General features: G+C 63.4%; 44 protein-coding genes. 12 read left to right on the forward strand and 32 right to left on the reverse strand.

The features are described 5' to 3' along the window. Positions 1-598: 598 nt before the first annotated feature. The 9 genes from kdpC to BM136_RS25480 form a co-directional block, all read right to left on the reverse strand. A complete protein-coding gene (gene kdpC, locus BM136_RS24160; RefSeq protein WP_092976793.1) occupies positions 599-1222 on the reverse strand; it encodes a potassium-transporting ATPase subunit KdpC in 624 nt (207 codons plus the stop codon). Between the two features lie 15 nt (positions 1223-1237). Beyond that, a complete protein-coding gene (kdpB, locus tag BM136_RS24165; RefSeq protein ID WP_092976796.1) occupies positions 1238-3454 on the reverse strand; it encodes a potassium-transporting ATPase subunit KdpB in 2217 nt (738 codons plus the stop codon). Between the two features lie 40 nt (positions 3455-3494). Next, positions 3495-5267, reverse strand: coding sequence for a potassium-transporting ATPase subunit KdpA (kdpA, locus tag BM136_RS24170; protein ID WP_092976799.1), 1773 nt, complete (start codon positions 5265-5267; stop codon positions 3495-3497). 19 nt (positions 5268-5286) lie between these two features. Next, positions 5287-5376 (reverse strand): K(+)-transporting ATPase subunit F, encoded by a 90-nt coding sequence (gene kdpF, locus BM136_RS24175; RefSeq protein WP_004628487.1) that lies wholly within the window; start codon positions 5374-5376, stop codon positions 5287-5289. Then, on the reverse strand, positions 5373-5498 hold the full coding sequence (locus BM136_RS25720) for a hypothetical protein (protein WP_004628489.1): 126 nt from the start codon (positions 5496-5498) through the stop codon (positions 5373-5375). Before BM136_RS25720 ends, kdpF begins: the two co-directional genes overlap by 4 nt. Before the next feature lie 30 nt (positions 5499-5528). After that, a complete protein-coding gene (locus tag BM136_RS24180) occupies positions 5529-6326 on the reverse strand; it encodes a TorF family putative porin (protein WP_092976802.1) in 798 nt (265 codons plus the stop codon). Positions 6327-6514: 188 nt separating this feature from the next. Then, positions 6515-6856 carry a hypothetical protein gene (locus BM136_RS24185; protein WP_092976805.1) on the reverse strand — a complete coding sequence of 114 codons (342 nt, stop codon included), beginning with the start codon at positions 6854-6856 and terminating at the stop codon, positions 6515-6517. Between the two features lie 87 nt (positions 6857-6943). Continuing rightward, positions 6944-7315, reverse strand: a complete 372-nt coding sequence (locus BM136_RS24190; RefSeq protein ID WP_092976807.1) for a hypothetical protein — start codon at positions 7313-7315, stop codon at positions 6944-6946. 729 nt (positions 7316-8044) lie between these two features. Next, on the reverse strand, positions 8045-8194 hold the full coding sequence (locus BM136_RS25480; RefSeq protein WP_175537213.1) for a hypothetical protein: 150 nt from the start codon (positions 8192-8194) through the stop codon (positions 8045-8047). 563 nt (positions 8195-8757) lie between these two features. On the opposite strand from BM136_RS25480, the gene BM136_RS24195 reads away from it, so the two are divergent. Beyond that, a complete protein-coding gene (locus BM136_RS24195; RefSeq protein ID WP_092976810.1) occupies positions 8758-9126 on the forward strand; it encodes a hypothetical protein in 369 nt (122 codons plus the stop codon). A 545-nt stretch (positions 9127-9671) separates the two neighbouring features. Here the strand turns inward: BM136_RS24195 and BM136_RS24200 are convergent. The 9 genes from BM136_RS24200 to BM136_RS24245 all read right to left on the reverse strand — a co-directional run bounded on the left by BM136_RS24200 (position 9672) and on the right by BM136_RS24245 (position 16012). Next, a complete protein-coding gene (locus tag BM136_RS24200; protein WP_139219410.1) occupies positions 9672-10019 on the reverse strand; it encodes a hypothetical protein in 348 nt (115 codons plus the stop codon). A 12-nt stretch (positions 10020-10031) separates the two neighbouring features. Next, a complete protein-coding gene (locus BM136_RS24205) occupies positions 10032-10616 on the reverse strand; it encodes a hypothetical protein (protein ID WP_139219412.1) in 585 nt (194 codons plus the stop codon). Between the two features lie 66 nt (positions 10617-10682). Continuing rightward, positions 10683-10946, reverse strand: a complete 264-nt coding sequence (locus tag BM136_RS24210; RefSeq protein WP_254775746.1) for a BTB/POZ domain-containing protein — start codon at positions 10944-10946, stop codon at positions 10683-10685. 496 nt (positions 10947-11442) lie between these two features. After that, positions 11443-12351, reverse strand: coding sequence for an alpha/beta fold hydrolase (locus BM136_RS24220; RefSeq protein WP_092976822.1), 909 nt, complete (start codon positions 12349-12351; stop codon positions 11443-11445). A gap of 314 nt (positions 12352-12665) precedes the next feature. Then, positions 12666-13739, reverse strand: coding sequence for an ACR3 family arsenite efflux transporter (arsB, locus tag BM136_RS24225; RefSeq protein ID WP_092976824.1), 1074 nt, complete (start codon positions 13737-13739; stop codon positions 12666-12668). Positions 13740-13754: 15 nt separating this feature from the next. Continuing rightward, a complete protein-coding gene (locus BM136_RS24230) occupies positions 13755-14249 on the reverse strand; it encodes an arsenate reductase ArsC (protein WP_092976827.1) in 495 nt (164 codons plus the stop codon). 15 nt (positions 14250-14264) lie between these two features. Beyond that, complete coding sequence (locus tag BM136_RS24235) at positions 14265-14753, reverse strand: ArsI/CadI family heavy metal resistance metalloenzyme (protein WP_092976830.1); 489 nt, start codon at positions 14751-14753, stop codon at positions 14265-14267. A gap of 12 nt (positions 14754-14765) precedes the next feature. Next, positions 14766-15089, reverse strand: a complete 324-nt coding sequence (locus tag BM136_RS24240) for an ArsR/SmtB family transcription factor (RefSeq protein ID WP_045205251.1) — start codon at positions 15087-15089, stop codon at positions 14766-14768. Positions 15090-15553: 464 nt separating this feature from the next. Continuing rightward, complete coding sequence (locus BM136_RS24245; RefSeq protein ID WP_092976833.1) at positions 15554-16012, reverse strand: lysozyme inhibitor LprI family protein; 459 nt, start codon at positions 16010-16012, stop codon at positions 15554-15556. A 173-nt stretch (positions 16013-16185) separates the two neighbouring features. On the opposite strand from BM136_RS24245, the gene BM136_RS24250 reads away from it, so the two are divergent. From BM136_RS24250 to BM136_RS24265, 4 genes are all read left to right on the forward strand, one after another. Beyond that, a complete protein-coding gene (locus BM136_RS24250; RefSeq protein ID WP_092976836.1) occupies positions 16186-17178 on the forward strand; it encodes a lysozyme inhibitor LprI family protein in 993 nt (330 codons plus the stop codon). A gap of 27 nt (positions 17179-17205) precedes the next feature. Next, positions 17206-18030: a PA3715 family protein gene (locus BM136_RS24255; RefSeq protein ID WP_092976839.1), complete on the forward strand. Its 825-nt coding sequence runs from the start codon at positions 17206-17208 to the stop codon at positions 18028-18030. Positions 18031-18205: 175 nt separating this feature from the next. Next, on the forward strand, positions 18206-18511 hold the full coding sequence (locus tag BM136_RS24260; RefSeq protein WP_024977174.1) for a hypothetical protein: 306 nt from the start codon (positions 18206-18208) through the stop codon (positions 18509-18511). Between the two features lie 163 nt (positions 18512-18674). Beyond that, a complete protein-coding gene (locus tag BM136_RS24265) occupies positions 18675-18899 on the forward strand; it encodes a hypothetical protein (RefSeq protein WP_235193199.1) in 225 nt (74 codons plus the stop codon). Between the two features lie 74 nt (positions 18900-18973). On the opposite strand, the gene BM136_RS25485 is transcribed toward BM136_RS24265, so the two are convergent. From BM136_RS25485 to BM136_RS24290, 5 genes are all read right to left on the reverse strand, one after another. Further along, the gene (locus tag BM136_RS25485; protein ID WP_037031851.1) at positions 18974-19123 is read right to left on the reverse strand and encodes a hypothetical protein; all 150 of its coding nucleotides are present in this window, start codon (positions 19121-19123) and stop codon (positions 18974-18976) included. Between the two features lie 40 nt (positions 19124-19163). Then, positions 19164-20339 (reverse strand): DUF4382 domain-containing protein, encoded by a 1176-nt coding sequence (locus BM136_RS24275; RefSeq protein ID WP_092976842.1) that lies wholly within the window; start codon positions 20337-20339, stop codon positions 19164-19166. Positions 20340-20517: 178 nt separating this feature from the next. Beyond that, positions 20518-21690 (reverse strand): chromate transporter, encoded by a 1173-nt coding sequence (locus BM136_RS24280; protein WP_092976846.1) that lies wholly within the window; start codon positions 21688-21690, stop codon positions 20518-20520. Positions 21691-21716: 26 nt separating this feature from the next. Further along, a complete protein-coding gene (locus BM136_RS24285; RefSeq protein WP_092976890.1) occupies positions 21717-22679 on the reverse strand; it encodes a chromate resistance protein ChrB domain-containing protein in 963 nt (320 codons plus the stop codon). 54 nt (positions 22680-22733) lie between these two features. After that, complete coding sequence (locus BM136_RS24290) at positions 22734-23780, reverse strand: dienelactone hydrolase family protein (RefSeq protein WP_092976849.1); 1047 nt, start codon at positions 23778-23780, stop codon at positions 22734-22736. A gap of 499 nt (positions 23781-24279) precedes the next feature. On the opposite strand from BM136_RS24290, the gene BM136_RS24295 reads away from it, so the two are divergent. After that, positions 24280-27756 carry an autotransporter outer membrane beta-barrel domain-containing protein gene (locus BM136_RS24295; RefSeq protein ID WP_092976852.1) on the forward strand — a complete coding sequence of 1159 codons (3477 nt, stop codon included), beginning with the start codon at positions 24280-24282 and terminating at the stop codon, positions 27754-27756. Positions 27757-27806: 50 nt separating this feature from the next. Here the strand turns inward: BM136_RS24295 and BM136_RS24300 are convergent, their stop codons facing one another. From BM136_RS24300 to BM136_RS24310, 3 genes are all read right to left on the reverse strand, one after another. Beyond that, on the reverse strand, positions 27807-28769 hold the full coding sequence (locus BM136_RS24300; protein ID WP_092976855.1) for a mannuronate-specific alginate lyase: 963 nt from the start codon (positions 28767-28769) through the stop codon (positions 27807-27809). Between the two features lie 198 nt (positions 28770-28967). Next, a complete protein-coding gene (locus BM136_RS24305; RefSeq protein ID WP_092976858.1) occupies positions 28968-30341 on the reverse strand; it encodes an ABC transporter ATP-binding protein in 1374 nt (457 codons plus the stop codon). A gap of 151 nt (positions 30342-30492) precedes the next feature. Continuing rightward, positions 30493-32277, reverse strand: coding sequence for an ABC transporter permease (locus BM136_RS24310; RefSeq protein WP_092976861.1), 1785 nt, complete (start codon positions 32275-32277; stop codon positions 30493-30495). A gap of 280 nt (positions 32278-32557) precedes the next feature. On the opposite strand from BM136_RS24310, the gene BM136_RS24315 reads away from it, so the two are divergent. After that, complete coding sequence (locus BM136_RS24315; protein WP_092976864.1) at positions 32558-32845, forward strand: acylphosphatase; 288 nt, start codon at positions 32558-32560, stop codon at positions 32843-32845. Between the two features lie 105 nt (positions 32846-32950). Here the strand turns inward: BM136_RS24315 and ppk2 are convergent, their stop codons facing one another. Then, positions 32951-33853, reverse strand: a complete 903-nt coding sequence (gene ppk2 / locus BM136_RS24320) for a polyphosphate kinase 2 (RefSeq protein ID WP_092976867.1) — start codon at positions 33851-33853, stop codon at positions 32951-32953. A 228-nt stretch (positions 33854-34081) separates the two neighbouring features. Here ppk2 and BM136_RS24325 point away from each other — a divergent pair, with 228 nt between their 5' ends. Further along, positions 34082-35311, forward strand: a complete 1230-nt coding sequence (locus tag BM136_RS24325) for a hypothetical protein (protein ID WP_092976870.1) — start codon at positions 34082-34084, stop codon at positions 35309-35311. A 27-nt stretch (positions 35312-35338) separates the two neighbouring features. Here BM136_RS24325 and BM136_RS24330 read toward each other — a convergent pair whose 3' ends face one another. Together BM136_RS24330 and BM136_RS24335 are read right to left on the reverse strand one after the other, a co-directional pair. Further along, the gene (locus tag BM136_RS24330) at positions 35339-36196 is read right to left on the reverse strand and encodes a 23S rRNA (adenine(2030)-N(6))-methyltransferase RlmJ (RefSeq protein WP_092976873.1); all 858 of its coding nucleotides are present in this window, start codon (positions 36194-36196) and stop codon (positions 35339-35341) included. Positions 36197-36256: 60 nt separating this feature from the next. Beyond that, positions 36257-37690, reverse strand: a complete 1434-nt coding sequence (locus tag BM136_RS24335) for a CoA transferase (RefSeq protein ID WP_092976875.1) — start codon at positions 37688-37690, stop codon at positions 36257-36259. 107 nt (positions 37691-37797) lie between these two features. Between BM136_RS24335 and BM136_RS24340 the strand changes: the two genes are divergently transcribed. Beyond that, complete coding sequence (locus BM136_RS24340; RefSeq protein WP_092976878.1) at positions 37798-39030, forward strand: citrate synthase family protein; 1233 nt, start codon at positions 37798-37800, stop codon at positions 39028-39030. A 7-nt stretch (positions 39031-39037) separates the two neighbouring features. Here BM136_RS24340 and minE read toward each other — a convergent pair whose 3' ends face one another. Genes minE through minC form a run of 3 tightly spaced genes read right to left on the reverse strand, consistent with a single transcriptional unit; the run spans position 39038 to position 40952 of the window. Next, the gene (gene minE / locus BM136_RS24345) at positions 39038-39292 is read right to left on the reverse strand and encodes a cell division topological specificity factor MinE (RefSeq protein ID WP_024977189.1); all 255 of its coding nucleotides are present in this window, start codon (positions 39290-39292) and stop codon (positions 39038-39040) included. A gap of 14 nt (positions 39293-39306) precedes the next feature. Then, positions 39307-40128, reverse strand: a complete 822-nt coding sequence (gene minD, locus BM136_RS24350; protein ID WP_012436754.1) for a septum site-determining protein MinD — start codon at positions 40126-40128, stop codon at positions 39307-39309. A 44-nt stretch (positions 40129-40172) separates the two neighbouring features. Beyond that, a complete protein-coding gene (gene minC, locus BM136_RS24355) occupies positions 40173-40952 on the reverse strand; it encodes a septum site-determining protein MinC (protein ID WP_092976881.1) in 780 nt (259 codons plus the stop codon). A 349-nt stretch (positions 40953-41301) separates the two neighbouring features. Here minC and BM136_RS24360 point away from each other — a divergent pair, with 349 nt between their 5' ends. The 3 genes from BM136_RS24360 to BM136_RS24370 form a co-directional block, all read left to right on the forward strand. Continuing rightward, positions 41302-43368, forward strand: coding sequence for a bifunctional 2',3'-cyclic-nucleotide 2'-phosphodiesterase/3'-nucleotidase (locus tag BM136_RS24360; protein WP_092976884.1), 2067 nt, complete (start codon positions 41302-41304; stop codon positions 43366-43368). A 12-nt stretch (positions 43369-43380) separates the two neighbouring features. Continuing rightward, complete coding sequence (locus tag BM136_RS24365; RefSeq protein WP_092976887.1) at positions 43381-44184, forward strand: tetratricopeptide repeat protein; 804 nt, start codon at positions 43381-43383, stop codon at positions 44182-44184. A 308-nt stretch (positions 44185-44492) separates the two neighbouring features. Next, on the forward strand, positions 44493-44971 hold a 479-nt coding region (locus tag BM136_RS24370; RefSeq protein WP_217649372.1), incomplete at its 3' end, for a hypothetical protein.

Here is a 44971-nt window from a genome sequence, read left to right on the forward strand (position 1 = left end):
TGTTTCATCCCCTGCCGGGGCTGACTCACTTTCTTTGTCTTGCCAAAGAAAGTAAGCAAAGAAAGGCGCGCCCGAGATGGCGAAAGATTCCTTGAATTTCCATAACCGGGCGGAGACGGGAAAAACTCGCTGCGCTCAAACAGTTTCCCGTCTTGTTTCCGCCCGCTTACGGAAATTCAAGGCGCCATCTAGGGCAGGGTACGGCCACACCATCGCAGAACAAACGCAGTAGAGCGTAAGCGACAAGACGCGAAGCAAAGCGAGCGAACCAGTGGAGTGCGAGCGAAGCGAAGCAGCACACCGCAACAAACGAAACTCCGACAGACCACGCAAACCACCGTTTTGGCCGTTGACGTTCCTGCCCTAGATGGCGCCTTGGATTTTTGTTGCGGGGAGGAAAAAGAGGGGAGGCTGTCTGAGCGCAGCGAGTTTGCCTCCCCTCCCTCCCCGCGACACAAATCCAAGGGGGGGGGCGCCATCTCGGGCGCGCCTTTCTTTTGCTTACTTTTCTTTGGCAAGACAAAGAAAAGTGAGTCGGTCCCGGCAGGGAACGAAAGGGGGATGGACCACCAACACACAAACCAGTGGTCCACAAACCTCACTTCAAATCATCCAACGCCAAATTCAACTCCAACACATTCACCGTAGCCTCCCCAAACACCCCAAGAATCGGCCCCTTGGTGTTCTCAGCCACGGCCTTCTTCACCAGGTCAGCCGAGAGATGCCGCGCACGCGCAACACGCTCAACCTGGTACGCCGCAGCAGCAGGACTAATCTCCGGGTCCAGCCCGCTCGCAGAAGCCGTCACAAGATCAGCAGGAATCGGCGCGCTGTTCGTCGGGTCCGCTTCCTTGAGCGCCGCAATGCGTGCCTTGGCCGCCTCCGTCAACGCCGGGTTGCTCGGCCCCAAGTTGGAACCACCCGAAGCCTGCGCGTTATAGGGGTTCGGCGCAGTCGCCGAGATCCGCCCCCAGAAATACTCTGGCGTGTCAAAGTTTTGCCCGATCAACGAAGACCCAACAGCCTTGCCGCCTCGCTCGATAATCGAGCCCCCGGCCTGCGTCGTAAACAGCGCCTTGCCAATACCCGTCACCACCACCGGATACAGCACCCCGGTAATGAGCGACAGCCCAATGAAGACCGCCAGCGCCGCACGCAGCAGCCCACCTTGTTGCGGCACATCGGCCTGAACAGGTTGACGCGCTTGAGTTGTGGTTGCCATGAATGCACTCCTTCCTTAAACCCAGCCCATTGCGGCCAGGAACATGTCGATGATCTTGATGCCCGGGAAGGGCAGCAGCAGGCCGCCCAGGCCGTAGACCAAGAGGTTCCGGCGCAGCAGCGCAGCCGCCCCCAGCGCGCGGTACTTCACGCCCTTGAGCGCCAGCGGGATCAGGAACACGATGATCAGCGCGTTGAAGATCACCGCGCTCATCACGGCCGATGCGGGCGTGGCCAGGTGCATCACGTTCAGCGCGGCAAGCTGCGGATACGTGGTCGCAAACGCGGCCGGGATAATGGCGAAGTACTTCGCCACGTCATTGGCGATCGAGAACGTGGTGAGCGAGCCGCGCGTCATCAGCATCTGCTTGCCGATCTCGACAATCTGGATCAGCTTGGTCGGGCTGGAATCCAGGTCGACCATGTTGCCGGCCTCCTTGGCGGCCTGCGTGCCGCTGTTCATGGCGACGGCCACGTCGGCCTGCGCCAGGGCGGGCGCATCGTTGGTGCCGTCACCGGTCATGGCAACAAGGCGGCCCTGCGCCTGCTGTTCGCGGATCAGCGCCAGCTTGGTCTCAGGCGTGGCTTCGGCAATGAAGTCGTCAACGCCCGCTTCTGCAGCGATGGACGCGGCGGTCAGGCGGTTGTCGCCGGTGATCATCACCGTCTTGATGCCCATCTGGCGCAGCTCGGCAAAGCGCTCGCGGATGCCGGCCTTCACGATGTCCTTCAGCTCCACCACGCCGAGCACGCGGTCGTTGTCGGACACCACCAGCGGCGTACCGCCTGCGCGTGCCACGTCGTCCACCGCCGTCGACACGGCATCGGGAAACTTGCCGGCCAGCAGCGTCACATGCGTGCGAATCGCATCGGCCGCACCCTTGCGGATCTGGCGTGCCTCGCCGTTGTGCCCAACGTTGATGCCGCTCATGCGCGTTTGCGCAGAGAAGGCGACGTACACCGGCTGCGTCTTCGCCAGCGCGGCTTCATCGATGGATGCCTCGCCCAGGTTGCGCGCGAGCGTGACGATGCTGCGGCCTTCCGGCGTTTCATCGGCCAGCGACGACAGCCATGCGGCCTCGGCCAACTGCTTGGCCGTCACGCCCGGCGCGGGAATGAAGCGCGACGCCTGGCGGTTGCCGTGCGTGATCGTGCCGGTCTTGTCGAGCAGCAGCACATCCACGTCACCGGCCGCCTCTACGGCGCGGCCCGAGGTGGCGATCACGTTGGCCTGCATCATGCGGCTCATGCCCGCCACGCCAATGGCGGAGAGCAGCCCGCCGATGGTGGTCGGGATCAGACACACCAGCAGCGCGACGAGCACGGTAATCGTGATCGGCGAGCCGGCCTTCATCGCGTCCACCGAGAAGATCGAATACGGCAGCAGCGTGACGGTCGCCAGCATCAGGATGATGGTCAGGCTCACCAGCAGGATCGTCAGCGCCAGCTCGTTCGGCGTCTTCTGGCGCTTGGCGCCTTCCACCATCGAGATCATCCGATCGAGGAAGCTCTCGCCGGGGTTGGCTGTGATGCGCACGATGATCCAGTCCGACAGCACGCGCGTGCCGCCCGTCACGGACGAGAAATCCCCGCCCGATTCGCGGATGACCGGTGCCGATTCGCCGGTGATGGCGCTTTCGTCCACCGAGGCCACGCCTTCGATGACCTCGCCGTCGCCGGGCACCATGTCGCCGGCTTCGATGAGCACGATGTCGCCACGGCGCAGCGCGGTGGCGGCGCGTGCTTCCACGCGGTCACGGCGGTGCGCGTCTGCCAGCACCTTGGCCTGCACCGTGGTCTTGATGCCGCGCAGCGATGCGGCCTGCTGCTTGCTGCGGCCCTCGGCCAGCGCCTCGGCAAAGTTGGCGAACAACACCGTGAACCACAGCCACACCGACACGGCGAGGATGAAGCCCGCCGGCGCTTCGGCCTGGCCGCGCAGCGCCATCCCCCACAGGATCGTGGTGAGGATGCTGCCGACGTAGACGACAAACATCACTGGGTTCTTGGCCTGCGCGCGCGGCGACAGCTTGCGGAAGCTATCGACAATGGCGGGCTTGACCAGCGCCGACGAGAACATCGAAAGCTTGCGCACATCCTTGGCAGATAGCGTGGTGTGCGTGCTGCGCGCCTGCGGCTCTGCGGCGGCGGAGTTGGCGGCACCGGCGCTCGGCTCAAGCTTGTGCTTGACCGTACGCACAGCCGGTTCGGATTCGGGATAACGGATAGCCATAAGGCACCTGTTGATATGGGGTAGACGACTCGCCGTGCGCTTAGCGGGCGAGATGCTCTGCGATGGGGCCGAGTGCAAGGGCCGGGATGTACGTGAGCGCGCCCACCAGCAGCACCGAGCCGATCAGCAGCACCACAAACAGCGGCCCATGCGTGGGCAGCGTGCCGGCCGTCACGGGCAGGCGCTTCTTGGCGGCAAACGTGCCTGCCATCGCCAGCACCGGCACGATGATCCAGAAGCGGCCCAGCCACATCGCAATGCCCAGCGCGATGTTGTAGAACGGCGTGTTGGCAGACAGGCCCGCGAACGCGCTGCCGTTGTTGTTGGCCGCCGATGAGAAGGCGTACAGCACTTCAGAGAAGCCGTGCGTGCCGGGGTTGAAGATGCCGGCCTTGCCCTGCGTGACCACCACGGCGATAGCCGTGCCCACCAGCACCAGCAGCGGCGTGACGAGGATGGCGATGGAGGTCATCTTCATCTCGAACACCTCGATCTTCTTGCCGAGGTATTCCGGCGTGCGGCCGATCATCAAACCGGCAATGAACACGGCCAGGATGGCGTACACCAGCATGCCGTACAGGCCAGAGCCCACACCGCCAAACACGACTTCGCCCAGTTGCATCAGGAACATCGGCACGAAGCCACCCAGCGCGGTCAGCGAGTCATGCATGGCATTGACGGCACCGCACGACGCTGCCGTGGTGATGGTGGCGAACAGCGACGAGGCCACGATGCCGAAGCGCGTTTCCTTGCCTTCCATGTTGCCCACGGCCTGATCGATGCCGAGGTTGGCGAGCATCGGGTTGGCGTGCAGCTCAGACCAAGCCAGGAACGTAGCAAGCGCCACGAACAACACCGTCATCGCGGCCAGCACCGCCCAGCCTTGCCGGCCATCGCCCACCATGCCGCCAAACGTAAAGCACAGCGCTGCCGGGATGATGAAGATCGCCAGCATTTGCACGAAGTTGGTCAGTGCGTTGGGGTTCTCGTACGGGTGCGCGGAGTTGGCGTTGAAGAAGCCGCCGCCGTTGGTGCCCAGCATCTTGATCGCCTCTTGCGACGCGACCGGGCCCATCGGCAGGGTCTGCGTTTGCGTGGTGGCTTTCTCGGTGACGGGGTTGCCTTGTGCGTCCTTGAGCGGCTGGCCGCTGGCGTCCATCTTCGGGTTGTCGTACGTGGTGGCGGTGACGGTGGTCACCTCCTTGTAGCCATCGAAGTTCTGGATCACGCCCTGGCTCACGAAGAACACCGACACCAGAATCGACAGCGGCAGCAGCACGTAGACCGTGGCACGCGTGAAGTCGACCCAGAAATTGCCGATGGTGCTGGCCGAGTGGCGCGCAAAGCCGCGAATGAGCGCAATCACCACCGCAATGCCAGTGGCGGCAGACAGGAAGTTCTGCACTGCCAGGCCGAGCATCTGCGTGAGATAGCTCATCGTGCTTTCGCCCGAATAGCCTTGCCAGTTGGTATTGCTCACAAAGCTGATGGCCGTGTTGAACGACGAATCGGGCGTGATCGCGCCAAAGCCCTGCGGGTTCAGCGGCAGCCACTGCTGCGCGCGCTGCAGCACATACACCGCCAGCGCGCCCAGCACGTTGACGACGATAACGGCCAACGCATAGCGCTTCCAACCCATCTCAGCCTGCGGGTTGACGCCGGCCACGCGATAGAACAACCGCTCGATGGGGCCGAGCCAATGGGTGCGCGATGGCTTGTCGCCGAACACGCCGGTCATATACGCGCCCAGCGGTTTGGCCAGAACCAGCAGCACGACCAGATAGATCGCCAGCTGGAGGAGGAACGCATTCATGGTGTGCCTCGCAGTGTTGTTAGAAGCGTTCGGGCCACAGCAGGGCCACGAACAAGTAGACGAGCAGAACCACCGTAATGGCCCCGGACAACACATAGAGCCATGTCATTGCTGTTTCTCCATTGCGTGCGTGGTGGGTTGGTCTTTGGTGGCAAGCCGGCCGGAGAGGGCGAGCAAGCCGCCCACTGCCAGGGCCAGCACCGCAAGGCCGGCGAGATAAACGAGGTCCATATGCGCTCCCCTTCCTTCAGGTCGTGTTGGTCAGAACGTCTTGGTCACGGCCAGCAGCGCGGTGGCCTTGCCCATGTAGTTGCCGCGCGTGTTGGTGTACGCGGCGCGCGCAGCATTGGTGTCGATGTACGCAAGCGATGCCGTCCAACCGCTGCCGAAGTCTTTCGTCACCCCCACCTTCCAGTCGGCATACGACGTGCGCACCACCTGATGCGGCACCTGCTGGTAGCCCACGTGCAGGTTCAGCGTCAGGCCCCAGAAGCCGGTGTCGAAGTTGCCCGACAGATCGAAGTACTGGCTGTGGTGGCTATCCGCAAAACCGAACAGGTTGGAGAACGCGTGCGAGTACTTGAACGAGACCGGCCCGTAGCCGATCTGTGCATAACCCTCGGTGGTGTGCGGGCGGGTGTAGCCGTCGGGGTAGCTGCCCGGGTAGTAGTACTGCAGCACGCCCACATCAATGGGCACGTCCTTCATCAGCTCGGTCTTGTAGCCGCCGTAGAAATCCATCTCGATGGGGGCAGAGACGTTGGGGTTGGAATCCCCCAGCCAGCTGATCGACGAGTTCCAGTTGCCCACATAGAAGCCGTTGGGCAGCGCGTAATCCACACCGCCCTGGATGGCGGGCTTGTTGTTGGTCTGCATGAGACCGCGATAGCGGTACTGGCTGGCCAGCGTGACGTTGGCCGTCAACGGGCTGGCAGGGGCAGCGGCGGGGGCCGGCGCAGCGTCAGTGGACTGCGCAAAAGCGGCCGCGCTCGACAGTGCTGCGGCACAGAAGACAACGCCACCCATGACGGTGGCGCGCAAAGAAACCTTGGCTTGCATGGACCTTTCCCTTGTTGTTTTAGGTGCCGCACGGCCCGGCGCAGGTGCGCGTCAACTGGGGCCGGATGCGGCGTGCAGGCAGGCTCCCGTCACAGGGCCTGCGTGCAGTGCAACAGTAGGGAAAGGGGGGTAAAAACGGGGTAAAGGTTGGGGGGAGGGGTGTAAACGGGGTGTAAAAACCCGGCTTGCTAGATGCGGGGCGCCTGACCGGGCAGCGAGGTCTTGTAGGTCCAACCCCGCGCCTGTGTCAGCTGCCGATCGTATTGCTCCTGCCGCTCCACTAACTGCATGCTCAGCGCCGCCATGGCCATAAGTTCCAGCACGCGCCAATTGCCGTCGTCGCCTTTCACGAACGCCGCTTCAATGGCATCTAAGGCCAGCTCAAGCTCGTTGTGGTCTAGGTACTCATCAAACTGTTCAATTTCGTCTGCACAGATGGCTTCCGCTGCCTCCGATAGGTTGGCTCTTGCCTCCCGGAGGTATTCCGAGGTCTGGTTCCAGCCTGATGAGAGATCGTGGTTATCTGGCATCTAACTTGACCTAAGTGGCCGGTTGTACGTCGCTAAGCGTCGCGTCCATAGCGAAACCCGTATGGCTACTCCATCCGCCTGCACAAATTATGGATGGAAGGACTTAGTAGCCTGCTCCATGAAGCTCACCTTGGACCGCGCCCTGTCTTTGGCAAATCCGTCCCGATATATCGCTTCGATTTTTTCGACCAGATCGCCTTTTGCCTTCAACGCGTTGTAGTAAGCATTTCCGCACACTTCCGCAAGCTGGGCTTCGTTTTGATGCACGTGTTCTGGGTCTTCTTGGCTGACCGAGATCGCCGCTTCTACGGCGGTTTTTTCGGCAGCATCAAAAGTGTCCTGGCCAAACACGCGGGCGAGCTGGCCGTACACAAACCGTTGGGTATCTGCTTTATCGATGGCATCCCAAGCAGCCTCTGCGTCAGCCTGTGCTAAGCCACCATGCTCAGTGCCGGCCATTGTTAATGCAGCACTTCTAGACCCCATTCCGTAGGAACAAAGCAAGGCTCGCACTTGTGGACTTGCTGCTGCGTAACGGGGGAAATATCCCTTGGTTGGGAGAACGGAAGAAGTATCGTGCTGCGGCGGTGTAGGGGATTCCGCATATGCTCCGGCAGCAACCAAAAACGCGACGGCAAGCAGGCCACCAGAACGGAGGCTTTGAAAGCAGCTGGGTCTCTCGCTCATTGATGCTCACTCTTCTGATTTTCCAGAGAACACACCTTTTTCGTCCTGCGAGTCAGCTGTGTATGTGACAAACAAGTTGTGCTTTGCAGCTTCCAAATGCAGCCGCCCGCAGACAGGGCATTCATACGCCGTTCGCCTTAGCGCGATGAACCTTGCATGAATGTGGTCATGGAGCACATTGCCATGGTCCAGTCCGAGAGCTATGTAGTCCTCAGAGTAGCCCCGCCCGAGCAGCCACTGGTGCAGCTCTCCTCGTTCTGCTGCTGTCACATAGCTCTGAACTTCACCAACAAGCCAATCGGAGAACGGCTCGCAATCTACGTTCTTTAGGAAAGCGGCCTTGTATGGTAGCGGCGACGTGTTATCTCGAATGGTATGGCCACACGTGCATAGCAATTTACTCATGACACCAACCTAGTCTTGAGAATGGACATCACATGATAGGGCCAGACAATGGTCGTCCAAAAACACTAGGCGCTTGAGCACGCTAAGCGAAATTGGTTACGGGAATTCTTCGCCATTCATCGTCATCTCATGCACGGCTTCCGCAACAACCCTTCGGATAAGCTTGTCTTCGATGGTCTTGAGGGCGCTATCCAAGGCGGCCAAATCTGTCGTGCTGAGTTGAAGCGAAATCAGGTTCTGCGACATTGCATTCCTTTTTTAGGGGTTGGCAACGTCATGCCGGGGGGGCATGACCGCCGCAGATTGGACGTTGCTCGACCCAACAGCAATGGTCCGCCACTCCATTTCACAAATTGCCTGCGTCGATGGGGTTCTGAACTCCATCGATGCAGTTTGGAACGCCATGGTCCCGAGTTCGGAACGCCACGGGTGAGGTTCTGAACCTCTCGGTTGGCGTTCTGAACCCCATGCGTGAGGTTCTGAACCCGGCACTTGAGGTTCCGAACCTGACGGTTGCGGTTCGGCACCCCATTGGCTGCAAATCAGACGCTAACGCAAACCCCCATCGCTATAATTGCCCCCGCTGCCGCACCAACGGCAGCCTGGTTTAGCGACCTGAAACACCAAGGCGGACGATTGCTGCATGCAGTCGCACTGCTGCTTCCGTTCGCGCCTACTTTGGCGGGCCGGATGGTGAGACCTTCGGGTCTACCGGTTTCCTTGGGACCGGGTCGCTAACACCATCGTCAGGCCCGCCACCCTCGTTTAGCGCCGAGATGGTGAGGCTCCTTCAATCCCAAGGAGGCTCCATGCCTATTGCAGACGAGACGCGCCCAGCGTCGTATCCATCCCCGCCAGCACCGTCGCCCAGCCCAACGCCCACGTTCTCCGACACAGGCAGGCTCACCAAGAACCGCACCTACCTGAACGGCGCCATCGCAGCACAGGCGTATCTCAAGCGCACGCGCACCGCCATGCGCACACACGGTCAATGCCGACCGGGCATGCTGCGCGAACAGCTTCAACATTTGTCCGCTCACGCGTTCCCACCGGCGTTCATCAAGGGCTTTGTGGATGCGATTGACGCGTACGTATCGATGTCGCTCGGGGGACGCGAGGTCGATCCGCAGACGTGGGACGTGTTAGCCGCCATAGAGCGGCGTGGCTACAGCCAATAACAACCGATTGATGCATTCCCGCGACGGGCGGGAATGTCATGCCTGAAGTGTCGAATGGCAGCTTGGCGCTCAGCTACCTGTAAATCAGACGCGATGGTCTGTACCCCGTCGCTATAATCCCCCGCCGCGGCACCAACGGCAGGCGCGTAGCAACGCGCACAGCAGTCTTTACACATACTGCCGCGCCAGCGAGAGTCCGCCTTCGTTCGCTTGTGTATTTCATGGCGGGCCGGGCAGGGAGATCTTCGGGTCTGCCGGCTTCCTGTGAGGCCGGTCTGCTACCCCCGCCGTCAGGCCCGCCACCCGTGTAGCAACGATGCAGCAGGCCTCAGCACACCCGCGCGCTTCCTATGGCGGGCCGGATAGGGAGACCTTCGGGTCTACCGGTTTTCTCGGAGAGCCGGATCGCTAATCCCATCGTCAGGCCCGCCTCCCTCGCTTAGCGACGAAAGCCCTTCCTTTCACCGGCTCGGAGACGCCTTATGTCTAGCCGAGAACAATCAGTCGGCGCAGTCTCCGGGCGGTAGGGCAGCCGCCCCGCGCTATCACTCCACACGCTCCTCAAACTCACTGAGCCGCCTCATGACAGCGGGATTGTCTTTGTACCGCCGCTTCAACGCAGCAAGACGCTTGTCAGTGCCAGCGCAGTAGATGTCCAAGCTGTCGATCAGGAATTCTCTTCGCTCCACCTGCTCCGGGCTGTCTCCCTCGGCTGGCTCTCCACGAAAGTGGTCGCAGGTTTTCCGTTCCTCAATGAACGCCTGAGCCTCCGCCGGGAGGGGCGATGGGGTCAGCGCGCATACGTGCTGCGACGCTGCCAGGAGGATGAAGCAGCCCGCGAACTTCAATGCCGTGTGCATGCGTGCACCGGTTGGATTGAGCACTTCTTTCAACAGCCGAGCAGCTTAGTGCGCAATCCGCCGGAGCGCAGTGAGCCCGACGATTACGGAAACAAGCACGACGGGCGCGAGAAACCCCACCAGTAATCCACCGACCATGGCGCGACTGCGGAACCACGTCGGGCCGAATGCTCGCGGCGATAAGTTGGCCGCGATCCGGCTGCGCCCTTGTGCGATATCGCCAAGGCGTCTGGCGGCGGTTTCAAGGTTGGAGAGGAACCGCTCACCACCGGTTGAGTCTCCGTCGATCGTGCCGGTCCAGAGGTTCACACGGGCGTGCAGGGAGGCATCGCTCCATTCGACAGCGCCCGCGTAGCGTTTCAGAAGGAGATTGAGCGCGGAGCAAAGCTCGCTGTCTGCGGCAACGGCGTGGGCAAGATCCGGCGCTTGTTTGCCATAGGCAAAAAGACCTGGGCGGATCTCCGCTTTGGGTAGAAACGCCAGCGGATTCAGGAACCGCGCTTTCTCCTTTGCATAGAACCCAATGTCGACTCGCCTAGGGCAGTCCACGGGAATCGTCGCGACTTCAAGCCCTCGGAGGCGCGCAATCGAGACATTGCGCTGCCGAGCCATTTCATCAAGTGAACGCATGGTGTGCGGTGTCTGGAGCGGGGCAATCTGAGCGGGTGCCGTGATTTGCCACGGCTCTAACAAACCTCAAACCTTCTCCACCGGCTTCAACTCCCACATCGGCAAGTAATTCATGATCGGCCGCTCGAACGTGCCGCCCTTGTCGATAAACGGCTTGCCCGAATCCAGCATCGGTCGGAACGTGTCCAGTTGCTTGGCCGCGTCCAGGTCAGTCCACAGGCTAACGTTCGACAGCGACGACGTCGACTCGTCTTCGCCCACATAAAACGCGACCAACCCGCGCATGGCCTCGATACCGGGCCGGAGTACCGCTTCGAGATCGTTCATCATCTGCCGCATCTCGGCAAACTTGTCCGGCGGGCACCGCAGAATTGAAACTCGGACGACTGGCTGCATTGGAGACTCCTTTCGTTGAGCTGCGTTGAAAGACAGATTGATTCGCTCCGTATCCGGTCCTGCGAACAAGCGGCGCCATGGACAGGTGGGCGATATAGCCCCATTCGGCAGACGTATGCGCTCCTATACTGCGATCCGTCCGACGCTGCCCATGATGCTCATGCATATGAGGCCCACAAACAACAAGCCGACGACAGCGTAGGCGATGAAAAAGTGGATCGGTGATTCGGCCCTGAATATGGTCCCACCGCGAGCGTCTACCCTCTCTTCCGTCAGATAGCTCGATATCGTCGCAATCAAACCGGCCGTTGACGCGAACAAGGTTCCGATCCATCCAACGTGGATCGGACTTGTCGGATACACGGCGCATATGCCCCAGAAGAGGGCTGCTGCCGCAAGGAGAGTCCATACAGCTTTGGTCATTCTTGAGCTACTGCGCCAAAAATTTAACGATCGCACCCACCGTAGCCTGCGTCTGCTCCTCCATCAGCCAATGCCCCGCATCCGGAATCACCAGTTCCTGCACGTTGGTGGCGGCATTGCGCATGACGATGGCCTCGTTCTCGCCGAAGGACTTTGCGCCGCCGATGGCGAGCACCGGCATGGGCAGCTTGGTGGCGATGGATTTCTGGTTGTCTTCCGCGTCTTGCGGGATCGACAGGAACTGCGCAAACGCTGAATGCATGGCGCCCGGTTTGGCGTAGAGGCGGGCGTAGTGGACGCGGGTGGCTTCGTCGATCTTGGAAGGGTCGCCGGCAAACTCATTCCAGAAGCGGTCGAGGTAAATGCGCTCGCGGCCTTTGACGAGCCGCTCGGCATCGGGGCCGCCGAACGAGAAGTGCCACAGCTTGGGCGAGCGGACGATCTGCTCCCACGGCGGCACACCGGGCACGGGCGCATCCATCACGACCAGCCGCGTGGTCTTGTCCGGATAGCGCGCTGCATAGGCAAACGCCACCATGGTGCCGATGTCGTGGCCGACCACATCGGCCTGGTCGATGTTCAGCTTCGTCAGCACAGCGCGGATGTCACCGGCCTGGGTGCGCTTGTCGTAGCCGCCCTCGGGGTGGGACGACAAACCCATGCCGCGCAGATCCGGCACCACCACGGTATGCGTGCGGGCTAGCTCGACCGCCAGCGGCGCCCACATGTCGCCTGTGTCGCCAAAGCCGTGCAGCAACACCACGGCCGGGCCGCTGCCGCCCACGCGCACAAACAGCGCCGCCCCGTCGGTCTGGATGTTCTGGTGCCGGAAGCCCGGCGGATAGGGCTTTACCTGCGCTTGCGCAATGGGCGTCATGGCAAGCATGAGCGCGACGGCTGCAAACAGTTTTCGCATGGCTGTTCTCTCCGGGGGGTGCGGCTGGCGGGGGCCGAGGGGACCGGCCCGCTTAGCGGGTCGTTGGGGTACGGGCCGTACGCGCCAGATAACAGCGCGCCACGCAGGCCTCGTAAAGAGTAGTACGCGCCCGGCGCGGCGCAAGCGTGAAGGAGAGGGGTGGCGGCGTGCGCTAGCGTCTCAGGCGTTACGGCTGCTCTGACCGCTCGCCAGACGATTCAATGGGGGAGGGGGGGCCGCTCGCGGCATTGCGAACTTTGGCGGTTCGCCGCGAACGACCAGGAGGGCGCTGAGCTAGATCGAAACGTGTACTGCTAGCTACGGCACTCGTACCAGCCCTTCGTCCGGTTAACAATGCGCACGACCAGCAGCATGACCGGCACTTCGATCAGCACGCCGACGACGGTGGCCAGCGCTGCACCGGAATGGAAACCGAACAGGCTGATCGCCGCCGCAACGGCCAGCTCGAAGAAGTTCGATGCGCCAATCAGGGCGGAGGGGCACGCGATATTGTGTTTCTCGCCAACGGCCCGGTTAAGCCAGTACGCAAGCGCCGAGTTGAAGAACACCTGAATCAGGATCGGTACCGCCAGCAGGGCGATGACCAGCGGCTGTTTCAGGATCGCTTCGCCCTGGAATGCGAACAGCAACACCAGCGTCGCCAACAGTGCAGCGATTGACCACGGGCCGATCTTCGCCATTGCGGCATCGAACGCCGATTGGCTTTTCGCGAGCAGCATCTTGCGCCAGATCTGCGCGAGGATCACGGGGATGACGATGTAGAGGGCGACCGAAGTCAGCAGCGTCGCCCACGGCACCGTGATGGCGGACATGCCCAGCAGCAGACCAACCAATGGCGCGAATGCAATGACCATGATGCTGTCGTTCAACGCGACCTGCGACAGCGTGAACAGCGGGTCGCCGCCCGTCAGCCGGCTCCACACGAACACCATCGCTGTGCACGGCGCGGCGGCCAGCAGGATCAGGCCCGCGATGTAACTGTCGATCTGGTCTGCCGGCAGCATCGGCGCAAACAGGTGGCGAATGAAAAACCAGCCGAGAAACGCCATCGAGAACGGCTTGACGAGCCAGTTCACGACAAGCGTGACGCCAATACCTTTGACGTGCTGACGCACCTCATGCAACGCACCAAAGTCCACCTTGACCAGCATCGGGATGATCATCACCCAGATCAACAACCCGACCGGCAGGTTGACCTGTGCGTATTCCATCCGGCCAATCTGCTGGAACAGGCCTGGCAGCACCTGGCCGAGCACGATGCCGGCAACGATGCAGAGCGCCACCCAGACAGTCAGGTAGCGCTCGAAGAAATTGATGGTGGGCTTGGCAGCGGCCTGTGCTGGTGGCGCTACGTTGGATGCAGTCATTGGACAGGCTTCAGATCAGTTTTGCGAAATGCGTTCAAGCGCGCCCTGAAGCTCGGCGTTGCTAAGCGTGTCCAGCGGCAATGCCAGCAGTTGCAGCATGCGGTAGCCGATGGCCTGGCGTGTCAGCTCAAAGGCCTGGTGCTTGCCTTCGTCACCGCCCGGCGCGTTGGATGGGTCGGCATAGCCCCAATGCACCTTCACGGGACTGCCGGGCCAGTACGGGCAGGTCTCGGCTGCGGCGCTGTCGCACACGGTAATAACGATGCGCATCTGCGGGGCGCCGTCTGCAACAAACTCGTCCCAGCTCTTGCTGCGGTAGCCGGTGGTATCGATGCCTGCGTTGGTGAGCGCTTCGAGTGCAAACGGGTTGAGTCGGCCGCTCGGTGCGCTGCCGGCGCTGTAGGCGCGCACGTCTTTGCCGAGTTGTTTGGCCCAGTGGTTGAGCATGCCTTCGCTCAGCACGCTGCGTGCGGAATTGTGGGTGCAGAGGATGAGGACGTTGGTGGTCATGGGTTCGATTCGCTGTCAGCAGCAGGATGAACCGCCGTCGGATTTCACTGCGATACCGATCGGCTTACCTTTCGGGGCACGCGGTGCGCAGCAGGCAGAACTTTCCGTCGCGGCTTCTTCCTTCTTGTCTTCGCTGAACACCGGGATGTTGCCGAGCGAATGGAAGTGCTCCCACGCGATGCCCTGCGGGTCGGTAATCCAGTGCTTGTCGCTGCGGGCATAGCAGCAGGTGGTTTCGCCTTCGTCCAATAGGGCCATGTCTGCGGCTTCGGCGCGGGCCTTCAGTTCGGCCAGCTCGGCAGCGTCATCGACTTGGAAGCCAAGATGGTCCACGCCCGCGGCGCTGCCACGCGTCGAGATGGCGAAGTTGATGCGCGGGTCATCCAGCATCCACTTGGCGTAGTCGGTCTCCACACGCGTCGGCTCGGCTGCAAACAGCTTGGAGTAGAAGGCGATGCTCTTGCTCAGGTCGTCAACGTGGACATGGACGTGAAATCGTTTCATGGGGATGCTCCTTCAGCACTTGCAGGCGGTGGCGTTTGGTTCCAGGCAGGCTTCGCCCTGGCAGCAGTTGGCGGTCAGGAAGCCCAGCAGGGCGTTCATGTGGTCATAGGCCGCGCGGTAGATCAGGTTGCGGCCGTCGCGCTCCTGCGTCACCAGGCGCGCGGCTGTCAGTTCCTTGAGGTGGAACGACAGCGTGGCGCCCGGCACGTCGAGCTGTTCGGCAATCGCGCCTGGCGTCAGACCTGTTGGCCCGGCAACCACCAGCATGCGGAACACTTGCAGGCGAATGCCATGGGCCAGCGCGGCGAGGGATCGGATAGCGTCGTTTTCTTCCATATTTCCAATATATTCGAAATATAAGACTGCAGCAAGGCTCCAATCGACGGGCGACGTCGGGGAACAACCGGGGGAGCACTTGACGTTGTTGCCGGGGTGCATCGCCAATGGCCTGCACCTGCATGCCGCTTTGCCCACAACCCAGCCACGGGCTCGATGCCCGACAGAGGGTTTATAGGTTTACTTCTTTATGTATACAGATAGTAGTAATAGATAACGGTGGATAAGTCCTGTGGATAAGCACCAAAAGCGCTTTGGCATCAACGACTTACAGAACGGACAACCCACCGGACAGCGTGTGCGCTTGCGTGGATGAGTCGGGGGCATCGCGTCTGACCCTGTCGACCCGATGGGAAGTTGTTCCCATGCTGTCTGCCCCCTGACCCCGGAGAACCAACACGCTTGTCCCTGGAGTTATTCACAGGGGGAGGGGAGGTTATCCACAGCGGCTTTCTTGCAGCCGACTAGTGCGGGTAATACTCCAGCTCGGCAATGCGCGCGCGGATTGCCTCCACGTTCAGCCCTTCGATATCGGGGCTCGCCATTGAGCCGCTGTCTGCGCGCCACGGTGGGTTGTCGGCCGTCCGCTGTGCGTTTCGATAGGCCAGCCATGCACGTTGGGCGTTGCGGATGGCTTGGCGGGAGGCGGGGTCCGTCTTGCTCATGACCGCTTGATACAGCGTGTTCATCTGGCGGTCGTACGCCTGGTAGGCGGTGTGCGTGCACTCGGTCATACCGGCCGTCGTGCTGCCTCGCGGGCTTTTCAGGCATTGCTGGAGCGCGTCGTCGACGGGGTCGGCCGCCCATGCGGCCAAGGGCAGCAGCAGCGCCGCGAGTGATAACGCGCGCACGGCGCGGCGCATTGCCTGGTTGGCGGAACGGCGTGTCGGGCGGGGCTGATTGATGTGCATCGGAAGGACCATTGCGTACCTCGTGGTTTTCACAGCCGGGTGGTTGCCATGGTAGGAAAAGTCTTGCCGTGCCGCACGGGGCGAGCCATGCGTGGGGCCATGTGCGGAGAAAGCACACCACTTGGCCCGATTCCCCAGCACAATCCCGCACACGCTCACGTCTGGTTTTCCCAAGAGTTCATCCAATGACGCCATTTCGCGGCAGCGCCGCCATCGCCTTTGCCATCGCTCTGTTGCCCACGGCTGCGCATACAGCCAGTTTTGATTGCGCCGCCGCGCGCAGCCCCATCGAGCACGCCATCTGCAATGACGCACAGCTCTCCGCCTTGGATAGCCAACTGGCCGATGTGTACCGCGCTGCGTTGAAAAAGCACGGCGCCGACACCGATGCGTTGAAGGCCGAACAACGCGAATGGCTAAAACAGCGTGCGCCGTCGGGCCAGATCGACGTGGCAGCGTTGAAGGAGGCGTACCGCACGCGCATTGACGAGGTGAAATCGCAACCCGCGTTTCCCGATCCGGGCGAGCGCGTGGATGGCCCGGTGTTCCCCCTGAAGGCGATCGCCAAGCAGCACGACTTCGTGCTGCGCATGCTCGAAGCGTGCCCGGCGGAAAGCAGCAACGAGGACACCACCTGCGAAGGGCCTGCCCAGTTGGTCATTCATGACAAGGGCCAGCGCGCCGTGCGTCAGGTCATCAACCTGCCGAAGGTGTTTGTCACGCTGCCCAAGGGGAAGAAGGGACCGCTCGTCAACTCGACGCGGCTCTATGACGACCAGGGCGTGATCAACGTTGGCGATTTCAACTTCGACGGCCAGGAAGACTTCGGCATCCAGACCGGCAACGAGGGCAGTTACGGTGGCCCCAGCTATGACGTCTATCTGTTCAATGCGCAGGCGCAGCGCTTTGTGCGCAACAGTGAGATGACGGGGCTCATTCTGGAAACGCTCGGGTTCTTTGAAGTGGATACCAAGAACAAGCGTCTGCGCACGTGGGCGAAAAGCGGTTGCTGCTATCACGAGCACACGACGTACGCTGTCGAACACGATGTACCCGTCGCCGTTGAACGCCGCATTGATGACGCGCAGGGCGGCGGCGACAAGATGAAAGTCACCGTGGAAACGCTCGTCAATGGCAAATGGCGCAGCAAGGTGCATTACGAGCCGATGCCGAAGTGAACACGCTCACCAACAACATCAACAGACATGAAACACGCCCGCCTGACCCCTCTGCTGTGCGCTGCCGGCCTGCTGCTTGCCGCGCAAACTCTCCACGCTGCTGAAGACGCCTGCACCGCCCAGGTGGACAGCGCAATCAAGCGGGCTTACCCCGCCGCAAAACGTGCAGACCGTGGTTACAAGGTCGGCGACGCGCGTATCCAATTATCGGAGGCGTTCAGCCCGCATGCGGTGGTGTGCCGCACGTGGCCCGCGCACCCGGAACTCACGCTCATGGCCGTGCCGCTCATGCAGCAGGAAGACGCAGACGCGGGCACCAATGAAGGCGACCTTGAATTGTTCGTGCTCGACACCGGCAACGGCAGCATCCGGCAACGTCTGCGCCTGCCAGCGCGTATGTCGGACGATGCGGTGCGCATCCGGTCCGTCACGTTCGATACCGCGCGCTACGTGCTCGCGCCTGGGCAGAGGGCATTCGGGGTGCGCATCGTCAAAGAGGGCAGCTCGCGGCCCAATCCGTTCAACGAAACCGATCTATGGCTCTACACCGTCCAGGGCAATCAATTGAAGCCGGTGTTGAACGGCGTTGTCGTGGAAAGCGGCGGCGGTGAATGGGATACCAACTGCGCCGGCGCGTTCGAGCAAACCAAGCGCACGCTGAACATGGCATCGGACACCCACAACGGGTACGCCGATATCGCCGTGTCGGAAACCAAGTCCGCATCCACCAACACGGTCGACAAGGCCGGCGAATGCCAGACGCACGACGTCAAGCCGCAGCGCACAACGTACCGGCTTGCGTATGACGGTAAGCAATACGTTGTGCCGAAGGCGCTGATGCCGTTGGATTGATAGGCAAACGTGGGCGGGATCGCTCCGCCCTCATCCTGGCGTCTACGCCATCTCGCCTAGCCAACGGCTGATAACGCAAACGCGGCGCCCGTCCTATACCTACGGTGTTCGGCCATGCATGACCGTGGCGGCTTTGTCGCGGCGCTTGCCCTGGCCATCACCCAGGAGGCAAATCATGCGCATGCTCGTCAACGTGCGGATTCCGCACGAACCCTTCAACACCTACGTGCGCGACGGTTCCATCGCCGAGCTGATTCCGCGCGTGATGGCCGAGAGCAAGCCCGAGGTTGTCTACTTCACGGAGCAGAACGGCCATCGCGGCGCAGTGCTCATCGTCAATGTGGAATCAGCCTCGCACATTCCCGCGCTGGCGGAGCCGTGGTTTCTGCTGTTCAACGCAGACTGTGAGTTCCGCATCGTGATGAGTGCGGAGGATCTGCAGAAAGCGGGGTTGGCGGAGATCGGCGCCAAGTGGAAGTGAGGTGACGCCTCGCGGCGCTCATCCCCCGCCCATCCCCTTGTGCGGTGCACCTGCGGTTGCCGTTACGTTTGGTTGCACTCAAATGCACGTTCTCATCTGCGCGTCCCTACAATCGGTGGAACCAAAAACGAGAAGGAGGAAACAGATGACCCGAGCACAATGGATGGTGGCAGCCGCAATGGCCGCGCTGTGCACCGTTTCGCTGTCGGCGCAGGCCAAGGGCGGGAACGCCGGTGGCGGCTCTGCTGCACATATGAGCAGCCACGGCATGTCCAATACCAACGGCCCGGACAGCATGGACCGCGATAAAGGCAAGGCGCGTGCGGCAGACCGTGCGCATCAACATGGCAAATCCACGCAGCACAAGCGCGCGGGCAAGGGCAAGTAAGCGTCGCAACGCAGCAAAGAAAAAGCCGGTCACGCAGACCGGCTTTTTTGTTGCGCGAGCGCTGAGTCAACGGCTCAGCAATTGCCCTTCTTCGCCTGTCCCGGCGGGCAGAAGCCGTTGCCCGGGCCGCCTTGTGGGCGCATGACGGGGCCATCGTCGGGCAGATAGACGCAACCGCCCAGCAGCGATGCGCCCAAAGACAGGATGAGGATGATGTTCTTCATTGTGTTGTGAGGGGGCGGGCTCCGCCCCTTTTTTCCCTGGTTAGAAACTGAAGTTGACGCCGGTCTGGTTGCCGGCCGAAACGTTGACCGGATTGCTCAGCGTGGTGCCCGATGCACTGGTGGCCTGGACCGAATACTGGCCCGCCGATGCCGACACCGCCGACAGCGTAATCGGCAGCGTCGCACTGTACGTGCCGACCAGCGGCGCGGCTGCAGGCAACGCCAGCGAGTACGCGCCGGTATCGAGGTTGGCATTGGCCGAGGTGATCTCGTATGACACCGAGCTCACCGTCTGCAGGGCACGCAGCGTGGCCTGCGCTGATGCAGTGGCCGTGCCGGAGGCGGTATTGGTGGTGGAGGCCGGCAGCGTGATCGGCGCACCGGTGGTGGAAACCGTGGTTGTGGTGCTGGCCGTGACAGGTACGGTGCGGATGATGCCCGTGGCGTGGCCGGTCGGCAGCGCGTTGTCTACGATCACCACGTCATATGCACCATTGGTGCTGCTCTGCACCAGCGGAGACAGGACGAACTTGCCCGTGGAGTCCGCCACCGTGCCGCGGATGACCTGACCGTTCTGCTCGGCATAGACCGTGGCACCGGCCTGTGCGGCGGGCACGTAGCCGGTAATCGAGCCGCTCACGACCGTGGGCGTTGCCGTGACGACAGGCTTGAGGCTGTAGCCGCCATTGCCCTGTTGCACGATGGATTTACAGGCATTGAAATCCAGCACCAGATCGACCAGCGTGTTGGCCTGCACCGTGAAGGGCTGGATGATCTTGTAGCCGCTCTGCGCGGCGCTGGGAGTGGCCAGCGCCTGCTCGGTCGACGAGCCAGTGACCACCACGGAATTGGCCAGCGTGTTGCCCTGATTGGGAGACAGCACCAGGCGCAGTTGTTGATATTGCCCGGCGGGCAGCGGCGCCGTACCGAGATCAGTCAGCACGCCGTTGGTGAGCGAGAGCAGATCGACCTTCTGCGGTGTGGCCAACGCGATGTCGGTCCAGCCGGCGTCGGTGTCGGCGGCCGACGCGCTGGCGTGCACGCGCACCTTGTTGACCGTGACGTAGACGTGATCAAAGCCGCAGGACGGTGCGTCCGTCATCGAGACATGCAGGGTGCCCGTGCCGGCATCCGTGCCGCCATCCCCGCCGCCGCATGCAGCGATGAGGAACGGCAGAGGCAATGCAAGCAGGATGTTCCGATAAGTTGTTTTCATGGTTATCTCCTCGGGTGGGGGTGCCCGAAGCATAGTCCTGGCCATGGCACGCACTTTGGTCGATTTGAAACCAATCGTAACGCCGCAGGGGTGAGTGTGGTCTCACCCATTTGGGTTGCAAACGCTTGCGGTGCGCCGAAGATATTGCGGCGCGCGGCAGGGCACCGCCGATCGTGTGTCAGCGATGCAGCAGCGGATACAGGCCCAAGCCAAGCAACGCTGCCCCCGCCACGATCACCGGCTCGGGCAGCTTCTTGAACTTCACCAGCAGCAACACTGTGGCCACGGCCAAGAGCGCCGTCGGCACATCGACGATCGAGCGCTTGGCCAGGACGATTACCGCGCCGGTAATGGCACCCACGGCTGCTGCTGTTACGCCATCGACAAAGGCCAGGATGGCAGGCAGCTTGCCGTACTTCTTGAAGTACGGCGCCGGCAGAATGGTGAACAGGTAGCACGGCAGAAACGTGCCAAGCGCGGCCACGCACGCGCCGGGCAGGCCCGCCACCAGGTAGCCGATAAAGCCGACGGTGATGACGACCGGGCCGGGCGTGATCATCGCCACGGCCACCGCGTCGACGAACTGCTTTTCGTTGAGCCAGTGGTGCCCCGTGACCACGCCGCCGTAGAGGAACGGCACGATGGCGAGCCCCGAACCGAATACGAACGCCCCCGCCTTGGCGAAGAACGCGCCAAGCTGCGCAAGCAAGGGCCAATCGATCGTGCCGAGCAAACCACTGGCCGCTGCCACGGGTGTGACGGCAACCGCGTTCATGCGGCCCTGGCGCAGCCACTTGGGCGGCGCGCGCCAGAACCACACCAGCACGCCGGCCGCCAGAAACAGCCACGCCACCTCGGACTCCGTAACGACGGTCACCGCCGCCAGCAACAGGTAGATAGCCCACAGCAGCTTGTCTTTGCCGACGCTCTTGGTGGTGAGCTTGTGCGCGCTGATGGCGATGATGCCGATCACTGCCGCGCCCACGCCATAGAACACCGATTGCATCCACGTCAGCCCGCCAAAGCGCACATAGGCCCAGCCCAGCGCCACCACCATCAGGAACGAAGGCAGCACGAAGGCCATGCCGACCAGCGTGGCGCCGACGATGCGGTAGTGCACGTAGCCGAGGTAGATGGCCAGTTGCGCAGCGAGCGGCCCCGGCGCGAGCTGGGCAAGCGCAAGGCCTTCCTTGTAGTCGGCTTCGGTGATCCAGTGGCGCGCTTCAACGAGGTCGCGGCGCATGTAGCCGGCCAGCGCCACCGGGCCGCCAAAGCCCAGCGCGCCAAGCCGGAGGAAGTACAACACCAGTTGGCGCAGCGTGTAGGCGGGGCGTTCTAGGGCAATGTTCATAAGCTACCTGCGATGGGTGACTGCGATCATGTTTTCCGGCTGCCGGAAAAATGCACATACAACGAATCGAGCACGATGCCGATCTCCGCGAGCAAGGCATCGTCGTCCGCCAGCCGCTTGCGGGCGCCCGCAAGGATGGCTTCGAACCCGCCGGCTTCAGGCGTGGCCGCGCCGCCCACGTCGAGCGCATGCACCATGGCGCCCAGCCGCGCGAGCCCGGCGTCTTCATCGAGCCCAAAGCTGGCGATGAGCACCTCAAACGAAACGCGCTCGCCAACATGCGTGAACGCTGCGCCATCAAAGTCGAAGCCGAGCGCATCGGCAGGGCAATCCGCCGGGCTGTCGAGCCACAGGAGCCGCGCGTGCGGATCGATGAAGCGCTGGATGAGCCACGCGCTGGCAACGCGGTCCACCCACAAATGCCGGCGTGTTGCCCACAGGCGCCCCTGGTATTGGGTTGGATCACGACGGGGAATGCCGCCAGAAGCAGCGCGCGGCTCGCCCGCCGATTGCGTGGCTTCGGCCGCCGCAGCAAAGTCGCGCCATTGCGCATCGGCGCGCAAGGTCGCTTCGTTAGAGAAGAAATCGATCTTGCGGATGGCCTCGTAGGCGCGGGCATGGCGGCGCAGCAACCGGTTGCGCTCGGAGGCGGGCAAGTCGGGGAGCGTCTTGCGCGCTTCAGAAAGCTCCGCCAGCCAGTCAGCGTAGTCGGGCGTGCGGTCGAACAGGGCGCGGTAGGCCGCGTCTTCCGCCGCGTCGCTGGCCTGCACGCGCAGTACCCAGGCCTGGCCGTCTTCCTGCAATGTCTCGTCTGCCAGGTCATTGAGCTGCGCCGCGTGTTCGGCGCGCCCAGGCAGCAGGTAGACGCCATCGCGCAAGGCCGCACAGCCGATGGCCTTGATGGCGCGCCAGATACGCATGCGCGCGGTGGCTCGGGCAGTGGGCAGGCTGACGATCAGGAGCAGCCAGGAATCGGGGGAGGCGGTCATGACGGCAGCATAGGCGTGCGTCATAACCGCTGCAATCTTGTAGAGGTCCCTACATCAGCGCGGCGGCAGAGCCATGGCTTTCGTCAGGAACGCTTTGACGTCTGCCTCCGCGCGCTGAGCCTGGTCCAGGTTGGCGCCAGTGGATACGCCCCGGACGGTGCAGCGCTTGTAGTCCGCCTCCATGGCCTGCAGGCTGGCGTACTTTTCGCCGGTCTGCAGGTGGTAGTACGCATCGTGCTGTACGTCGATCATCGTCTGCGGGCACTCGCGCGCCGTGGTCGCTCCGGGGAAGTACTTGAAGTACGCACGCGTGTTGTCGAAGTCGTGATACGCGCTGGGGTAGACGTGCACGTCAACGGCCTGCCCGTCACGCTGCATGATCTCGGCGGCATTGCGGCAGAGCTGCGCGGGCGTGTAGTCGTCTTTCTCGCCCAGCGCGAGCATCAGCGGGGCACCTGCCAGCCGTGGCGGCGGCACTTCCCACCAGAGTGCAGAGCACCCAGGGTAGAAACCGATGAGCGCTGCAAACCGGGTGTCGTCATCGATGACACCTTTGCGGAACGCATCGAGCGTCATGTCCAGTGCCACACCGCCGCCGCGCGAGAAACCGATCTGCCCGATGCGCTTCGGGTCGATGCGCGGATCGGTGCTCAGCAGCTTGAGCGCGAACAGCGCATCGGCGTCATTGGCTGCGGGGTTCAACTGCGCCTGGTTGTCCATCGTGTTGGTGATGCCGCGTGGGCCAAACGAATCCACCATGAACGCGGCCATGCCCATCTGGTTGAACAGCCGCACCCACCGGTCGACGTCCTTTGGCTGCGGCCCCGCCGAGCCATGCGAGATCACCATCGCAGGCACGCGGCCCTGCAGGTTCTCGGGCAGATACAACGTGCCCCAGATGGGCGTGGGCGACTTGTCGAACTTGCGATGCACCAGCTCCCATTTGCTCTTGGGGGTGGCGCTGTTGAAGTGAATCCGGCCAGTTGGTTTTGCAGAGAGGTCGTTGACGATTTCCTGGGCTGATGCAGGTGCGCAGATCAGCGCGATGACGAAGATGCCAAGCATCAACACGCCGATTGCATTCCACCGCCACGCGCGCATACACGAGGCGTCTTTTTCATCGCGCAAATCATCGCAGCCTCTCATTTGTTCTTTCAACAGCGGAGAAAGGGGCATCGCTGGAATCCTGGGTTGGCAGAGGCTCTTCGCTTCTTTCTTTATTGAATGGAAATAAAACGCGGCTCATTCGATGTTGGGAAGGAACACATTCTCAAATACCGTTGATTTTTACATTCTTTGTACATCGCTATTGATTGGCATTCCTAGAATCACGCCGTCCGCAACACTTTAAAAAATAGACGCAGTGGGTCAAGTCGCGCGGACAGGGCTGATGCTCGTAGCGATGAGTTGGTCTGGCATGTGCACCGCTAAAGACGGGGCAGGTTCAGAGACAACCTTAGCGAGATGATCGGCCCACCGGGGAAGTTGGACTTCATCAAACCATCAAAGATAAGAAGGGGAAGTCTGCGCAAATCGCGCTACGTCTGTCCGGGGGGACAGACGTAGCGGCTTCTTTTCGCGTGCGCGCGGACGCAAACGTATGTCTACGCCATTGTTCCAGCGCCGCCGCGGGCGGCTTCAGTTTGTCTCCATCGCGCTTGTTGCTTCGCCATTCGCCTTGTTTGGGGCGCTTGCGCATGCAGACTGCACCACCACCGGGCAGACCACCGTCTGCGATACGGCGGCACCCAACCCAACCACATCCACCGTCGGCTCCGGCAACGTGGCGGCAGAAGACAACCGCACGGTGACAGTGCAGAACGGCAGCACGCTGGCGGTGGGTGACACCAGCGCCATTGCCCTGCGCGACAACGCCAACATCACGGTGCAAACCGGCGGCACGGTCAGCGCGAACGCCGTGTCGAACTCCGGCTTTTACGGTACGGGCGGCAATGCGATCGACTTCCGCAACAACAGCACGCTGACGGTGCAGCAAGGCGCGCAGGTGCTGGCCAACGGCACACAGTTGAGCGGAGAGGCTGTCAACCCTGAAGGCACGGGTAACACCATCGTCAATGACGGCCTGATCAAATCGGCACACGGCGCGGCGATCTGGTTCCAGAACACCTCCGGCGGCAACACGGTCATCAACAACGCCACGGGGACGATCCAGACGGACGTCGCCAACGGCAACGTGATGGGCGCGTCGGGCAACGGGTCAGTCGACTTCACCAACCGCGGCAAGGTGATCGGCAACCTGATCTTTGCGGGCGGCAATGATGCCTTGCACTTCTATACCGGCTCGTCGGTGAGCGGCAGCATCAACGGCGGCGGCGGTGCCAACGTCATCACGCTCAACGGCACCGACAGCGCGACGCTGGGCACCATCACCAACTTCCAGACGCTGCAGAAGCAGGACAGCGGCACGTGGACGCTGTCCAAGACGCTCGCCAGCATGGGCGTCACCAATGCGGAGGTGCAGCAAGGCACGCTGATCCTGCAAGGCAACAACGGCACCTACACCGGCTCGATGCAGGTGGACGCCGGGGGCACGCTGCAAGGCGACGCGCTGAGCGTGACGAAGGCTGTGACGAACAACGGCCTGGTGCGCTTCCAGCAGGACGTCGATGGCAGCTATGCCGGCCAGATCGTCGGTGCAGGTGCGCTGGAGAAAACCGGCACGGGCACGCTCACGCTCGGTGCAGGCAATACGTACAGCGGCGGCACGACCATCACGCAAGGCACGCTCGCCATCGGTGCGGACAGCGCATTGGGCGGCACTACGGGCGGCCTGACGTTCAACGGCGGCACGCTGCAACTGACGGGCAATGTGGATGTGGCCGCCACGCGCGCCGTCAGCATCACCAATGCCAACGGCACGATTGACACCCAGGGCTTTACGTCGACTGTGAACCAGGGCATTTCGGGTGCGGGGGCGCTCACCAAGGCCGGCAGCGGCTCGCTGGTGCTGGCGGGCGACAACACGTACCAGGGCGGCACCACCATCGCCACCGGTACGCTGCAACTCGGCAATGGCGGCACGTCGGGCAGCATCGTGGGCGACGTGGCCAACAACGGCACGCTGGCCTTCAACCGATCCGATACGTACACGTATGGTGGTCAGGTCTCCGGCACGGGCGCGGTCAATCAGAGCGGCACCGGCACGACGGTACTGACGGCAGATCACACCTATTCGGGCGGCACGACCATCTCTGCGGGGACGTTGCAACTCGGTAACGGTGGTACGTCGGGCTCGGTCCTGGGCAATGTGGTGGACAACGGCACACTGACGTTCAACCGATCGGACGTGTTCACCTTCGGCGGCACCGTATCCGGCACGGGCGGTATCACGCAGGCCGGCACGGGCACGACCGTGCTCACCGCCAACAACGCGATCCGGGGCGACACGTTGGTCGCCAGCGGGGCGCTGGCCATCGGCGACGCGACACACGCCAGTGCCGCGCTCGGCGTGTCGGCCGCCAATGCGCCGCAGAGCCTGCGGCCGATGGCGGGCGGCAGCGGCAACACTGTCCAGATCGCGGCCAACGCCACGCTGGGCGGCTACGGCACCGTGAACGGCGCCGTCACGAACAACGGCACGGTGGCCGTGGCCGATGCGCTGGCGGCGTTTGCCAACGCTGGCGGCGGCAGCCTGACGATCAACGGGTTGCTGAATAACGCCGGCACGGTGCAGGTTGGTGGCGCAGGCGTCGGCAACAAGCTGGTGGTCAACGGCAACTACGTCGGCAATGGCGGCGTGCTGGCCATCAACACCAAGCTGGGCACCGACAACTCGCCGACAGACAAGCTCGTCATTTCGGGCGGCACGGCAAGCGGCAATACGGCGGTGCGCGTCACCAATGCCGGCGGCGCCGGTGCGCGAACCACGGGTGATGGCATCGAAGTCGTCAGCGCGATCAATGGCGCGTCCACGCAGGCCAATGCCTTCGCACTCGCCAACCGTGTGGTCGCCGGCCCGTACGAATACACGCTGCAACGCGGTGGCTCGGCCAGTGCGGACAGCTGGTATCTGCGCACTCTGCAGACAGCAACCGAGGGCACCAGCGGCGCTGGCACGGGCTCCACACAAGCGGCATTGCGTCCGGAAGTCTCGCTCTACACCGCCATTCCGTCGCTGACCTTGCTGTACGGCCGCGCGCTGCTCGATACGCTGCACGAACGCGTGGGTGAAGAGAGCAACCAGGCCACCGCACCGGCAGGCACATCTCCCGTGCTGCGCACCGGCTGGGCACGCGTGATCGCGCAGAAGGGCAGCCGCATGTCGGATGGCAACGGTATCTACGGTAACCAAGGCCCGGCGTTCAGCTACGACTTCGGCGGCGTGCAGGTCGGTGCCGATGTCTACCAGCGCCAGCGCGAGGACGGCAGCCACGACCATGCCGGCGGTTACTTCGCCACCGGCCGCATCGCGGCAGACGTGACGCACGCCGATGGCGCAGACGCCGGCCGTGACACCGTCAACGCCAACACGGTCGGCCTGTATTGGACGCACTTCGGTCCGTCAGGCTGGTATCTGGATGGCGTGGTGCAGGGCACGCGCTACGACGCCGATGCCTCGCCGCACGGCGTGAACGGTCTGAAGACGCATGCGCTCGGTTACGCCGCATCGCTCGAGGCGGGCTACCCGATCGCGCTGTCGCAGCAATGGCGTGTCGAGCCGCAAGCGCAGCTCGTGGTTCAGCGTGCCGCGTTTGCCGATGCCAACGACGGTGCTGCCGATGTGCGCTTCAACTCGGTGAACTCGACGCTCGGCCGCCTGGGCGTGCGCGTGAGCAAGCGCTGGGGTGAATCGCCGGAACGTCAGCACACCGCGTGGGTGCGTGCGAATGTGTGGCACGAGTTCCGCGGTGAGACGGGCACACAGATGTCGTCGCCGGATGGTGGCTTCGTGCCGTTCACGTCGCAACTGCCGAGCACGACGCTGGAGCTGACGGGCGGCCTCACGGCGCAGGTGGCGAAGAACGGCGTGTTCTATGCCAGCCTCGGCTACCAAGTCAGCGCGGACCGCCGCTTGCATGGGGTGAACGGCAAGGCTGGGGTGCGCTGGGGTTGGTAAGCCGTCGCGCGTAGCAAGACGCCAACGCGGCGCAGCACTGCTCGGCCGGCTCAATGGCCGGGCAGCTCTGCGCCCCATGCCGCCGTGACGCTGCCGCCGAGCCGCCATTCGGCAAACGGGCGGCGCGGTGCAATCAGGGCAGGCAGGCGCGGGTCGCGCACATGCGCGTAGTAAGGCTCCATCCAGCACAGCTCATCCTGGAAAGTCCACGGAAACAGCTCTTGCTTGATCGGCGTGATCTTTTCGAAGCTCGCCGGATCCATCACCGCCTCGATCACGAGGTTCGCCAAGCGGCCAATTGCATGGCCGTTCTCCCGGTACAGATCGATATTGCGTCGCTGCACCAGTTCTGCGGCAAACACCAGCGGAATCAGCGCGAACGTGTGGTAGTGCAGCGCACGATTGCCTCGCTTGACCTCACGTGCGAGTGCCCCGTCCGGGCCGATATCGCGGATGCCCTCGCGAACGCGCAGCAGCCCGGAGTTGATCAGGTCGCTGTTGTCCGTCACGGTGCCGATGGCAATCAGGTTGAGGCCGGCCCAATACACCAGGTTGTTGTGCAGATGGTTGATTGCCTCGGCGTTGCGGGTGGCGATCGCAATGCGTTCGAGCCACGGAGCGATGGCATCCAGCTGCGGTTGGTTCTGTTTGCGGATGTCGTTCGGCATGCGCAGCAGCACCATGGCGAAATCCGTTCCCGCCCATGACCGCTCGTAGTAGCCCTGATAGCCGGAAATCTTGCCCATCAGCGCATCGGCATCGGCCCAGGTTCGGAGTTGGCTGAGTACGCAGGTCCAATCGCCTTTGTCGGCCGACGCGTTGAGATGCCCGATGAAATTGCGCATCGGTTTCACGTCGCGCGCGTAGCCCGCTGCATCGTCGTAAAAGCCGGGCGGATCGATCGTCCGGACGGGTGCGGGAATCTCACAGGCGCGGGCTGCATGCACCACACTGAAGCCGGCGCCAATGCCCAGCGAAATGGCTAACAACGTTTGAACGGACGCACGGCGCATTTCGACCTCCGGGGGCGGGGCGGCAAAGGACGGCTGGCGAGTAAGACGTGGAACGCGCGCGGGCGCGTGTGAACGCGGCGTCCGCCCACGCAAAACGCCGTGGTGCAAGACAGCGTTGACGAGGGTTACAAACTGAAGCAGTTGCAAAAAGAAAGAGCCGCATCGAGCGGCTCTTCTGACATCAGCAGCGAGGTGCGCTTACGCCGCGTTATCCCCACCCTCCTGCGCCTCCCGCTCTTCGCGTTCCTCGCGCTCTTCACGAGGCAGGGTCAGCATGCCGGTGTTGTAGACGTACTCATACACCTCGCCGTAGCGGCCCCATTCAATGCCGATCTTGAGCACGCGTTCGGCTTCTTCGGGCTTGAGGTACGCCTCCAGTTCGCGCAGCACATGTTCTTCACGGATCTCGCCGTCTTCGTTGGCGTCCAGCTCGGCACGGATGTGCGCGGCCAGGGCCACGCGCTCCAGCAGCTTCTGGCCGAACAGCACCTTGCGCTCGGGTGGTTCGGTTTCCATGTAGGTCTTGCCGAACGGGGTGACGATGATGTCGCCACGCTCAATGGTGGCCAGTTGCAGCAGGGCCAGCGCTTCGCAGGCGGGCAGCAGGTCGTCGTCGGTCACGCCGGCTTCTTCTGCCAGATGCGGCAGGTCGGCGCGGCCGTTGAACGGTGCTTCGACCAGCAGGTCGAGAATGGCCTCCATCTGGCCGATTTCGGCATCGGGCAGGCGGTAGGCAAGCTGCTCGGCGGCGGGCTCCACGCCCACATGCACGCCCACACGCTCCGGCGAGGTCATCAGGCCGTACACCTCGTCGATGAGGTTGCGCACGGCGGCCGAATCACGATTGCGCGGGCGGGGGAACGGCACGCGCACCTCGGCACGGATACGCCCCGGATCGCTCGACAGGATGACGATGCGATCCGCCATCATCACCGCCTCTTCGATGTTGTGCGAGACGATGAGGATGCTCTTGATGTTGGTGCGGCGGCCTTCCCACAGGTCGAGCATTTCGTCGCGCAGGTTCTCGCCGGTCAGCACATCGAGCGCTGAAAACGCTTCGTCCATCAGCAGCAGGTCGGGCTCGGTGACGAGCGCGCGCGCAATGCCCACACGCTGGCGCATGCCGCCGGAGAGTTCGCGGGGCAGGGCGCTGTTGAAACCCGACAGGCCGATCAGATCGATGGCCTGTTCAGCGCGTTCTTCACGCTCGGCCTTGGCCACGCCTTGCGCCTCCAGGCCCAGCTCCACGTTCTGCTGCACGGTCAGCCACGGAAACAGTGCAAACGACTGGAACACCATCGCGATGCCCTGCACTGGGCCGGAGTATTCACGCCCGCGAAACAGCACCTGCCCGCGATCGGCGCGCACCAGGCCCGCCATGATGCGCAGCAACGTCGACTTGCCCGAGCCCGATTTGCCCAGCATGGCGACGATCTCGCCCTGGCGCAGGTTGAGGTCCACGCCTTCGAGCACGGCGCGGTCGGTGTGGTCTGCGGTGCGGAAGATCTTCGAGACGCCGCGCAGCTCCATGACGCTTTCAGCGCTCTGGCTATGGGTGCTGGTGGTAACCATGTGTGTTCTCTGCAAAATAAGGTCGTCTTAGAACGTGCTCAAGATCCGTAGCGAGCGCCCAGCGGTTGGCCCGAGACGCGCAGCCGTACATGAGTACGGCGAGCATCGCAGGGTCAAGTTCGGGGTGCGCAGCGGGATCATGAGCATGTTCTTACAGGCGGGTGCGCTCTTGGGCTATGTCGTACAGGCGGTTCCACAGCAGCCGGTTGAAGCCGACCACGAACAAGCTCATCACGGCAATCCCGAGTGCAATGCGCGGGAAGTCGCCCTTCGATGTCATCTCGGCGATGTAGCTGCCCAGGCCCGTTGCCACCAGCGTGCGGTCGCCCCAGGACACGTATTCGGAGACGATGCTGGCGTTCCACGAACCGCCTGCGGCCGTCACCAGGCCCGTCAGGAGGTTGGGGAACACGGCGGGAATGAGGAAGCGCTTCCACAGCAGCCAGCCGCGCAGGCCGAAGTTGCGGGCGGCCAGTTTCAGCTCGGTCGGGATGGCCGACGCACCGGCAATCACGTTGAAGAGGATGTACCACTGCGTGCCGAAAATCATCAGCGGGCTCAACCAGATTTCGGGGTTGAGCGCGAAGCGCGCGATGAGCATCACGGCCAGCGGGAACATCAGGTTGGCCGGGAACGCCGCCAGGAACTGCGCCACCGGCTGGGCGATGCGTGCCACGTTCGGGTTCAAGCCGATGCGGATACCGATCGGCACCCACACCAGCGCGGCCAGGGCAATCAGCAGGATCACACGCACCATGGTCAGGAAGCCGAGCCAGAAGACATGGCCGACCTCGGCCCAGCCCACCTCGGAGCGCACGAATTGCAGCACGTGCGCCACGGCCACCAGCGCGGCCAGGATGATGACGACATCAGCGATGCGGTGCGACCACGGGAAGCGCGGCAGGAACCCGTTGCCGCCGACAGCGGTTGGCCGCGTGCGCTCGGCACCCCAGGACAGCGTGCGCTCGGCCAGTGCGGCGGTGCGCTCAAGCAGCGCCTTGACCCATTCAGAGCGGCGCAGCAGGTCAAGCAGCCACGATTGCGGTTCGCGTTCCGACGACATCGTGTCGAAGCGGAAGCGGTCTGCCCAAGCAATCAGCGGGCGGAACAGCAACTGGTCGTACAGGATGATGCCGATCAGCATGGCCAGGATGGCCCAACCGATGGCCGGCAGGTTCTGCTGCTGGATCGCCAGCGAGATATACGAACCGATGCCCGGCAGCTTGATGTCGTGGCCCGACACCGAGATGGCTTCCGACGCCACCACGAAGAACCAGCCGCCCGACATCGACATCATCATGTTCCACAGCAGGCCCGGCATGGCGAACGGCACTTCCAGGCGCCAGAAGCGCTGCCACTTGGACAGCCGGAACACCGTGGCGGCCTCTTCCAGATCGGTCGGGATGGTGCGAAACGATTGATACAACGAGAACGCCATGTTCCACGCCTGCGACGTGAAGATGGCGAAGATGGCCGCGCATTCCACGCCCACCAGGTTGCCCGGAAACAGCGCAATGAAACCCGTGACCGTGATCGACAGGAAACCCAGCACCGGAATCGATTGCAGGATGTCCAGCGCCGGCACCATCACCTTCTCGGCCGTGCGGTTCTTGGAAGCGATGGCGGCAAACGCAAACGAGAACGCCAGCGACGCGCCCAGCGCCAGCAGCATGCGGATGCTGGTGCGCAGCAGGTAATAGGGCAGTTCAATGACGTCGAGGCTCACGTCCAGCTGTTCGCCAGGCGTGTAGGGCACGTTCATCTGCTTGGCGGCATAGGCCACGAGCACGATGGCGGCCAGGATGATGGGCAGCAGCGCCAGGTCAAACCGGTTGGGCGGCGCGGTCAGCAGATTGCCGAAGTTGACGCCCAGATTGGTACCAAAGGTGGTACCGAAGCGGCCCCGGATGGTGGTTTCGTTGTCGTTTTGCTGCATCTTGGATACCGGGACGGAAACCGCGGACGAAATTCGGGCGCCTCGAGGCCCAGGGGCCGAGGCGCAATACATGGCGTGCGGGGCTGAGCGCAGTGCTCGGCGCAAGCGCTGCTTGGCACCCGGCGGCAAGCCGCCTAGTTTACCTTGCGTAACGTCAGAGCCCGCCGCGCGGTTGTCAGTCTGACGACGTCACATTCCAGAAATGTGACAGAGATGCGACAGCGCCGGTTTGTCATGTTTTATCCAACACATCACCTGCCGGTTCGCCTCGGAGGCTGCCATGTCCGTCATTGCGCAAGTGATCGTTACCGTACAAGGCCGCGTGCAGGGCGTTGGTTACCGCGCCGCGTGTGCCGACCGCGCCCGCCTGCTGGGTCTGCGTGGGTGGGTGCGCAACCGCCGCGACGGGGCGGTCGAGGCATTCCTGGCCGGCCCCGAGGCCAATGTGCTGAGCATGCGGGAATGGATGTGGGAGGGGCCGGACAGCGCCCGGGTCACGCAGCTGGACGTGGTGACGGGCGAGCATGAAGTGCTCGTCCATGGTTTTGAGATCCGCCCGACGGTGTAATTCTCGGCACAGCGGTCTTCCACGCAACTGAAGGCGTGCATTGAAACAAAAAGGGCGACCAGGCAGGCCGCCCTTCTTTCTATCGCCGATGGCGCTGCAGGCTGATCAGTACACGCTCGGTACGATCATGTCTTCCGGCACCGGGTGGCGGATGTACTCCTCGTGGTGCACCCGCTCCGGCAGCGACACCGGCGAATGCGGCACCGGGTGGTAAGGCACCTGGCCAAGCAGATGATCGATGCAATTCAGGCGCGCACGCTTCTTGTCGTCCGCCAGCACCACCCACCATGGCGATTCGGGAATGTGCGAGCGCTCGAGCATCGCCTCCTTGGCCTGCGTATAGGCTTCCCAGCGGCGGCGGCTTTCCAGGTCCATCGGGCTCAGCTTCCACTGTTTGAGCGGATCGTCGATACGGCTCTGGAACCGCACTTCCTGCTCTTCGTCCGTCACCGAGAACCAGTACTTGACGATCTGGATGCCTGAGCGCACGAGCATCTTCTCGAACTCGGGCACGGAGCGGAAGAACTCGTCGTATTCCTCGTCGGTGCAGAAACCCATCACGCGTTCGACGCCGGCGCGGTTGTACCAACTGCGATCGAACAGGACGATCTCGCCAGCGGCCGGCAGGTGCGCCACATAGCGCTGGAAGTACCACTGCGTACGTTCGCGATTGGTGGGAGCGGGCAGCGCAGCCACGCGGCACACGCGCGGGTTCAGTCGTTGCGTGATGCGCTTGATGGCGCCACCCTTGCCGGCGGCATCGCGCCCTTCGAAGATCACCACCAGCCGGTGGCCTGTCTCGATCACCCAGTCCTGCAGCTTGACGAGTTCGCCTTGCAGACGAAACAGCTCGCGGAAGTACATGCGTCGCGTTTCGCGCGCTTCGTCGCTGATGCCTTCGCCGCCACCGAGCAGGTGGTCGTCGATTTCCATCTCCAGTTCTTCGTCAAGCGTGTCGAGCAGGTCTTCCTGCAGGCGCGCCTGTCGGGCCGCGTCACGTTCGCTCATGGTGTGTTGCTCCTGCCGATCTTGCGGATATTGCCGAGAGGGGGCGCTGCGCATGGGCAGCGCAGTGCAAGTCTAAGCCCGACTAGGTAGCACAAGCATGTGGCAGGGGAGTGACATGGCGTTGCTTCGCCTATCGCGCCAGGCTTTCGCCCGGCAGCGCCATCGTCCGCCACGGCGCCCGTAATCTACCTGCGCCGCCGCGTATCTGGCGGGCCACAGGAGCCGCCCATGCCGCGTCCATTGCAATCGATCCTAAACTGCTTCCGCACCACGCCGCCGGCAGAGGAGCGCGCTTCCACTTCAACCGGCCAACCGGCGGACTCTGCGTCACACCCGCCACGCCGCGCACCGGTAACGTTGCAGGGCCTGGCCAACTTTGACGCCCAACGCATTCGCCAGCGGCAGGTCGAGATTCAGGCCTTGGTGCCAGATACGCGCAAGGCGTTGTCCGACGGCGAGTGCCAACTGGGCGGTTATGTACACGCGCGCCAGGTCGATGGCCGCCCAGTGGAGGGGCCGGCGCTCGAGCGGCTCAAGCGCGGAAATGAAACCGTCATGGAGACCCGCCAGGCGCTCGCGCATGGCCGCGGCAATGTGACTGCCGACATCAATGACAGCAACGGCCAAAGCACGATCCGCACCGCGGCTGGCCGGCGCATCGGGAGGAAGTATCTGCCCGGCACATGTATCCGGAAGAAAGGCCCTCTGTTCAAGTACCCAGCCGACATCCGCGCCGCGGCTGGCGCGATGGCGGCGCAGGCCGGCAATTGCGGGGACCATGCCAACGTGGCGGCGTTTCTTCACGCCGCCAAGCTGGAGGACGGCGAGCGCGTCCACGCCGTGAGCAGCAAAACGGTGGACCACGTGTGGGCCGAGCTGCATGGCGAAACCTCGGATCGCACGCACGACATCGTCATGGACGCATGGGGCAAAGGCCCGGCCATCTTTGCTGAAGACGGCGTCTTTTCGGCAGACGAGCAGGGCACCGCAATCGAACACCATTACGACAAGGCCAGCGGCGCCGAAGCCCACGCAGCGATGCGCAGACTGCAAGTCGAGCACGAACCGCGCATCCAGGAGCACCTGCAGCGCCAGATGAAGAAGCTGGGGCCCGATTTCCGGTTCCCGGACAACGCGATCTGCGACCCGACAGCCGTCATCTGCGCCGAGTTCGCGGAACGTGTGCCAAGAAAAATGAGCCGGCCCGTCGACCCGGCCAAGCTGGCGCCACCGCTCGCAAGCGAAGCGCAGCAATCAACCGAGCCGGTGCAGATGGGCGAACTCTGGATGGCGCCCCTGCGCCAGCAGATCCACGCTACCGAGACGGCACGGGTCCTAGGTGCCAGTGGTGTACGAGAGGTAACGCAGGCGGCTGGGCGCATTGCGCACGTGGCAGCGGATTTGCGCCGCTATCCGCTGGAATCGCATCCGGCACAGACCGCACCTGAAGACGTTTGAGGGGATGGCCCAGATGAGGCAACGGCCTCAGCTCGATTCGCCTTCCAGCATGAACTTGGCGCCGTCGTCCTGGCCGAGCAGGCGCACCAGCGTGGGCATGGCTTCCTGCAATTGCGCCTTCAGCGTCCACGGCGGGTTGACGATGAACATGCCGCTGCCGTGCAAGCCCAGGCCACCCTCGACCGGGTGCCTGACGGTGAGCGTGACGTGCAGCCAATCCTTGGGGCGCAACTGCTTCAGCCGCGAGGGAAATTGCGCGGCTTCGCGCCGCTGCACGAGCGGATACCAGACCGCATACATGCCGGTCGCAAAGCGCTGCATGCTGTCCTGCAGCGATTGCACGGTGCGGGCGTAATCCTGCTTGTCTTCAAACGACGGATCGATCAGCACCAGCGCGCGGCGCGGCGGCGGGGGCAGGATCGCCTTGATGCCGGCAAAACCATCGCCGTCGTACAGCATGACCTTGCGCCCGGCGCCGCGAAAGTTGTTCGACAGCACCTTGATCTCGGAGCTGTGCAGCTCGAACAGGCGCAGGCGATCGGCGTCGCGCAACATCTGCCACGCCAGCCACGGCGAGCCCGGGTAGTGCCTCAGTTCACCGTTGGGATTCAGCTCGCGCACCTGGTCGAGGTAGGCGTCGAGCAGGGGCGGCAGTGTTTCGCCGGCTTGGGCCGCGCGCCACAGCGGGCCAATGCCGGTATCGAACTCGGCCTTCTTCTGCGCCCATTCGTGGTCCAGCGCGTAGAGGCCGGCACCGGCGTGCGTGTCGATGTACCAGAACGGCTTGTCCTTCTGCGTGAGGTAATCGAGCATCTGCACAAGCACGGCGTGCTTGAGGACATCGGCGTGATTGCCGGCGTGGAAGGCGTGACGGTAACTGAGCATCGGCGGGCCATGTGCGCCCGGAGTATCAGACGCGGGCAGAGAAAACGGTAGGCGCGAATCCTACCACCGCGCGGGATGCGTCCCCAGCGGCACGCTGGGCAGCGCCCAGTGCGGCGGCGTGTCGGAAAGCTGCCCCGCGTGGCGCAGCGCCGTGAGCGCGCCAAAACCAGACGGCGACGTTTCCAGATACGCACCGATCTCTTCATAGCGCGGGTCGGCCGCATCGAACCCGTTGGCCATGCGTCCGAAGCTGCGCAGCCAATGCGCCGTCTGCGCGAGCGACACACGCACGTGCCAGCTGCCGCCCTCCGTCATGCGCCGTGCCAGCGCCGTCATCGCGCCAGCTGCCATCAGGTAGCCAGCGCCGTGGTCCAGCGCCTGTGCGGGCAGGGGACGCGGCTTGGCCTCACCGACGGCTTGCGCTTCGGCCCAGTTGAAACCGCTGGCGGTCTGCACGAGCGAATCGAAGCCTCGGCGATTGGCCCACGGGCCGTCATAGCCGTATGCGCACAGGCTGACGTAGACGATGCCGGGGCGCAGCGCGGCGACCTGCTCGGGACCAAACTGCAGCGCCGCCAAGCCCCCGGGCCGGTAACCCTGCACGAAGATATCGGCGTCGCGCAGCAGCGTGCGGAGTTGCTGGGCAGCGGCTGCATCGCGCAAGTCGAGTTGCGCGGAACGCTTGCCGCGCCCGGTATCGATCACCAGCGGCGGGATGGCGGGCAGATGCGGCCCCGTGACGAGCAGCACGTCTGCGCCATGCGCGGCCAGCGTCCGGCCGCAGACGGGGCCGGCAATCACGCGCGTGAGGTCGAGCACGCGCACGCCCGAGAGCGGTCGGCCATCGGCATGCGCCGGCAGCGGCTGCGGAGGCGCATCGCCAATGCGTTCGATCGTCATCAGCGGCTGGCTTGCGACGGCGATGCCTTGCGGGTGCGCGTCCCACTCTTCAAACGTGCGCGCGGCGGTGACGACCATGCCAGCCTGCGCGGCCGCCTCTTCAAATGCCTCGGCGTTCCATTGGTTCAGCGCGGTGGCCACGGCGGTCCGGTCATACGCGCAGCCGAGCAGCTTCAGCACGCCGTCACGGTGATGCGGAAAATTGGTGTGCAGGCGCACCCAGCGGCCATCGCCGCAGCGGTAGAGCCCGGCAATCTTGTCCCACGGTTCGAGCGGCAACTGGCCATCGAGACGGAAGTAACGCTCGGAGCGAAATTCCAGCGCGGCATGGTGCATGTCGACCGACACGGTCTGCTGCCGCCCGCTGCGCAACGTGTCGACCTGCGCCGCCGCAAGCGCAGCGGCAGCGATGGTGCTTTGCGCGAGCGTGCCCACGGCAAACGACGACGGCAGCGCCGGCTCAGCGCCCGTCAACGTTGCGCGCGACAGCGCGTCGGCCGGCTGGCCGAGCACGCTCCACAACTGGCTGAGTGCGCCGGCGGAGCTGACAGTCTGCATGGAAGGATCAACCACATCAGCAACGGGTGACGGCATGGCGGGGCTCCGCGGGGAAAGTGCGCCCATTACAGTCCCGCACCGCCGATAGCGTCAACATTGACTAGACTGATCAACCTCAATTGGCGTCCACCTCAACCGGCCCGATGACGACCTACCTCAATGCCGCCGAAGCCGCCGCGCGCCTGCACATCTCGCGCCCAACGCTGTACGCCTATGTGAGCCGCGGGCTGCTGGCGGCGTACCCGTCGCCCGATGGACGCGGCAGCCGCTACCGCGAAGCCGATGTGGCACGCCTGGCAGATCAGCGTTCCGGCGGACGGCGCCCGCGCCAGGTGGTGCGCCACGCGCTGGACTGGGGCCTACCGGTCATGGAATCGGCCATCACGCTGATCGATCACGGGCAGTTGTTCTATCGCGGCACGCCTGCTGTGGAATTGGCCGAACGCGCCACGCTGGAGGCCGTTGCGGCGCAACTCTGGCAATGCGAAGAGGCGGCGGCCTTCAACGCGCCCCCGCCGGTGTTGCCGAAAAGTTGGTACGCAGCGCTCACGTCGTTGGCAGACGCGGACATCCGCCAACGCTGCATGGCGCTGTGCGCGCTTGCCTTGCCGGCGCTGGACGAGGCCGCGTGGCGCCAGGATTCCGCACGCACAGCGCGCGATGCCGGCGCACTCCTGCGCGTGGTATTTGCCGCCATGCTCGGGCGCAAGCCCGACGCTGCGCACGTGCATCTGCAATGCCAGCAGGCATGGAACGTTGATGCTCGCGCCGCAGAGGCCATCCGCGTCGCATTGGTGCTCTGCGCCGATCACGAACTCAATGCCTCGAGCTTTGCAGCGCGCGTGGTCGCATCAACCGGCGCCAGCCTGGGCGCCGTGGTCAGTGCAGGGCTGGCTGCGCTCACCGGTGGCCGCCATGGCGGCACCACGGCGCGCGTGGAGGCATTGCTGAGCGAGCTGGAAGGGGAGCGTTCCGTGGCAACGGCACTGCGCCGTCGGCTTGATCGCGGCGATGCGTTGCCGGGCTTTGGCCACCCGCTGTATCGCAAGGCCGACCCGCGCGCTGGTGCAATCCTGGCACAGTTGCCGAAGACGGGCGCGGTACGCAGGCGGCTGCAAACCGTGATGGATGCCGTGGCCGGGCTGACCGGCGATGGGCCATCGGTGGATTTCGCGCTGGTGGCCACCCGGCGTGTACTCGGGCTGCCGGAAGGTTCAGGCTTTGGCCTGTTTGCGGCGGGACGTACGGCAGGCTGGATTGCGCACGCGCTGGAGCAGCGCGCGGCGGGGCAGTTGATTCGCCCGAGAGCCGCCTATGTGGGGCCGATGCCGGCCGCGCCGGACGCACCGGCGGGCCGCATCATCCGTGTGCGCTAAGGCGCGATCAGGCCTGCGGAATCTCGATCTTCACCTCAAGCACTTCCAGGTTGTCCTGGCGCTCGAGGTTGACCTTGATGTCGTCGTTGCCGATCTTTACGTACTTCGAAATCACGGCCACCAGCTCGCGTTGCAGCGCGGGCAGGTAGTCGGCAGGCGCACCGCTGGCGGTACGTTCATGGGCGAGGATGATCTGCAGACGTTCCTTGGCGACGGTCGCAGTCTTCTTCTTCTCGCCCAGCAGGAAAGACAGAATCGACATGAATGTGCGTCTCCTTATTTACCGCTGCCGCCGAACAGGCGCTGCAGGAAGCCCGGCTTGTTGTATTCGACGTAGCGCAGTTCCTTCTCTTTGCCCAGGAAGCGGTCGATCACGTCGTGGTAGGCGTTCGCCACGTCGGAGCCTTCGATGTGGATGGCGGGCGTGCCCTGGTTGGACGCCTGCAGCACGGCCTCCGATTCCGGAATCACGCCGATCAGCTTGATGCGCAGGATTTCCTGAATGTCGGTGAGCGACAGCATTTCACCTTCGGACACGCGCTTCGGGTTGTAGCGTGTGAGCAGCAGGTGTTCCTTGATCGGCTCCTTGCCTTCCACTGCGCGGCGCGACTTGGACGACAGGATGCCCAGGATGCGATCCGAATCGCGCACCGAAGAGACTTCCGGGTTCGTCACGACGATGGCCTCATCGGCAAAGTACATCGCCATCAGCGCGCCCGATTCGATACCGGCGGGCGAATCGCAGACGATGTATTCGAAGCCCATTTCCTTCAGGCCTTCGATCACCTTCTCGACGCCTTCACGCGTGAGCGCATCCTTGTCGCGCGTCTGCGAGGCGGGGAGGATGAACAGGTTTTCGCACTTCTTGTCCTTGATGAGGGCCTGGTTCAGGTTGGCCTCACCGTGGATCACGTTGATCAGGTCATACACGACGCGGCGCTCGCAGCCCATGATGAGGTCGAGGTTGCGCAGGCCGACGTCGAAGTCGATGACGGCGGTCTTGTGGCCGCGCAGCGCAAGGCCGGCAGAGAACGCCGCACTGGTGGTCGTCTTGCCGACGCCGCCCTTGCCGGAGGTGACTACGATGATCTTGGTCATGGCTCGTATATCGAAAAGTTAAATCGCTCGGCGCACGGGGTGCGTCACTTCATCCGCAACGGTTCGAAAACCAGCGTGTTGTCCGCGAGCCGGACCTGCGCAGGCTTGCTGGCGTAGGGCTCCGGCCACGGGGTTTCGCCGGTGCGGTAGATGCCGGCGATGGAAATTAGTTGAGGCTCCAGGCACGTGCAGAAGATGCGCGCGTCCAGGTTGCCCTTCACGCCCGCCAGCGCGCGACCGCGCAGCGAGGCATAAACGTAAATGTTGCCCTCGGCGATCACCTCGGCGCCGTCGCTCACCAGGTCGAGCACGACGAGGTCGCCGCGCGCATAAATGCGCTGGCCGGAGCGCAACGGACGATCGATGATCATCGTGCCGGGCTGCATGGCAGCGGCATCGACGGGGGGAACAGCAGGGGCGGGGGCCGGCGCTTCAGCAGCCTGGGCGTGCTCGGGGGCGTCCTGGCCTTCGCCGTTGTCCTTGGCGTCTTTCTCGCCACGCGGACGGCGGCCGTGGCTGTCGAGCAGCGGCAGACCAAAGGCCTGGGCCCACTCAGCCTGCTCCGGGCTGGCAACCACGCCGATCGCGCGGGCGCGCAGCGAGGTCAGCGTCTCCACCAAACGGTCGATGGGCAGGCGCTCGTCTTCAGCCAGCCGGCGCACATCGATGGCAATGACGTCGTTGGAGAAAAACTCCGGCGTGTCGGCAAAGCGTCGCGTGAGTTCGGCGGCCAGGGCGTCCATGTCGGCGGTGCGCGGCGACAGCAGCAGGGCATCGACGGTGCCGCTGCGGATCTCGAACAGCGGCGCTTTCTTCTGGGACATAGAACGGCTACGCGGAAAAATGGGCTCATTCTAACGTTGTTGACGAAACGCCTTGGATTTTTTGGCCCCGCCGCTCCGCCATCCGGCTGAGACCCGCAGCCGGCGCTGTTCTCCACACCGCCGGGGCCACGCGCAAATGTCATGCGATGGTCACAGCATCGTCATGCACGCTTTTGATACTTCTCCGCTTCTGCGCCCCCCGGCCCAGTCTGTTGTCCTTTCGCGTTGCGCAAACGGTTCCCCGATTCTGCGTGCGCGTCCGCGCGTCATTCGCTTCATCAGCAATTCGCAATTCGCATTCAGCAGTCCGTAGTTCGCATACGAAAAAATAGACTTCAGGGAGAAGTTCATGCGAGTCCGACCATTGTGTTCGGCGGCGTTGCCGCTTGCTGTTTTTTTGTCGATGTCGTTGGCTGCCTGTGGCGGCAGCGACGATAGCCCCTCCACTGGCAGCGCCACGCCTGCCGCCAGTGCTGCCCCCGCCGGCACCAAGGCCACGCTGGCCGTGCTGGAAACGACCGACCTGCACACCAACGTGTTGTCGTACGACTATTTCAAGCTCGCGGCCGACAACTCGCTCGGTTTCGAGCGCGTGGCAACGCTCATCAACCAGGCGCGCACGCAATTCCCGAACACGCTGCTGCTGGACAACGGCGACACCATCCAGGGCACCGCGCTGTCGGATTACCAGGCCATGGTGAGCCCGGTCACGTGCGACCAGACGCTGGCGATCTACAAGGTGATGAACGCTGCCAAGTACGACGGCGGCGGCATCGGCAACCACGAGTTCAATTACGGCCTGCCGTATCTGTCGCAAGTCACGGGCAATACGTTCAACGTCGATGGCCTGCCCGATCCGGCCACGCAGAAGAAATGCGCGGGCCCGACCTTCCCGCAGGTGCTGGCCAACGTGGTGAGCGCAAAGACGAATGCGCCGCTGTTCCAGCCGTACACGATCATCACCAAGACGGTGACGGCCACGGCGCCGGACGGCAGCACCATCACCGCGCCGGTCAAGGTCGGCATCATCAGCTTTACGCCGCCCACCATCACGAGCTGGGACAAGCGCTGGCTCGACGGCAAGGTTTATACCGTCGGCATCAAGGAAACGGCCGCCAAGTACATCCCCGAAATGCGCGCGAAGGGCGCCGACCTGGTGGTGGCCATTTCGCACGGCGGGCTCGACAACTCCACGTATTCGCCAACGATGGAGAACGGCAGCTGGTGGCTGTCCACCGTGCCGGGCATCGATGCCATGCTGATCGGCCATTCGCACCAGTTGTTCCCGGACGCCAAGAGCACCGTCAGTCAGTTCAACCTGCCGGGTGTCGACAAGGTGGCCGGCACCGTGAACGGTGTGCCGACGGTGATGGCCAACTACTGGGGCAAGCACCTGGGTGTGATCAAGCTTGGCCTGACGTTCAACGGCACGAACTGGGCCGTCGACAAGACGCAGACCACGGTGGAGGCGCGCTCGATCCAGAACGCGGACAAAACGTACGTGGCGGCCGACCCGACCGTTTCCGCAGCCATCGCCACCGAACACCAGGCGACGATCAACTATGTGAAGACGCCGGTGGGTAGCACCGACTTCAACATGAGCACGTACTTTGCCGACGTGGGCGATCCGGGTGCCATCGAGATCGTCAACCAGGCGCAGGCGGATTACGTGTCGGCGTATGTTCAGGCAAACCTGCCGCAGTACGCTTCGCTGCCAGTGCTGTCGGTGAGCGCACCGTTCAAGAGCGGCTTTGGTGGCGGTACGGATTTCACCGATGTGGCGGCTGGCCCGCTGGCGATCAACAACGCGGCTGACCTGTACCTGTATCCGAACACGGTCTACGCCGTGAAGGTGGCAGGCTCCGACATCAAGAACTGGCTGGAGACGGCGGCCAAGCGCTTCAACACCATCGACCCGACGCAAGCGACGGTGCAGAAACTGGTGAGCACCTTCCCGGGCTACAACTTCGATATGTTCACCACGCCGGACCTGACGTATGAGATTGATGTCACGCAGCCCGTGGGCAGCCGCATCAAGAACCTCATGTACAAGGGCGTGGCACTCGACCCGGCAGCGCAGTTCATCGTGGCCACTAACAACTACCGCGCAAGCGGCGGCGGCAACTTCCCCGGCCTTGATGGCAGCAAGACGATTTACGCGTCGCCGGATGCCAACCGCGATGTGCTGATCAGCTACATCAAGAAGATCGGCAGCGTGAAGCGTGCGACCAACGGTTCGCAGCGCAGCTGGCGCTTTACGAAGCTGGCGACGTCGGCGGCAACGGTGGTGTTCCCGTCGGCGGCGGGCAAGCTGACGGCGGCCGGGGCGGCGGGCATCAACAACGTCACGCTGTATCAGGCCGATGACGGCACCAACAAGGGGCTGTCGCTGTACCAGATCGATCTGACGCAGTAAGAGGAACACGCCATGCCTTCTCTTCGTTCCGCATGGGTTGGCGCGCCAGCCATGGAATCTCCGCGCCAGTCGGTGCCGATGCTCACGGTGGCCGCGGCCTTGGCGATCATCGTGACGGCTGGCGGTTGGCTGTCGCACTCACGCCAAGCGCCCACCATGGACGCCACGCAGCTGGAATCGTGGCGCGCGATGGTCGTGCAAGCGATGGAGCCCGAGGCGCTGCAGCAACTGCGTCAGCGCGCACGCAGCGGTTTGGTGCCGGCGCAATCCGCGTTGGGCGAAGCCTTGCTCAGTGCGCACGACGGTACCTTGCGAAACGAAGGGATGCGCTGGCTCGAAACCGCTGCATCGAGCGATGCGCGTGCGCAGTTGTCGCTGGGAAAGGCGCTGCTGCTCGGCACCGGCGGGGTGGAGCGCGACTATCCGCGCGCGCTGCGTCTGCTGCGTCAATCCGCTGACAAGGGCGACGCGGCGGCCGCGTATTACCTGGGCGTGATGTATCGCAGCGGCTACGGCACGGCCATCGACACCGTACAGGCTGCACACTGGTTTGATCGTGCTGCCCGTCGCGAGATTCCGGCAGCGATGTTCATGCTGGCCAACGCGTACCGTGAAGGCGATGGTGTGCCGCGCGATGAGGCCCGCGCGCTGGCGTTGTACCAGGACGCCGCCGAGCACGAATTGCCAGAGGCCGTGCAAGCCTTGGCGATGGCATATCAGAACGGCGAGCTGGGTCTCAAGCGCGACGATGCGGCGTATCACCAGCAGTGGATCGAAACGGCGCATGCGTTGAAGCACCCGGCGCTGGCACCTTGAACGCCCGACGGCCGGTCCGCTCCGGCCGTCCTCACGCACGCGCCGCACTCACACCTGGGGCGCCGCGCTGGCCGCATCACTCCAGAAAAAAAAGTAAGAGCCGTCCTATTCGTTCGGCGGTGTGCCGCTGAAACAATTGCGTGGCCTATGCAACGTAGGCCACGGACAGCGCTCCGGACAGGAATCGACCTCCCCGCATCCACACCATTCAATGCCAGAACGGCGGCGTGGAATTGTCTTTGCAGGAAGTTGATGTGCCTTGCCGGCACGCGGGTCTGCTCCGTGCACTTCTTTCAGCGGAGAACTAGATGCGCGCAGTCTTCACGAGGGTAGCCGTCGGTGCGATGTTGGCGAGTGCGAAATGCGCATTCGCCTACCAGTGTCAGACCTACACAAGCCTCACCACCATCCAGCCTCCAAACCTGGTCGTCCAGCGCGATTTACCCGTTGGCTCGGAGATCGGTACCGCCATCTCTACCGAACTCGTGCCGGCTTATCGATGCGTGAACACCAGCCCCACCCTCACGTGGCAAGACTTCGGGATTAAGGGTTATGGCACATATGCCGGAACCTTCAATGGCCGGCGCGTCTACAGCACGAATGTTGCGGGCATCGGCTACGCGGTGGCCGCCCAATATCCGAACTGCGCGACAAAAATCTATTGGGTCACGGGAAGGGACACCGAGAACCCGAACAACGAGCTGATGTGCTCTATCAACGGGATGTGGTCGGTCCAGCCGATGTATGCCAAGGCCTTCGTCACCTTCTACAAGACGGCCGAGGTGAC

This window comes from Ralstonia sp. NFACC01 (assembly GCF_900115545.1).
Lineage (GTDB): Bacteria > Pseudomonadota > Gammaproteobacteria > Burkholderiales > Burkholderiaceae > Ralstonia > Ralstonia mojiangensis.

Bases quoted from the DNA above. Each gene is read 5' to 3' on its own strand.
- kdpC (WP_092976793.1), bottom strand. From the start codon at position 1,222: ATGGCAACCACAACTCAAGCGCGTCAACCTGTTCAGGCCGATGTGCCG.
- kdpB (WP_092976796.1), bottom strand. From the start codon at position 3,454: ATGGCTATCCGTTATCCCGAATCCGAACCGGCTGTGCGTACGGTCAAG.
- kdpA (WP_092976799.1), bottom strand. From the start codon at position 5,267: ATGAATGCGTTCCTCCTCCAGCTGGCGATCTATCTGGTCGTGCTGCTG.
- kdpF (WP_004628487.1), bottom strand. From the start codon at position 5,376: ATGACATGGCTCTATGTGTTGTCCGGGGCCATTACGGTGGTTCTGCTC.
- BM136_RS25720 (WP_004628489.1), bottom strand. From the start codon at position 5,498: ATGGACCTCGTTTATCTCGCCGGCCTTGCGGTGCTGGCCCTGGCAGTG.
- BM136_RS24180 (WP_092976802.1), bottom strand. From the start codon at position 6,326: ATGCAAGCCAAGGTTTCTTTGCGCGCCACCGTCATGGGTGGCGTTGTC.
- BM136_RS24185 (WP_092976805.1), bottom strand. From the start codon at position 6,856: ATGCCAGATAACCACGATCTCTCATCAGGCTGGAACCAGACCTCGGAA.
- BM136_RS24190 (WP_092976807.1), bottom strand. From the start codon at position 7,315: ATGGCCGGCACTGAGCATGGTGGCTTAGCACAGGCTGACGCAGAGGCT.
- BM136_RS25480 (WP_175537213.1), bottom strand. From the start codon at position 8,194: ATGTCGCAGAACCTGATTTCGCTTCAACTCAGCACGACAGATTTGGCC.
- BM136_RS24195 (WP_092976810.1), top strand. From the start codon at position 8,758: ATGCCTATTGCAGACGAGACGCGCCCAGCGTCGTATCCATCCCCGCCA.
- BM136_RS24205 (WP_139219412.1), bottom strand. From the start codon at position 10,616: ATGCGTTCACTTGATGAAATGGCTCGGCAGCGCAATGTCTCGATTGCG.
- BM136_RS24210 (WP_254775746.1), bottom strand. From the start codon at position 10,946: ATGATGAACGATCTCGAAGCGGTACTCCGGCCCGGTATCGAGGCCATG.
- BM136_RS24220 (WP_092976822.1), bottom strand. From the start codon at position 12,351: ATGCGAAAACTGTTTGCAGCCGTCGCGCTCATGCTTGCCATGACGCCC.
- arsB (WP_092976824.1), bottom strand. From the start codon at position 13,739: ATGACTGCATCCAACGTAGCGCCACCAGCACAGGCCGCTGCCAAGCCC.
- BM136_RS24230 (WP_092976827.1), bottom strand. From the start codon at position 14,249: ATGACCACCAACGTCCTCATCCTCTGCACCCACAATTCCGCACGCAGC.
- BM136_RS24235 (WP_092976830.1), bottom strand. From the start codon at position 14,753: ATGAAACGATTTCACGTCCATGTCCACGTTGACGACCTGAGCAAGAGC.
- BM136_RS24240 (WP_045205251.1), bottom strand. From the start codon at position 15,089: ATGGAAGAAAACGACGCTATCCGATCCCTCGCCGCGCTGGCCCATGGC.
- BM136_RS24245 (WP_092976833.1), bottom strand. From the start codon at position 16,012: ATGGTCCTTCCGATGCACATCAATCAGCCCCGCCCGACACGCCGTTCC.
- BM136_RS24250 (WP_092976836.1), top strand. From the start codon at position 16,186: ATGACGCCATTTCGCGGCAGCGCCGCCATCGCCTTTGCCATCGCTCTG.
- BM136_RS24255 (WP_092976839.1), top strand. From the start codon at position 17,206: ATGAAACACGCCCGCCTGACCCCTCTGCTGTGCGCTGCCGGCCTGCTG.
- BM136_RS24260 (WP_024977174.1), top strand. From the start codon at position 18,206: ATGCGCATGCTCGTCAACGTGCGGATTCCGCACGAACCCTTCAACACC.
- BM136_RS24265 (WP_235193199.1), top strand. From the start codon at position 18,675: ATGGTGGCAGCCGCAATGGCCGCGCTGTGCACCGTTTCGCTGTCGGCG.
- BM136_RS25485 (WP_037031851.1), bottom strand. From the start codon at position 19,123: ATGAAGAACATCATCCTCATCCTGTCTTTGGGCGCATCGCTGCTGGGC.
- BM136_RS24275 (WP_092976842.1), bottom strand. From the start codon at position 20,339: ATGAAAACAACTTATCGGAACATCCTGCTTGCATTGCCTCTGCCGTTC.
- BM136_RS24280 (WP_092976846.1), bottom strand. From the start codon at position 21,690: ATGAACATTGCCCTAGAACGCCCCGCCTACACGCTGCGCCAACTGGTG.
- BM136_RS24285 (WP_092976890.1), bottom strand. From the start codon at position 22,679: ATGACCGCCTCCCCCGATTCCTGGCTGCTCCTGATCGTCAGCCTGCCC.
- BM136_RS24290 (WP_092976849.1), bottom strand. From the start codon at position 23,780: ATGCGCGCGTGGCGGTGGAATGCAATCGGCGTGTTGATGCTTGGCATC.
- BM136_RS24295 (WP_092976852.1), top strand. From the start codon at position 24,280: ATGTCTACGCCATTGTTCCAGCGCCGCCGCGGGCGGCTTCAGTTTGTC.
- BM136_RS24300 (WP_092976855.1), bottom strand. From the start codon at position 28,769: ATGCGCCGTGCGTCCGTTCAAACGTTGTTAGCCATTTCGCTGGGCATT.
- BM136_RS24305 (WP_092976858.1), bottom strand. From the start codon at position 30,341: ATGGTTACCACCAGCACCCATAGCCAGAGCGCTGAAAGCGTCATGGAG.
- BM136_RS24310 (WP_092976861.1), bottom strand. From the start codon at position 32,277: ATGCAGCAAAACGACAACGAAACCACCATCCGGGGCCGCTTCGGTACC.
- BM136_RS24315 (WP_092976864.1), top strand. From the start codon at position 32,558: ATGTCCGTCATTGCGCAAGTGATCGTTACCGTACAAGGCCGCGTGCAG.
- ppk2 (WP_092976867.1), bottom strand. From the start codon at position 33,853: ATGAGCGAACGTGACGCGGCCCGACAGGCGCGCCTGCAGGAAGACCTG.
- BM136_RS24325 (WP_092976870.1), top strand. From the start codon at position 34,082: ATGCCGCGTCCATTGCAATCGATCCTAAACTGCTTCCGCACCACGCCG.
- BM136_RS24330 (WP_092976873.1), bottom strand. From the start codon at position 36,196: ATGCTCAGTTACCGTCACGCCTTCCACGCCGGCAATCACGCCGATGTC.
- BM136_RS24335 (WP_092976875.1), bottom strand. From the start codon at position 37,690: ATGCCGTCACCCGTTGCTGATGTGGTTGATCCTTCCATGCAGACTGTC.
- BM136_RS24340 (WP_092976878.1), top strand. From the start codon at position 37,798: ATGACGACCTACCTCAATGCCGCCGAAGCCGCCGCGCGCCTGCACATC.
- minE (WP_024977189.1), bottom strand. From the start codon at position 39,292: ATGTCGATTCTGTCTTTCCTGCTGGGCGAGAAGAAGAAGACTGCGACC.
- minD (WP_012436754.1), bottom strand. From the start codon at position 40,128: ATGACCAAGATCATCGTAGTCACCTCCGGCAAGGGCGGCGTCGGCAAG.
- minC (WP_092976881.1), bottom strand. From the start codon at position 40,952: ATGTCCCAGAAGAAAGCGCCGCTGTTCGAGATCCGCAGCGGCACCGTC.
- BM136_RS24360 (WP_092976884.1), top strand. From the start codon at position 41,302: ATGCGAGTCCGACCATTGTGTTCGGCGGCGTTGCCGCTTGCTGTTTTT.
- BM136_RS24365 (WP_092976887.1), top strand. From the start codon at position 43,381: ATGCCTTCTCTTCGTTCCGCATGGGTTGGCGCGCCAGCCATGGAATCT.